General features: G+C 72.5%; 53 protein-coding genes and 1 pseudogene (1 of these 54 cut by a window edge). 25 read left to right on the top strand and 29 right to left on the bottom strand.

The window, feature by feature from the left end; translation table 11 throughout:
* The 6 genes from N5875_RS14495 to N5875_RS14470 all read left to right on the top strand — a co-directional run.
* A protein-coding gene (locus N5875_RS14495; RefSeq protein WP_318208909.1) for a hypothetical protein crosses the window boundary here: on the top strand, positions 1–385 show its 3' portion. The gene continues 176 nt to the left of window position 1, outside the view; only the last 385 of its 561 coding nucleotides appear in the window; the start codon falls outside the window, past its left edge; it ends in the stop codon at positions 383–385.
* On the top strand, positions 382–954 hold the full coding sequence (locus N5875_RS14490) for a CypD family RiPP peptide-cysteine decarboxylase (protein ID WP_318208910.1): 573 nt from the start codon (positions 382–384) through the stop codon (positions 952–954). Before N5875_RS14495 ends, N5875_RS14490 begins: the two co-directional genes overlap by 4 nt.
* On the top strand, positions 947–1,684 hold the full coding sequence (locus N5875_RS14485) for a methyltransferase domain-containing protein (protein ID WP_338494166.1): 738 nt from the start codon (positions 947–949) through the stop codon (positions 1,682–1,684). Before N5875_RS14490 ends, N5875_RS14485 begins: the two co-directional genes overlap by 8 nt.
* On the top strand, positions 1,681–2,313 hold the full coding sequence (locus N5875_RS14480) for an ATP-binding cassette domain-containing protein (protein WP_338494163.1): 633 nt from the start codon (positions 1,681–1,683) through the stop codon (positions 2,311–2,313). Before N5875_RS14485 ends, N5875_RS14480 begins: the two co-directional genes overlap by 4 nt.
* Positions 2,310–3,860 carry a hypothetical protein gene (locus N5875_RS14475; RefSeq protein ID WP_338494160.1) on the top strand — a complete coding sequence of 517 codons (1,551 nt, stop codon included), beginning with the start codon at positions 2,310–2,312 and terminating at the stop codon, positions 3,858–3,860. Before N5875_RS14480 ends, N5875_RS14475 begins: the two co-directional genes overlap by 4 nt.
* Positions 3,861–3,942: 82 nt before the next feature.
* Complete coding sequence (locus N5875_RS14470; RefSeq protein ID WP_338494157.1) at positions 3,943–5,964, top strand: thioredoxin domain-containing protein; 2,022 nt, start codon at positions 3,943–3,945, stop codon at positions 5,962–5,964.
* Positions 5,965–6,040: 76 nt separating this feature from the next.
* Here the strand turns inward: N5875_RS14470 and N5875_RS14465 are convergent, their stop codons facing one another.
* The 3 genes from N5875_RS14465 to N5875_RS14455 form a co-directional block, all read right to left on the bottom strand.
* Positions 6,041–6,448: a rodlin gene (locus tag N5875_RS14465; protein ID WP_338494154.1), complete on the bottom strand. Its 408-nt coding sequence runs from the start codon at positions 6,446–6,448 to the stop codon at positions 6,041–6,043.
* Positions 6,449–6,542: 94 nt separating this feature from the next.
* The gene (locus N5875_RS14460; RefSeq protein WP_338494151.1) at positions 6,543–7,583 is read right to left on the bottom strand and encodes an LCP family protein; all 1,041 of its coding nucleotides are present in this window, start codon (positions 7,581–7,583) and stop codon (positions 6,543–6,545) included.
* Positions 7,584–8,000: 417 nt separating this feature from the next.
* Positions 8,001–8,411 (bottom strand): rodlin, encoded by a 411-nt coding sequence (locus tag N5875_RS14455; protein ID WP_318208917.1) that lies wholly within the window; start codon positions 8,409–8,411, stop codon positions 8,001–8,003.
* A gap of 218 nt (positions 8,412–8,629) precedes the next feature.
* Here N5875_RS14455 and N5875_RS14450 point away from each other — a divergent pair, with 218 nt between their 5' ends.
* Complete coding sequence (locus tag N5875_RS14450) at positions 8,630–9,043, top strand: rodlin (protein ID WP_318208918.1); 414 nt, start codon at positions 8,630–8,632, stop codon at positions 9,041–9,043.
* Positions 9,044–9,213: 170 nt separating this feature from the next.
* Positions 9,214–9,447 carry a chaplin gene (locus N5875_RS14445; protein WP_318208919.1) on the top strand — a complete coding sequence of 78 codons (234 nt, stop codon included), beginning with the start codon at positions 9,214–9,216 and terminating at the stop codon, positions 9,445–9,447.
* A gap of 68 nt (positions 9,448–9,515) precedes the next feature.
* Here N5875_RS14445 and N5875_RS14440 read toward each other — a convergent pair whose 3' ends face one another.
* Together N5875_RS14440 and N5875_RS14435 are read right to left on the bottom strand one after the other, a co-directional pair.
* The gene (locus N5875_RS14440) at positions 9,516–10,772 is read right to left on the bottom strand and encodes an FAD-dependent oxidoreductase (protein ID WP_318209230.1); all 1,257 of its coding nucleotides are present in this window, start codon (positions 10,770–10,772) and stop codon (positions 9,516–9,518) included.
* 26 nt (positions 10,773–10,798) lie between these two features.
* On the bottom strand, positions 10,799–12,142 hold the full coding sequence (locus N5875_RS14435; protein WP_338494146.1) for an ATP-grasp domain-containing protein: 1,344 nt from the start codon (positions 12,140–12,142) through the stop codon (positions 10,799–10,801).
* Positions 12,143–12,300: 158 nt separating this feature from the next.
* On the opposite strand from N5875_RS14435, the pseudogene N5875_RS14430 reads away from it, so the two are divergent.
* Positions 12,301–13,521: pseudogene (locus N5875_RS14430) on the top strand (glycosyl hydrolase); the annotation flags it as partial.
* Between the two features lie 525 nt (positions 13,522–14,046).
* On the opposite strand, the gene N5875_RS14425 reads toward N5875_RS14430, so the two are convergent.
* Genes N5875_RS14425 through N5875_RS14385 form a run of 9 tightly spaced genes read right to left on the bottom strand, consistent with a single transcriptional unit; the run spans position 14,047 to position 24,741 of the window.
* Positions 14,047–15,207, bottom strand: a complete 1,161-nt coding sequence (locus N5875_RS14425; RefSeq protein ID WP_338494144.1) for a GNAT family N-acetyltransferase — start codon at positions 15,205–15,207, stop codon at positions 14,047–14,049.
* Positions 15,204–15,890, bottom strand: a complete 687-nt coding sequence (locus tag N5875_RS14420; protein ID WP_338494142.1) for a lipopolysaccharide biosynthesis protein — start codon at positions 15,888–15,890, stop codon at positions 15,204–15,206. The genes N5875_RS14425 and N5875_RS14420 overlap by 4 nt, the downstream gene beginning before the upstream one ends.
* Before the next feature lie 13 nt (positions 15,891–15,903).
* Positions 15,904–17,037: a glycosyltransferase gene (locus tag N5875_RS14415; protein WP_338494140.1), complete on the bottom strand. Its 1,134-nt coding sequence runs from the start codon at positions 17,035–17,037 to the stop codon at positions 15,904–15,906.
* Positions 17,034–17,837, bottom strand: coding sequence for a polysaccharide deacetylase family protein (locus N5875_RS14410; RefSeq protein ID WP_338494137.1), 804 nt, complete (start codon positions 17,835–17,837; stop codon positions 17,034–17,036). The genes N5875_RS14415 and N5875_RS14410 overlap by 4 nt, the downstream gene beginning before the upstream one ends.
* Positions 17,734–19,764, bottom strand: coding sequence for a lipid II flippase MurJ (locus N5875_RS14405; RefSeq protein WP_338494134.1), 2,031 nt, complete (start codon positions 19,762–19,764; stop codon positions 17,734–17,736). Before N5875_RS14405 ends, N5875_RS14410 begins: the two co-directional genes overlap by 104 nt.
* On the bottom strand, positions 19,757–21,097 hold the full coding sequence (locus N5875_RS14400; protein ID WP_338494131.1) for an O-antigen ligase family protein: 1,341 nt from the start codon (positions 21,095–21,097) through the stop codon (positions 19,757–19,759). The genes N5875_RS14405 and N5875_RS14400 overlap by 8 nt, the downstream gene beginning before the upstream one ends.
* Before the next feature lie 2 nt (positions 21,098–21,099).
* Positions 21,100–22,548 carry a sugar transferase gene (locus N5875_RS14395; RefSeq protein ID WP_338494129.1) on the bottom strand — a complete coding sequence of 483 codons (1,449 nt, stop codon included), beginning with the start codon at positions 22,546–22,548 and terminating at the stop codon, positions 21,100–21,102.
* A complete protein-coding gene (locus N5875_RS14390; RefSeq protein WP_318208927.1) occupies positions 22,545–23,681 on the bottom strand; it encodes a glycosyltransferase in 1,137 nt (378 codons plus the stop codon). Before N5875_RS14390 ends, N5875_RS14395 begins: the two co-directional genes overlap by 4 nt.
* A 1-nt stretch (position 23,682) precedes the next feature.
* Positions 23,683–24,741 (bottom strand): DUF3344 domain-containing protein, encoded by a 1,059-nt coding sequence (locus tag N5875_RS14385; protein ID WP_318208928.1) that lies wholly within the window; start codon positions 24,739–24,741, stop codon positions 23,683–23,685.
* 379 nt (positions 24,742–25,120) lie between these two features.
* Here N5875_RS14385 and N5875_RS14380 point away from each other — a divergent pair, with 379 nt between their 5' ends.
* The 3 genes from N5875_RS14380 to N5875_RS14370 all read left to right on the top strand — a co-directional run bounded on the left by N5875_RS14380 (position 25,121) and on the right by N5875_RS14370 (position 27,014).
* Positions 25,121–25,360, top strand: a complete 240-nt coding sequence (locus N5875_RS14380) for a chaplin (RefSeq protein ID WP_318208929.1) — start codon at positions 25,121–25,123, stop codon at positions 25,358–25,360.
* 278 nt (positions 25,361–25,638) lie between these two features.
* Positions 25,639–26,493 carry a hypothetical protein gene (locus N5875_RS14375; RefSeq protein WP_338494125.1) on the top strand — a complete coding sequence of 285 codons (855 nt, stop codon included), beginning with the start codon at positions 25,639–25,641 and terminating at the stop codon, positions 26,491–26,493.
* A gap of 239 nt (positions 26,494–26,732) precedes the next feature.
* A complete protein-coding gene (locus N5875_RS14370) occupies positions 26,733–27,014 on the top strand; it encodes a hypothetical protein (protein WP_318208931.1) in 282 nt (93 codons plus the stop codon).
* Between the two features lie 500 nt (positions 27,015–27,514).
* On the opposite strand, the gene N5875_RS14365 is transcribed toward N5875_RS14370, so the two are convergent.
* The gene (locus N5875_RS14365; protein WP_338494121.1) at positions 27,515–27,805 is read right to left on the bottom strand and encodes a hypothetical protein; all 291 of its coding nucleotides are present in this window, start codon (positions 27,803–27,805) and stop codon (positions 27,515–27,517) included.
* 457 nt (positions 27,806–28,262) lie between these two features.
* Here N5875_RS14365 and N5875_RS14360 point away from each other — a divergent pair, with 457 nt between their 5' ends.
* Both N5875_RS14360 and N5875_RS14355 read left to right on the top strand, forming a co-directional pair.
* Positions 28,263–28,739 carry a hypothetical protein gene (locus tag N5875_RS14360; RefSeq protein ID WP_318208933.1) on the top strand — a complete coding sequence of 159 codons (477 nt, stop codon included), beginning with the start codon at positions 28,263–28,265 and terminating at the stop codon, positions 28,737–28,739.
* Positions 28,740–29,055: 316 nt separating this feature from the next.
* Positions 29,056–29,343 carry a chaplin gene (locus N5875_RS14355; RefSeq protein WP_318208934.1) on the top strand — a complete coding sequence of 96 codons (288 nt, stop codon included), beginning with the start codon at positions 29,056–29,058 and terminating at the stop codon, positions 29,341–29,343.
* Positions 29,344–29,426: 83 nt separating this feature from the next.
* On the opposite strand, the gene N5875_RS14350 is transcribed toward N5875_RS14355, so the two are convergent.
* Both N5875_RS14350 and N5875_RS14345 read right to left on the bottom strand, forming a co-directional pair.
* The gene (locus N5875_RS14350) at positions 29,427–30,293 is read right to left on the bottom strand and encodes a tyrosinase family protein (RefSeq protein WP_318208935.1); all 867 of its coding nucleotides are present in this window, start codon (positions 30,291–30,293) and stop codon (positions 29,427–29,429) included.
* The gene (locus N5875_RS14345; RefSeq protein WP_338494116.1) at positions 30,277–30,690 is read right to left on the bottom strand and encodes a tyrosinase family oxidase copper chaperone; all 414 of its coding nucleotides are present in this window, start codon (positions 30,688–30,690) and stop codon (positions 30,277–30,279) included. Before N5875_RS14345 ends, N5875_RS14350 begins: the two co-directional genes overlap by 17 nt.
* 147 nt (positions 30,691–30,837) lie before the next feature.
* On the opposite strand from N5875_RS14345, the gene N5875_RS14340 reads away from it, so the two are divergent.
* Genes N5875_RS14340 through N5875_RS14330 form a run of 3 tightly spaced genes read left to right on the top strand, consistent with a single transcriptional unit; the run spans position 30,838 to position 33,040 of the window.
* Positions 30,838–31,341 carry a DUF5949 family protein gene (locus N5875_RS14340; protein ID WP_318208937.1) on the top strand — a complete coding sequence of 168 codons (504 nt, stop codon included), beginning with the start codon at positions 30,838–30,840 and terminating at the stop codon, positions 31,339–31,341.
* 18 nt (positions 31,342–31,359) lie between these two features.
* Positions 31,360–32,013, top strand: coding sequence for a vitamin K epoxide reductase family protein (locus N5875_RS14335; protein ID WP_338494112.1), 654 nt, complete (start codon positions 31,360–31,362; stop codon positions 32,011–32,013).
* 1 nt (position 32,014) lies between these two features.
* A complete protein-coding gene (locus N5875_RS14330) occupies positions 32,015–33,040 on the top strand; it encodes a glycosyl hydrolase (protein ID WP_338494109.1) in 1,026 nt (341 codons plus the stop codon).
* Between the two features lie 38 nt (positions 33,041–33,078).
* Here the strand turns inward: N5875_RS14330 and N5875_RS14325 are convergent, their stop codons facing one another.
* Complete coding sequence (locus N5875_RS14325) at positions 33,079–33,780, bottom strand: hemolysin III family protein (protein ID WP_338494106.1); 702 nt, start codon at positions 33,778–33,780, stop codon at positions 33,079–33,081.
* A gap of 196 nt (positions 33,781–33,976) precedes the next feature.
* Here N5875_RS14325 and N5875_RS14320 point away from each other — a divergent pair, with 196 nt between their 5' ends.
* On the top strand, positions 33,977–35,800 hold the full coding sequence (locus N5875_RS14320; RefSeq protein ID WP_318208941.1) for a phosphoenolpyruvate carboxykinase (GTP): 1,824 nt from the start codon (positions 33,977–33,979) through the stop codon (positions 35,798–35,800).
* A gap of 155 nt (positions 35,801–35,955) precedes the next feature.
* Here N5875_RS14320 and N5875_RS14315 read toward each other — a convergent pair whose 3' ends face one another.
* From N5875_RS14315 to N5875_RS14285, 7 genes are all read right to left on the bottom strand, one after another.
* Positions 35,956–36,870, bottom strand: a complete 915-nt coding sequence (locus tag N5875_RS14315) for a poly-gamma-glutamate hydrolase family protein (RefSeq protein WP_338494103.1) — start codon at positions 36,868–36,870, stop codon at positions 35,956–35,958.
* A 17-nt stretch (positions 36,871–36,887) separates the two neighbouring features.
* Positions 36,888–37,490: a hypothetical protein gene (locus N5875_RS14310; protein ID WP_318208943.1), complete on the bottom strand. Its 603-nt coding sequence runs from the start codon at positions 37,488–37,490 to the stop codon at positions 36,888–36,890.
* On the bottom strand, positions 37,477–39,099 hold the full coding sequence (locus tag N5875_RS14305) for a substrate-binding and VWA domain-containing protein (protein ID WP_318208944.1): 1,623 nt from the start codon (positions 39,097–39,099) through the stop codon (positions 37,477–37,479). Before N5875_RS14305 ends, N5875_RS14310 begins: the two co-directional genes overlap by 14 nt.
* Complete coding sequence (locus tag N5875_RS14300) at positions 39,096–40,313, bottom strand: toxic anion resistance protein (protein ID WP_318208945.1); 1,218 nt, start codon at positions 40,311–40,313, stop codon at positions 39,096–39,098. Before N5875_RS14300 ends, N5875_RS14305 begins: the two co-directional genes overlap by 4 nt.
* The gene (locus N5875_RS14295) at positions 40,310–41,440 is read right to left on the bottom strand and encodes a hypothetical protein (RefSeq protein ID WP_318208946.1); all 1,131 of its coding nucleotides are present in this window, start codon (positions 41,438–41,440) and stop codon (positions 40,310–40,312) included. Before N5875_RS14295 ends, N5875_RS14300 begins: the two co-directional genes overlap by 4 nt.
* 127 nt (positions 41,441–41,567) lie before the next feature.
* On the bottom strand, positions 41,568–41,969 hold the full coding sequence (locus N5875_RS14290; protein WP_318208947.1) for a hypothetical protein: 402 nt from the start codon (positions 41,967–41,969) through the stop codon (positions 41,568–41,570).
* A gap of 77 nt (positions 41,970–42,046) precedes the next feature.
* The gene (locus N5875_RS14285) at positions 42,047–43,258 is read right to left on the bottom strand and encodes a pyridoxal phosphate-dependent aminotransferase (RefSeq protein WP_318208948.1); all 1,212 of its coding nucleotides are present in this window, start codon (positions 43,256–43,258) and stop codon (positions 42,047–42,049) included.
* Between the two features lie 180 nt (positions 43,259–43,438).
* Here N5875_RS14285 and N5875_RS14280 point away from each other — a divergent pair, with 180 nt between their 5' ends.
* From N5875_RS14280 to N5875_RS14270, 3 genes are read left to right on the top strand one after another with little or no spacing between them, the layout of a single operon-like run.
* Positions 43,439–43,957, top strand: a complete 519-nt coding sequence (locus N5875_RS14280; RefSeq protein ID WP_318208949.1) for a hypothetical protein — start codon at positions 43,439–43,441, stop codon at positions 43,955–43,957.
* Positions 43,958–44,017: 60 nt separating this feature from the next.
* Positions 44,018–45,451 (top strand): polyprenol phosphomannose-dependent alpha 1,6 mannosyltransferase MptB, encoded by a 1,434-nt coding sequence (gene mptB / locus N5875_RS14275; protein WP_318208950.1) that lies wholly within the window; start codon positions 44,018–44,020, stop codon positions 45,449–45,451.
* Between the two features lie 11 nt (positions 45,452–45,462).
* A complete protein-coding gene (locus tag N5875_RS14270) occupies positions 45,463–45,894 on the top strand; it encodes a glutaredoxin domain-containing protein (protein ID WP_338494094.1) in 432 nt (143 codons plus the stop codon).
* Here the strand turns inward: N5875_RS14270 and N5875_RS14265 are convergent.
* Positions 45,891–47,471 (bottom strand): D-aminoacylase, encoded by a 1,581-nt coding sequence (locus N5875_RS14265; RefSeq protein ID WP_338494091.1) that lies wholly within the window; start codon positions 47,469–47,471, stop codon positions 45,891–45,893. The two genes, N5875_RS14270 and N5875_RS14265, sit on opposite strands and share 4 nt — an antisense overlap.
* An 11-nt stretch (positions 47,472–47,482) precedes the next feature.
* Positions 47,483–48,748, bottom strand: coding sequence for an alanine racemase (locus N5875_RS14260; RefSeq protein WP_318209232.1), 1,266 nt, complete (start codon positions 48,746–48,748; stop codon positions 47,483–47,485).
* Between the two features lie 173 nt (positions 48,749–48,921).
* Between N5875_RS14260 and N5875_RS14255 the strand changes: the two genes are divergently transcribed.
* From N5875_RS14255 to N5875_RS14245, 3 genes are read left to right on the top strand one after another with little or no spacing between them, the layout of a single operon-like run.
* Positions 48,922–49,998, top strand: a complete 1,077-nt coding sequence (locus tag N5875_RS14255; protein WP_338499170.1) for a sugar kinase — start codon at positions 48,922–48,924, stop codon at positions 49,996–49,998.
* Positions 49,995–50,756, top strand: coding sequence for an IclR family transcriptional regulator (locus N5875_RS14250; RefSeq protein ID WP_318208953.1), 762 nt, complete (start codon positions 49,995–49,997; stop codon positions 50,754–50,756). The genes N5875_RS14255 and N5875_RS14250 overlap by 4 nt, the downstream gene beginning before the upstream one ends.
* The gene (locus N5875_RS14245) at positions 50,753–51,166 is read left to right on the top strand and encodes a RidA family protein (protein WP_318208954.1); all 414 of its coding nucleotides are present in this window, start codon (positions 50,753–50,755) and stop codon (positions 51,164–51,166) included. The genes N5875_RS14250 and N5875_RS14245 overlap by 4 nt, the downstream gene beginning before the upstream one ends.
* Positions 51,167–51,220: 54 nt before the next feature.
* Here N5875_RS14245 and N5875_RS14240 read toward each other — a convergent pair whose 3' ends face one another.
* Complete coding sequence (locus N5875_RS14240) at positions 51,221–52,585, bottom strand: M14 family metallopeptidase (RefSeq protein ID WP_318208955.1); 1,365 nt, start codon at positions 52,583–52,585, stop codon at positions 51,221–51,223.
* Between the two features lie 157 nt (positions 52,586–52,742).
* Between N5875_RS14240 and N5875_RS14235 the strand changes: the two genes are divergently transcribed.
* Positions 52,743–54,137 carry a protein kinase gene (locus tag N5875_RS14235; RefSeq protein ID WP_338494086.1) on the top strand — a complete coding sequence of 465 codons (1,395 nt, stop codon included), beginning with the start codon at positions 52,743–52,745 and terminating at the stop codon, positions 54,135–54,137.
* 89 nt (positions 54,138–54,226) lie between these two features.
* On the opposite strand, the gene N5875_RS14230 is transcribed toward N5875_RS14235, so the two are convergent.
* Positions 54,227–55,942, bottom strand: coding sequence for a glycoside hydrolase family 18 protein (locus N5875_RS14230; RefSeq protein WP_318208957.1), 1,716 nt, complete (start codon positions 55,940–55,942; stop codon positions 54,227–54,229).
* Between the last annotated feature and the right edge of the window lie 379 nt (positions 55,943–56,321).

Here is a 56,321-nt window from a genome sequence, read left to right as displayed (position 1 = left end):
GCAGAACGTGCATCTGCTGGTGCGGGAGACCACCGACGGCGGTCCCACGCCGTGGCGCGACGTGACGCCCGTCGTGCCGCACGGGTGGACGCAGGTGCTGTACAACCCGCGCAGCCGCGGGCCCAAGGCGCTCTTCGACGCCATGCAGCAGCTCTCCATCATGAGCGCGAACCAGGCCGACTTCTCGTGGGTCACCCAGAGCCTGCCGTACGACCTGGTGCTCGCGGCGAGCCGGGCCGCGGTGGCGGACGACGCCAGGGCGCTGCAGTTCCTGCTGATGAACGTGTTCCCCAGCGCGCCCGTGGAGCAGCGGATGAAGCCGATCCTCACCTCGGAGTGGATCCCCCTCACCGCCGCCCCCCGCCCGGCGGGAGCCGCCGCGTGAACGTGGAGAAGTTCGAGGGTGCGGAGCTGCACGTCCATGTCACGGGCTCCATCAGCGCGGCGCTCGTGCCGTGGTGGATCCACTGGCTGCGGGAGTTCCAGCCGGAGCTGGTCGTGAACGTGTCGGTGACGCCGGCGGCCTCGCGGTTCCTGGCGGTCCGGGCGCTGCGTCACCTGGCGAACGGCGCGGTGTGGGTCGACTCGTGGGACGACCCGGACGTGCCGCCCGAGGTCAACTCGGGGAAGAGCGGCGCCTCCGAGTGCTTCCTCGTCTTCCCCGCCACGCTGGACACCGTCATGCGTCTGGCGCAGGGGCGCGCGGACTCGCCCGCCCTCATGATGCTCCAGCTGACCGACGCGCCCCTCGTGATCGCGGACACGTTCCCGGGGTCCAACGAGATCGTCGAGAACAACGTGCAGACCCTCAAGCTCCGCCCGAACGTCGAGTTCGCGCCGCGGGTGAACGGCGTACGCGCGAGCAACCGGCAGACGGCCGAGGTGGGGTTCAACCTGCCGGGTGCCCTCGCCGTGGCCAACAGGATGCGGAAGGAAGGGCGTTCCGGTGAGTGACCCGAGCGTGTACGACGAGACGGCGATCGAGGCCTACGACCTGGTGTCGTCGATGCTCTCCCCGGGGGCCGGGCTCGTCGCCTGGGTGTCGTCGCACCGGCCGCTGTCCGGGCTGGCCGTCCTGGACCTGGGGTGCGGCACGGGCGTGTCCTCGCTCGCGCTCGCCGAGGCCGGTGCGCGGGTCGTGGCGGTCGACGCCTCGCGGCCGTCGCTGGACATGCTGGAGAAGAAGCGTCTGGACCACGAGGTCGAGGCGGTGGAGGGCGACTTCCGCGATCTCCGGCTCGACACCACGTTCGACGTCGTCACCATGTCCCGGAACACCTTCTTCCTCGCCCAGGAGCAGGAGGAGAAGATCGAGCTCCTGCGCGGCATCGCCCGGCACCTGAAGCCGGGTGGCGCGGTCTTCCTGGACTGCACCGACCCCGCCGAGTTCCAGCGCGCGGGCGGCGACGCGCAGTCGGTCACCTACCCGCTGGGCCGGGACCGGATGGTGACGGTGACGCAGACCGCGGACCGGGCCGGCCAGCAGATCCTGAGCATCTTCCTGGTCCAGGGCGCCTCGACACTCACCGCGTTCCACGAGCAGGCCACCTGGGCTACGCTGGCGGAGATCCGGCTGATGGCGCGGATCGCGGGTCTGGAGGTGACGGGCGTCGACGGGTCGTACGCGGGGGAGCCCTACACCGCGCGCTCGCGGGAGATGCTGGTCGTACTGGAGCGGCAGTGAGCGAAGTGCCGGCGATCGCCGCGGAGGACGCCACGGTCGTCCTGGACGGGACCACCCTCCTCGCGCCGACGACGTTCGAGGTGATGCCCGGCGAGTTCTGGTGCCTCACCGGAAGCAACGGCTCCGGCAAGACGACCCTCCTGCGGGCCTTCCTGGGCAGCCGGAGGCTGACGGGCGGCGCCGTCCTCGTACGTGGCGAGACCGTCGACATGGCCCGGCCCCGGCACCGGCGCCTCATGGCCTCGCTCGTCGAACCGATCCCCGTCGCCCGTGACATGACCATCCGCGAGCAGGTGACCCTGGTCGCCGCGTCCTGGTACGGCAACACCACGGAGACCGCCGAACGCGCCGACGAGATCATCGGGCGACTGGGGCTCACCGCACTGGGCGCCCGCTTCCCCTCCCAGCTCTCCTCCGGCCAGCTCCAGCTCTTCAACCTCGCCCTGACCCTGGTCCGCCCCGCCGACGTCATCCTGCTCGACGAACCCGAGCGGCATCTCGACACGGATCGCGTCGACCTCGTCGCCGCCCTCCTCGCCGAGCGCGCCGAACAGGGGACGTCGTTCCTGGTCGCCACCCATGAGGCCGGCATGGTGGAAGCCTGCGACGGCGTCATGGAGCTGGGATGACCACGGACAGCATCACCGCGGTCGAGGCCGATCCCCGGGACCGCGTCCATGCCGTACGGCACCGGTACGCCCACCGCGGCGACCGCGCCACGCCGCAGGACTGGGCGTACACCGTCTATCTCAGCGTCATCCTCGGCGCCGTCTACGTGGCGCCCGTCGTCTATCTGGTGAGAACCACGGAGGCGCTCGTCTCCCTGCCGTCCGCCGAGGCGGCGACCCCCGTGGCGTGCCTGGTCGCGGCGACGGCGGTCTGGGGTGCCCAGCTCACCGGCCGGTTCTGGGGACCGCTGGTGCTCAAGCCGTTCCTGCTGCACGTGTTCATGTCGACGGACCTGTCCCCGACGCACTACCTCGGCACGATCGCCCGCCGCCGGCTGGCGTACGCGGGACTCGGCACGCTCCTCGCGGTGTGCACGGCGACGTTCCTCGCGACCGACCTGTTCGACCACCCGGGAAGCGCGCTGCTGCCGCAGGGCCTGGCCGTCGCGGTGGGCATCGGCGCCGTCGCCCCCGTGGCATGGCTGTGGGGCCAGGTCCGGACGGTGCGCGAGAACGTCCTGCTCGCCGCCGCCGTGGCCGTCGCGGTGGCCGCCGTGGCACCGCTCGGCCGGTCCGCCCTGCTGGGCGGCGGCGGCCTGTGGCTCGTCACCGGTGTGCTCGCGGTCGCGGCCGCCCTGCTCGGCCGGTCCGCCCTCCGGTCCGTCCGTACGGTCGACCTCGCCCGGCTCGCACGCGAATCGGCGCGCGCCGCCGAGGCCCAGACCTTCGCCTGGACCGGCACGCTCCACCACGCGCTCGACCTGTACCGCCCGCAGCCGCGCGGGCTCACCTCCGCGCTGACACGCCCGGACGGGCGGCTGCGCGGCCACCTCGCGCAGGGCGCCGTCCGCGCGCTCCGCACCCGCGGCCGGGCCCTCGCCGCCGCGGCGTTCCTGCCGGCCGGCGGCGTCCTGCTGACGCTCGGCGTCGCCGAGCCGGACGCCCGGCTCGCGACCCTGTCCTGGACGGCCGGCGCGGTCGGCGTGTACCTGGGGTCCGGGTGGGTCGGCGAGAGCTGGCGCGGACTGCGCGACGAGCTGACCCTGGCCCCGCTGCTCGGCGAGTGGTGGGGCGGGATGCTGGCCCGCACCCTGGCCTGGCCGGCCGTCGCCGTGGTGGTCCCGGTGGGGCTCGCGAGCGCCGTCACCGTCCTGGCCCGGTGGCCGCTCCAGGGCGGCGGACCGGCCGACGCGGTGCTGCTCACGGCAGGGACGGTGGTGCTCGTGCTGGGCGCCAGGTTCCTGCGCGAGATGAAGATGAACCTGCCCGTCGAACTGCTGCTGCCCATCATCACGCCGCTGGGCGACCTCTCCGCCCTCCGCGTCTTCGTATGGCAGTTCGACGGACTGGTCGTGGTCCTGGCCGGCGTCCTCGTGATGAACGGCATGCCGTCCGCGTCCGGCGCGGCCCTGACCGCGCTCGGGGCGGCCGCCTGCTGCGTCTGGGCGGGCCTGCGCCGCACCGGGTGGTCCCTCCGGCCCCTCGTCAGCCGCCTCGGCCGGGTGTAGCGACGCCCCGCGGGAGTGGCCCCCGGTCCGCCGGGGGCAGGGCTCCCGCGCGAGTCCGGGGCGGCAGGGCAGGATGGACACCATGGCGAACCGACTGGCCCATGAGACCTCCCCGTACCTCCTTCAACACGCCGACAACCCGGTCGACTGGTGGCCGTGGTCGGCCGAGGCCTTCGAGGAGGCCCGGCGCCGCGACGTCCCCGTGCTGCTCAGCGTCGGCTACAGCTCCTGCCACTGGTGCCACGTCATGGCGCACGAGTCCTTCGAGGACGATGCCACCGCGGCCCTGGTCAACGACAACTTCGTCGCCGTCAAGGTCGACCGCGAGGAGCGCCCCGACGTCGACGCCGTCTACATGGAGGCCGTCCAGGCCGCGACCGGCCAGGGCGGCTGGCCGATGACCGTCTTCCTCACCCCGGACGCCGCCCCCTTCTACTTCGGTACGTACTTCCCGCCCGCGCCCCGCCACGGCATGCCCTCCTTCCCGGAGGTCCTGGAGGGCGTCAAGGGCGCCTGGGCCGACCGGCGCGACGAGGTCGGCGAGGTCGCGGAGCGCATCGTCAAGGACCTCGCGGGCCGCTCCCTCGCGTACGGCGGCGACGGCGTCCCCGGCGAGGAGGAGCTCGCCCAGGCCCTCCTCGGACTCGTCCGCGAGTACGACGCGACCCACGGCGGCTTCGGCGGCGCCCCCAAGTTCCCGCCGTCCATGGCCCTGGAGTTCCTGCTCCGCCACCACGCCCGTACGGGCTCCGAGGGCGCCCTCCAGATGGCCGCCGACACCTGCGAGGCGATGGCCCGCGGCGGCATCTACGACCAGCTCGGCGGCGGCTTCGCCCGCTACGCCGTCGACCGCGCCTGGGTCGTGCCCCACTTCGAGAAGATGCTGTACGACAACGCCCTGCTCTGCCGGGTGTACGCGCACCTGTGGAGGGCCACCGGCAGCGACCTGGCCCGCCGGGTCGCCCTGGAGACCGCCGACTTCATGGTCCGCGAACTCCGCACCCCCGAGGGCGGTTTCGCCTCCGCGCTCGACGCGGACAGCGACGACGGCACCGGCAAGCACGTCGAGGGGGCCTACTACGCGTGGACCCCGGCGCAGCTCACCGCGGTCCTCGGCGCGGAGGACGCCGCCCTCGCCGCCGCCCACTACGGCGTCACCGAGGACGGCACCTTCGAGCACGGCAGCTCCGTCCTCCAGCTCCCGCAGGAGGCCGGTCCGGCCGACGCCGACCGGATGGCCTCGATCGCCGCCCGGCTCCTCGCCGCCCGCTCGGAGCGCGAGCGTCCGGGCCGCGACGACAAGGTCGTCGCCGCCTGGAACGGTCTCGCGATCGCCGCCCTCGCCGAGACCGGCGCCCTCTTCGACCGCCCCGACCTCGTCGAGCGCGCCACCGAGGCCGCCGACCTCCTCGTCCGGGTCCACATGGACGAGTCCGCCCGCCTCACGCGTACGTCCAAGGACGGCCGGGCCGGCGCCAACGCCGGCGTCCTGGAGGACTACGCCGACGTCGCCGAGGGCTTCCTCGCCCTCGCCGCCGTCACCGGCGAGGGCGCCTGGCTCGACTTCGCCGGCTTCCTCCTGGACCTCGTCATCGACCGCTTCACGGCCGAGGGCGGGGCCCTCTACGACACGGCCCACGACGCAGAGGCCCTGATCCGCCGCCCGCAGGACCCCACGGACAACGCCGCCCCGTCGGGCTGGACCGCCGCCGCCGGCGCGCTGCTCTCCTACGCCGCGCACACCGGCTCGGACGCCCACCGCGCCGCCGCCGAGGGCGCCCTCGGCGTCGTCAAGGCCCTCGGCCCGCGCGCGCCCCGCTTCATCGGCTGGGGCCTGGCCGTCTCCGAGGCCCTCCTCGACGGGCCCCGGGAGATCGCCGTGGTGGGCGCCCCCGGTGACGAGGCCTTCCGGGAGCTGCGCCGTACCGCGCTGCTTGCGACCGCCCCCGGAGCGGTGCTCGCCTTCGGCGCCCCCGACAGCGAGGAGTTCCCGCTGCTGAGGGACCGTCCGCTGGTGGCCGGTGGTCCCGCCGCGTACGTGTGCCGTCACTTCACCTGTGACGCGCCGGTCACCGACCCGGACGAACTGCGCCGGAAGCTCTGAGGCCTCCGGAACGGGGACGGCCCCGCGACCCCTCCGAGGAGGGGCCGCGGGGCCGCACCGTGCCGAGCGTCGTCGCTCAGCTGTTGCCGGCGCCGTTGCCGGACAGCACGGGGATGTCGCTGAGGATGTGCGACAGCGGCTCGTCACCCTTGGCCTGGGTGGAGTTCTCGGTGCACTGCTGGTTCTGCGGGGAGGACAGGACGTTGATGTCCTGAACGGCGATCGGGATGAGCCCGACGATGGAACCGGCGTTGACCTTGGCAGGCAGACCGATGCACGGCTTGTTCAGGGAGCCCTGGACGAGCGCGAACTGCGGGCTCATGTTGCCGTGGGTGGACGAGTTGCCGAACTCCTGGTGGGCACCGTTGCCGCTGAGCGAGGTGGTGCCACCGTCGTCGGCGATCGCGAGCGCCTGTCCGGCACCCGCCGCCGTCGCGCCGAGCACCGACGCGGCCACAGCAGCCGTAGCCAACAGCTTCTTCATTGTTCAGGCCTTTCGGATTGTGGCTCGCTGAGTGCCGAGCCGTGCTGATCAACTGGTCAGCGGTCCGGAGGTTCCGCGAAGTCCACCGGACGGACTACGGGCAGATGAGCGAAGCCCCCGGAGCCGGCCGGTAGGTGGCCACGGAAATCTCGCTGGGCGCGACCTCGTCGGCGGCCGGCAGCGGCTGGTCCCTCCGCAGTCGCCCGAAGACCTCCGCCGCCCCCTCCTCGTCCCAGTCGAGCGTGGACCCGACGCCCGCGATGTTCGGGTTGAAGCCGCGTACGGGCACGGTCGCGAACTCCATCCGGTCCGGGGGCAGGTCCCGCAGCCGCGAGGCGAGCGTGAGCAGCTCGGTCGCGGAGATCCCGCGCTCGGTCGCCCCCGTCCCCCGCAGGGTCTCCGCGAGGTCCCGCAGCCGGTCCGGATCGTCGAGCATGCCCTCGCGGAGCCGCTCCAGGGTGTTCACCACGAACTGCTGCTGCTTCTGGATGCGGCCGAAGTCCATCTTCCCGTCGGCCTTCCGCGACCGCACGTACTGGAGCGCCTCGCCGCCGCCGACCGGCGTGGTCCCGGGCTGCAGGTCGATGCCGGTGGCCGAGTCCTTGAGGGCCTTCTCCGTACAGATGGGGACCCCGCCGTCGACACGGTCCACGGTGTCCATGAAGCGCCGGAAGTCGATCTCCAGGTACCGGTGGACGGGCAGTCCGGTCAGCGACTCGACGGTCTCCACCGTGAAGGAGGAACCGCCCTCGGCCCAGGCACCGTTGATCTTCGCCTGGTGGGCGGCGTGCAGCTTCCCGGTCCGCCGGTCGCGGTGCTGGTCGGGGAAGGAGGTGAGCGAATCGCGCGGCAGGCTCACCACGTCGACCCGGTCGTTCTCGGCCGAGACGTGCACGAGCATCATCACGTCCGTGCAGTCGCACTCCTTCCCGCCGAGCCGGAATCGTTTCTTCTCCTCCTCGGTGACACCCCTGCGGCTGTCGATGCCGACCACGAGGAGGTTCAGCCCCCGTTCGGGGGCGGGGAGCTCGGTGGGTGCGGCGGCGAGGGCGCCGGGAGCGAGGGCGGCGAGCGCGACGAGCGCCGCCGGAACGAGCAGCGGACGTCGGGGGCGCCGTGATCGCGGGAATTTCATGCCCGAACGGTAAATCGATCACTCTCGCACACAGATACGCGACGCGACATGAACAGGACGAATCACTCTCCTGCGACGCCTGTGGAATGATGCGGGAATCGCAGCGGAAGGAGCGAAGATGGCGCCGGATCCCGGGAAATGGGAACGGATGGCCTTCATTCCGAAGAGCCGATATGTGAGCGACCCGCCCCCAGCCGATCGCACACCATTCCCCCTCTATTCCTCACTCGTCACCCAATGGGTGCAGGCGGGCCGCACGGTACCGGGGATGCCGGACCGCGAGTGGGAACGGCTGATGGCCACCCCGGTCTGGCCGACCTGGTAGCGACCGGCCGGGTCGACAGGGAGCAGACGCGAAAGGGGCCGCCCCGGAGGGCGGCCCCTGACGTGTGGACGTCGTCGCGCGGAGGCGGAACGTCAGTTGTTGCCGACGCCGTTGCCCGACAGGACCGGGATGTCGTCCAGGATGTGCGACAGCGCCTCGTCACCCTTGGCCTGGGTGGAGTTCTCGGTGCACTGCTGGTTCTGCGGGGAGGACAGGACGTTGATGTCCTGGACCGCGATCGGGATGAGCCCGACGATGGAACCGGCGTTGAGCTTGGCCGGCAGACCCACGCACGGCTTGTTCAGCGAGCCCTGGACCAGCGCGAACTGGGGGCTCATGTGGCCGTACGTGGCGGAGTTGCCGTACTCCTGGTGGGCGCCGTTGCCGCTGAGCGACGTGGTGCCGCCGTCGTTGGCGATGGCGAGCGCGGGAGAGGCAACGGCGGCGGAGGCGCCGACGATGGAGACGGCTGCGGCCGCAGTGGCCATAACCTTCTTGATCACGGGAGTTCCCTTCTAGAACCGGCTCCGTGCAGGGAGCGCCCTGATCAACTGGCGGTGGACGCGTGGGTTCCGCTGTGTCACTCCCTTGGCGGAGCGCACTCGGCAGCGCCAAACGAGGGGCCAGTCGAACGGGTGAAGAGCCGGAACCTAAGCCCCCGCGCGCAGTTGATCCCGTCGCATCAATCAGGTCGATTGGTGGGAACAGGAACGGAATCACCGTGATCAAGAAGATTATGGCGGCTGCGGCTGTTACGGCCTCTGTTGTCGGCGCTTCTGCTGCGGCGGCCTCCCCGGCGCTCGCCATCGCCGACGACGGCGGTACGACCTCGCTCAGCGGCAACGGCGCGCACCAGTCGTTCGGCAACTCGGAGACCAAGGGCAACATGAGCCCGCAGTTCTCGGCCGTCCAGGGCTCGCTGAACAAGCTCTGCCTCGGCGTCCCGGCCAAGGGCAACGTCGGCTCGGTCGTCGGCATCCTCGTCCCGGTCGCGGTCCAGGACATCAACGTCCTGTCCTCCCCGCAGAACCAGCAGTGCACCGAGAACTCCACCCAGGCCAAGGGTGACGAGCCGCTGTCGCACATCCTGGAGGACATCCCGGTCCTCTCCGGGAACGGCGCCTACAACGGCTGATCCGTCTCGCGCGGGACAGGGCCGGAGGGAACGCTCTCGTTCCCTCCGGCCCTGTGTTGTGCGCGCAATGGAGTGAAAGAACGAAAGTCGTCGTTTTCGCGGTTTCCTTTGTGCGACATGTTCGTTGTGTTGCGTGAAAGTGTTCCGCCACCGAAAGGATGCAGACGAAAATGAACTGTAAGAAGGCTGCTGCCGTCGTCGCCGGAATCATCATGGCCATGGGTGCGGCGACCCCCGCCTTCGCCGACGCCGAGGCCGAGGGCCTGGCGTTCGGTTCGCCGGGCGTCCTCTCCGGCAACGTCGTCCAGGTCCCGATCCACGTGCCGATCAACGTCTGCGGCAACAGCGTGAACGTCATCGGCGCGCTCAACCCGGCCGCGTTCAACACCTGCGTCAACGCCTGATCCCTCAGCGGCGCGCAGACACAGGGCCGGCCCCCGGAGAGCGTCCGCTCCCCGGGGCCGGCCCTCCCTCATGCGGAGACCGGCGCCCTCCCGCCCGTACGCGGTCGGCCCACCGCCCCGCCCCGGGTCCCCACCCGCAGCCGCTGCCGCACCCCGCGCACCAGACGCCCCGCCGTGTACTCGGCCCCGAGGACGAACCGCATCGAGGGACCGTACGAAGGCGCGGTGAGCAGCCCGGCGAGGAACAGGCCCGGCCACGAGGACTCGAAGAGACCCCCGACCTCCGGTGCCCCGCCCGCGCCGACCGTCCGTAACGCGCCGCGCAGCTCCGGGGAGAGCACGTCCGCCCGGTCCAGGCTCGGAGTGAAGCCGGTGGCCGCGACGACATGGTCGGTCTCCAGGACCGTCGTTCCCTCCGGCCCGGTCACGTCGAGCCGCAGCCGCTCGTCCCCGGTCACGGTCGCCGAGGTGATCCGTTGCCCGAGGCGCACGTCCCCGACCGCCGCGAACCGCTCGCGCAGCCACCAGGCCCCCGCCGGGCCGAGCGCCGAGTCGAAGATCCGCTCGCGGGTCGCGGCCGGCAGCCGCCGGAAGACCCCCGGGGTGTCCGCGTACAGCTTGTTCCGCCAGCCGCAGCCGAGCCCCGTGTGCGGTGCGCGCACGGTCGGCCACAGGCCACGGTCGAGGGCCGGGGGCAGGGTGTTCCAGTTCAGCCGGTCCGCACGGGCGAGGATCCGTACGGTCGCGGCGCCCCCCTCGACGAGGAGCGCGGCCGTCTCCAGGGCGGCCTGCCCGGCCCCGACGACGGTGACGTCCCGGCCGGTGAAGCGGTCCAGCTCGCCGTGGTGGCTGGAGTGGGTGACGTACCGCCGGGGCAGGCCCCGCAGCGGTCCCGGGATCTCCATGAAGGGCAGGACGCCGACCGCCAGCGCCACCGTCCTGGCCCGCAGCGCCTCGCCGTCCTCGGTGCGCAGCTCGAAGCCGTCCGCGCCGGGCGCGACCGAGCCGATCAGACGCGCGTCGAGCGCGGGCACCGCCTGCCGGGCGAACCAGTCGCCGTACGCGGCGAAGAAATCCACCGGCAGCGGCACCCCGTGCGCGGCGCGGACACCCCGCGTGGCGGCGTAGGCGTCGAGCCCGTACGCCCCCTCCGGGTCGGAGAGATGAGAGGCCCAGGGCTCCGACTTCAGGAACATGCCCGAGGGCATCGCGTGCCAGGACGCCATCGAGCGGCCGAAGGTCCGCAGGCGCAGCCCGTGGGCGGCCGCGTGCGCGGCCACGGACAGACCGTACGGTCCGGCCCCGACGACCACCAGGTCGTACATCGACTTCGACATCGTGCTGTCCACCTTCATCGTGGGGTGAGCTGGTTGGAGGGGCTGCGGGGCTGCGGCGGCGCGGGCGGCAGCGGTGGACGCGTCCGCCGGGAGCCGAGGAACCGCCGCGCCGAGGCCACCGCCCTGCGCAGCAGGTGCCCGAGCCAGGCGAGGCCCATCGCGCACGCCGGTGCCGGGTCGTCCGCCGCGCACCAGGCGTACTCGGTCCGCCGCGACGCGCCCCCGGACCCGGACCCGGACCCGTCCGTGGGACGGCGGCGGGGTGAGGTGAGGAACGACAGCGCCGCGTAGTTCTCGACCACGAACCGGCGGCCGTACGCGGGGGAGTGCGGGGGTACGGGGCGCCCGGTGAGGTCCAGATGGAGCGCCCGGACCACGTCCAGACCGTCCGCGTCGGCGAAGAGCCGGAACTGCGCGCCGGGCCGGGGGTTGAAGTCGAGCAGGTGGTACGCGCCCGTCGACGGGTTCAGCCGGAAGTCCAGGTCGCACACGCCCCGGTAGCCGAGCGCGTCGAACAGCTCGCGGGCCGTGCGCTCCACGGTCGGGTTCGCCGTCCAGCGGCCCACGGCGGTGAGCCCGGCGCCGTCCGGCCAGGACCGCTCCTTGCGGCCCGTCGCGCCTGTCGTACAGCCGCCGTCCGCGTCCACGTACCCGTGGAAGAACCAGTCCAGGTCACGGCCCGTGGGGAGGAGTTCCTGGAGCAGCAGCCTGCTGCCGGCCTCCGGTGTCCGGGCGTACAGCTCCCGCACCTCGGCGAGGGACCGCACGATCGAGGTGCTGCGCAGCCCGCCACCGGCCGGAAGCAGCCAGGGGCGGCTCCACTTGGCGACCACCGGCAGACCGAGCGACCAGGCCATGGCGGTGGCCTCGCGGGAGCCGGTGGGGAGTTCGGTACGGGGATGGGGCAGGCCCAGGGCCGCGCAGGTCTCGGCGAGCGCCGCCTTGTCCGCGACCCGCAGCAGCTGCTCCTCGGTCTGCTCGGGGAGCAGGAAGCGCGGGGAGAGCTCGGCGCGGCGGCGCGCCAGGCCGAGGGCGCTCACGTCGTCCAGGGGGAGGACGAGGAAGGGAACTGACGAGCCGTCGGGTGCCGGGCCCGCCTCGTCCTCGATCTCGTCCGCGTACCGGTGGAGGAGCGCGACCAGCTCGGTGGCGGAGGCCGACCCGGGACTCGCGCGGGCCGATCGGAGATAACGGGAGCGGGCGACCGGACTGGTGCTCGATTCGATGACCGCGTGGACCGGAATTCCCGCCCGGCCGAGCGAGCGCGCGGCTCCGAGCGTGCCGTGATGGAAGGGATTCCGGTCGAGCCGCACTAGAACGGTGGGGACGCTGGTGTCGAAACTCTGACGGCGCGGCACGGCATGCCCTTCCATCTCGGGTGCCCCAACTGGGCGATCAAATCCTCTAATGGACTACTGATCAGAGGAAAGCCGAGTTCACGGTCGGCTCATTAGGAATACTTTCTGAACATCGGATTGACGGATCATCAAAACGCGTACGACGCGAAGGAGCGGCCATGGCGGCTACACATCGGCGAACATCGAGAGTGTGGCTGGGGGTGTTCACCGCCGGTCTCCTCGCCTCGGGCTCAGTCGTGCTGTCGTCCCCCGCGCACGCCTCCGAATCCGTAACGACGAGGGACCCCGGACCGACTCTCTCCAGCGCCATGGGAGCCTTTCTCGACTCGGGCGAGCTCGGGGTCGCCCGCATCGGGCAGCTGGAGCAGTGGCTCGGCGGACGCGAACTCCGCGTCGGCCACACCTACCTCCCCGGCGACCTCTGGAAGAACATCGAGGGCCCGCCCGGCTTCCTCGACGCCTGGGCGGACTGGCGCAACGAGAAGGCCGACCGCCTGTTCGTCCTCAACGTGCCCATGCTGGAGCGCAACGAGGCGGGCGTCTCCGACGCCGAGGTCCGCCGCCAGCTGCAACTCGGCGCCGCCGGGTACTACGACCACCACTTCACCGCCCTCGCCGAGCGGCTCGTGCGCCTCCGGGCGACCGACACGGTCGTCGTCCTCGGCTGGGAGATGAACGGGACGACGTACACCCACCGCTGTGCGCCCGACCCGACCGCGTGGAAGAAGTACTGGAACCGGATCGTCACCGCGATGCGTTCCGTGCCCGGCCAGGAGTTCCGCTTCGACTTCAACCCGAGCCGCGGCCGCGACGCCGTTCCGTGGACCGAGTGCTACCCGGGCGACGACGTCGTCGACATCATCGGGATGGATTCGTACGACCAGCCCCCGGGCTCCCGTTTCGACGAGCACGTCAGCGAACCGTACGGGCTGCAGAAGCAGGTCGATTTCGCCGCCGAGCACGGAAAGGAGATCTCCTATCCCGAATGGGGGCTCTTCCGTAACGGCGACAACCCCGAATACATGCGGCGCATGCTGGACTGGATGAAGCAGCACAAGCCGCTGTATCACACGATCACCGATTACTGCCCGCACGGCGTCTGGCAGTGCGACGACAATCCGCGGTCCTCGCAGACGTTCCGGCAGATGCTGTACGGCACGGAGCCGGAGCTCCCGACGCAGCCGACGGATCCCACGGACCCGGTGGACCCGACCGACCCGGTGGACCCGACGGACCCGGTGGACCCGACGGACCCGACCTGGCCGACTGACCCGGTGGACCCGACGTGGCCGACCGATCCGACCGACCCGACGTGGCCGACCGATCCCACGGATCCGGTGGACCCGACGGTTCCTGAGCCGAAGCCGAAGCCTGAGCCGAAGCCCGAGCCGAAGCCTGAGCCGAAGCCGGAACCCAAGCCTGAGCCGAAGCCCGAGCCGAAGCCGGAACCGAAGCCTGAGCCCAAGCCGGAACCGAAGCCCGAGCCGAAGCCGGAACCCAAGCCTGAGCCGAAGCCTGAGCCCAAGCCCGAGCCGAAGCCTGAGCCCAAGCCTGAGCCGAAGCCTGAGCCGAAGCCCGAGCCGAAGCCGGAGCCGAAGCCTGAGCCCAAGCCGGAACCCAAGCCTGAGCCGAAGCCCGAGCCCAAGCCGGAACCCAAGCCTGAGCCGAAGCCCGAACCCAAGCCTGAGCCGAAGCCCGAGCCGAAGCCGGAACCCAAGCCTGAGCCCAAGCCCGAGCCCAAGCCCGACTGTTGGACCGTGAACCTCGGTTCATGGGTCGAGAGTTGGATCGGTGGGCCGGTCTGTGTCCCGAAGGACTCCTGGAAGGACGAGGTCGACCTCGACTGGAAGGACGCGCTGAAGGGCGTCTGGCCCTTCTGACCCCCGGGACGGCGGCGGCGGAGATCATCCGCCGCCGCCGTTCGGCGTGCGCCCGGTGAGCCGGCCGAGCGCACGGCCCACCCAGGCGCGTTCCCGCGCCTGCCGGACCGCCCAGCGGCGCGCGTCGGCGGCGCCCGCGCGGAGCCAGAGCAGCGGGGCCGTACCCCGTCCGGTGAGCATGAGCCGCTGGTTGCCGACGGTCTCGGGCCGCCAGTGGTGCTTGTACGCCTCGGTGCCCCGCAGCATGCTCAGCGTGGCCCGGCCGCCGGCGCTGGACTCCCCGGCGCCGTGCCGGAGCAGCATCGTCGCGACGTCGACCTTGCGGGCCCGCAGGGCCGGGTCGGCGCCGTACAGATAGCCGCCGGCGAGCCGCGGGGACATCAGGGTCAGGTCGGCGGCCACCACGTCCCCGGCCAGCCGGAACTCGGTCACCATCGCGTCCCCGCGCTCCACCATCGGCCGCACCGCCCGCGTGAGGTGCTGGGCGAACCGCTCGCTGGTGTGCTCGGCGGTGACGCCCCGCCCCTGCCACTGGAGCCGGTGGAGCCTCAGCAGCCGGTCGAGGGCGGCCGGCACCTCGGAACCGGTGACCACGTGCGTGTCGATGCCGAGGGCGTCGAGCTTGCGCAGCTTGGCGCGGACCCGCTGGGCCTTCCCGGACGGGATACGGGCGAGGAGCCCCTCCATGGGTACGGCGGGCAGCTCCAGGCAGAGCGAGTCGGGCATCCGTCGGCGTGGCCCCCGCCAGTGGACGAGGACCCGTTCGCCGGCCGCCCCCGGTCGTACCTCCCGCAGGTCGATCACCGCGCCCCGGGCGGCCCGGGCGAGCGCCCCGGCCAGCGCGGGGGCCGACTCGGGGCAGCCGTCGTCGAGGAGCACGTCCGTGAAGTCGGTGATCGAGCCGCCGAGATGGGTGAGGACGGGCAGCGGACCCCGGGCGCGCATCAGGGGCGCGGCGGCGACGAGTACGCCGTCCTCGCGTCGTACGAGCACCAGCCGCAGCGCACCGGGCCTGCCGTACGAGAGCCACCAGGAGTGCAGCCAGGCGTGGGACTGGAAGGGGGTGGCGGTGGAACAGCGCCCGTACAGCGCCGTCCACTCGGCCGCCAGCCGCCCGAAGGCCTCCTCGTCACGGCAGATCTCGGTCCGCAGGCCCGACGGGACGCCCGTCGCTCTCGGGCTCACACCGCCTCCGGCTGGTGCGCCGCGGCAGCGGGAGCGGGCACGGCGGCGGAGGGCGTGGTTCCGGAGGGGGTCGCCGCCTGCCGGGAGTGCCGGGCCTCGCTGCGCGCGGTGGCGCGCTTCGGCCGGACCAGGAGGGCGAGGCCGCCCAGGAGCCCGCCCGCACAGCCGCCGACGAGCGCGGAGAGCGGCGCGGAGGGCGACACGGGAGCGACCGGCTTCGTGGCACGGGAGAACTGGACGACCTTCACGCCCGTGCTGCCGGCGACGTGGGTGCTGTTGAGGACCAGCGCGCGGGCCACCCCGTCGGCCATGGACACGGCCTTCGCGGGCTTCACGGACTTGGCGGTGATCGAGATCATCGGGGCGTCCGGGGAGGTCGCGGCCTGCACGCTCTTGCGCAGGGTGTCGGCGGTGACCCCCGCCCACACCTGGGCGTCGCCGGTCACCGCGATGTCGGTGGCGACCCGCCCGTAGGCCTGGGCGAAGCCGAGCGCGGCCGCCGGGTCGGACTTCTCGGCCGGTACGACGATGACGTAGCTGGTCGCCGCGTACTGCGGGGTCTTGAGGGCCCCGTAACCGCCGCCGAGGACGGCTCCGGCGAGGACGGCGGCGGGCAGGACCGCCCAGCGGCCCGGTGCGCGCAGGCCGGCGGGGAGGAAGGTACGGCGTGGGGTGGTGTTCATCGGACGGGCTCTCTCACTTCGCGGGGGAGGGGGTGCCGTGGACGGCCTGGTCGTAGAGGGACATCAACTGCCGGGCGCTGTGCGCGATGTCGTAGCGGCGGGCGGCGGCCGGCAGCGGGAGCCGGGCCAGCCGGGCGTCATGGATGCCGCGCAGCGCGGAGACCAGCTCGGGTACGGACTCGCCGATCCGGCGGGCACCCGGTGCCGCCTCCGGTGTCAGGTCGTCGATGGCCGGGCAGGCCACGTACAGCACGGGCAGTCCGGCGGCGAGGGCCTCGACGACGGCGAGTCCGAAGGTCTCGTCGGGGGAGGTGGACACGAAGACGTCCATGGCGGCGAGGAGTTCGGGCAGTGAGGGCCCGGGCCGGTCGGTGTTCGGCGGGTCCTCGCAGGCCCCGGCGAGCAGGACCCGGTCGGCGGCCCCGCACTCGCGGGCCACCCGGAGGAGTTCCGCGCGCTGCTCGCCCTCGCCGACGAGGAGCAGCCGGACGTCCGGGATCGAGGCCACCGCCCGGACGAGCCGCTCGAACCGCTTTCCGGGCGTGAGCCGCCCCACCCCGCCGACGACGTAGGCGTCGTCGGGGAGCCCGAGGACGCCCCGGGCGAGGCGGCGGGCGCGGGTGTCGAAGGCGAAGCGGTCGGTCTCGATGCCGTTGGGGACGACCCGGATGCGGTCCGGCGGCACCCCCCAGTCGGCGAGCCGGCGGGCGACGCTCGGGGAGACGGCGACCGTGGAGGTGCCCAGCCGCTCGGACGCGAGGTAGAGCGCGCGGGTGCCCGCCGAGAGCGGCCGTCCCTCGATCTGGGTCTCGCCGAGGGAGTGTTCGGTGGCGATGACCCGCCGCACGCCGGCGAGCCGGGCCGCCGTCCTGCCGTACACGCAGGCCCGGTAGAGATGGGTGTGGACGAGGTCGTACCGGCCCTGCCGGACGATCCGGGCCAGGCGCGGGAGCGCGCCGATGTCACGGTTGCCCGCCATGCCCAGATGGGTGACGGGGGTGCCGTCGGACTCGATGCCGGCGGCGACGGCGCCGGGGTTGGTGAGCGTGACCACGCCGCTCTGGACCGGCAGATGGCGGAGCAGGAGCCGCAGCTGCTGCTCGGCGCCGCCGATGCCCAGCCCGGTGATGACGTGCAGGACCTTCATGACGCACCGACCACGGCGGGGCCGTACCGCGCGGGGATCAGGTCGGCGGGGTGGCGGCGGCGCAGCGGGTGCAGGAGGCGCTTGGCGGTGAGCCGCCACGAGGTGTCGTCCTCGCCGATGTGGACCCGGGGCAGGGCGTACGTGCCGGTGTGCGGGCCCGGGTCGATCGCACAGCCGTAGCGGTAACCGGCCTTGCGTACGGCGTGGATCGCGCGCGGGTCGACCTGTCCGTACGGGTAGCAGAAGCCCTCGACGGTGGTGCCGGTCATCTCCTCCAGGAGCTCGCGGCTCCGCCGGGTCTCCGCGGCCAGCTCCGTGTCGTCGGCCGCGGTGAGCGAGACGTGCGTGAGCCCGTGCGAGCCGATCTCGAAGCCGGCCTCGGCGATCCGCACGATGCCGTCCTCGGTCAGCAGCGGCTTGCGCGGACCCTCCGCGTCCCAGGTGTTCTCGCCGCCGAGCCGCCCCGGCAGGACGTACACCGTCGCCGTGAAGCCGTGCCGGCGGAGCAGCGGCAGCGCCGAGTCGAGGAAGTCCGCGTAACCGTCGTCGAAGGTCAGGCCCACGAGCCCCTTGGCGCGCCCCTCCGCGGTGGCGGCGAGCAGCTCCCGGACCGACACCCCGCGCAGCCCTCGGTCGCCCAGCCAGTGCAGCTGCCGGGCGAAGCGCACGGGGGAGACGGTCACCCGGTACGGATCGTCAGCGGTGTCCGCGATCGAGTGGTACATCGCCACCCACGGGGGCGGCTTCATCCACAGGGGCGGCTTCGGCAGCAGACGGCTCAGCGCGGTGGCGGCGGGCATGGGGGGTCCTCCGGGAGGCGGAGCTGGGCAGGGGCGGAATCTCGGGCGCCTTGGCGGCGCAGGCGATGAAGATCAGGAAGACGCCGGCGACGACCAGGCCCGCCACGGCGACGGCGAGGGCGGCGGGGCCGATCGCGAGCGAGCACAGCCAGCCGGCGCCGGTGGCCCACGCACCCGCGGTGGCGAGCCGGAGCAGTCCCTCGCCGAGCCGGTCGACACGGACCGGGACGGCCTGCCGGTGCGCGCCGCGCAGCAGCAGGACCGCGGTCAGGGTGATGCCGAGGGCGTTGGCGGCGGCGATGCCGACGGCGCCCCAGTAGTGGGCGCCGGGGACTCCGGCGGCGGCGGTGGTGACGAGCCCGGCGGCCATCGCGGCGGCCGGGTACCAGAGCGGGCGCGCGGCGGAGAAGTAGCAGCGGACCAGCGCGCCCACCATCGTCTGGCCGAGCAGCCCGAGGGCGTAGACCCTCATGACGGCGGCGGTGGCGACGGTGTCGGTACGGGTGAACTCGCCGCGCTCGAAGAGCAGCTCGACGATCCGGGGCGCGACGGCGATCACCGTCGAGGCGCCGACGAGGACGACGACGGCGGCGAGCAGCAGGTCCCGCTCGACGCGGCGGCGGGCCGCCTCCGTGTCGCCCGCCGCGAGGGCGCGGGCGACCACCGGGAAGCTGACCGTGCACAGCATGAGGGAGAGGATCATCGGCATCTGCGCGACCTTCTGCGCGTAGTTCAGATGCGAGATGGCGCCGGCGGGCAGCGGCGAGGCGAGGAAGCGTTCGATCAGCGTCTGCGACTGGCGGGACAGCGAGAACGCGACGACGGGCGCGATCAGTCCGAGGACCAGGATGCGGCCCTCACCGGTGGAGGAGGGCGCGAGCGCCTCGGGCTCCCGCATCGGTACGGGGCGGGCGCGCAGCTCCCGGATGAGCGAGGGGGCCTGGACGAGGACCATCAGGACCCCGCCGACGGCGACGCCGGCGGCGGCCGAGCGCACGCCCCAGGGCTCGCGGAGCAGCAGGATGGTGCCGATGATGCCGGCGTTGTACGCCACGTAGATGGTGGCCGGTGGCAGGAACGAGCCGTGCGCGCGGAGCGCCGCCGAGCAGTAGCCGACCAGGGCGAACGTCAGGACGCAGGTCCCGGTCAGCCGGGTGCAGTCGATCGCGAGGCCGGGGTCGGGCAGACCGGGGGCGAGCGCCCCGACGATCAGTGGGGCGGCGACGACGAGGATCGCGGCGACGACGCCGACGGTGAGGGTGAGCCGGGGCAGGGTGCCCCGTACGAGGGCGCGGACCGGGTCGCCGTACAGGCTGCCGGAACGGCGGGCCAGGGCACGGGAGAAGGCCGGCACCAGGATCAGTGCCATGGCGTCCTCGATGAGCAGCGTCGAGGCGAACTCCGGCACCGTCCACGCCACCAGGAACGCGTCCGTCTCGGCGCCGGCCCCGAAGTACCCGGCCAGGATCTGGTCCCGTACGAGCCCGAGCAGCGCCCCGACCGCGGTGAGTCCGGCGGTCACGGCGGCGGCCTTCGCGAGGAAGCCCCGGCCCTCGGGCGCGCCGGTCCGGGCCGCCCGGCCCCGGGCGTGGGCGCGACGGCCGGAGGGACCGGGGGAGGCGGCGCGGGAGCCCGCACCCGCGCCCGTGCCCGTGCCCGCGCCCGTGCCCGTGCCCGCGCCCGCGCCTGTGCCCGTACGTGTGCCCGTGCGCGTGCCCGTGCCCGTACCTGTGCCCGTACGCGTGCCTGTGTCCGTCCCCGGCAGCACGACGGCCTCCGAGGGCCACGGGGAGTCCGTGGGGCCCGGAGGCGCGGTCGGCCAGGGGTCGGTCAGCGGGGTGCCGCAGGGCGGTCCGCCCGTGGGGCGTGGTTCACCGGCCCGCGGGGTGTCCGTGGGCTCCGGTTCCCCGGCCCACGGGTCACGCACGCCGGACCTCCGCGAGGGCCCACCAGGCCGCGAGGCCCAGCACGACCGACATCAGGACCGTCGAGGGGCCGCCGATGTCCGCGTAGAAGAAGTCGATGAGCTGCCAGCCGAGCAGGCCCGTCGCGACGAGCGCGCAGTCCGCGCCGAGGCGCCGGCGCCGCAGCGCGCCGACGAGCAGCGCCACCCAGCTGCCCGCGAGGGCGAGCAGCCCGAACAGGCCCTGCTCGCTGAGGACCAGGAGGTACATGTTGTGCGGGGACAGCAGCGGCTGCCGTGCGAAGGCGGCGCCCGCGCCGGCCGTGTCGCTGCCGGAGGACAGGGCGAGGGAGGCGTTCGAGTCGCGGTACTGCGGGAAGCCCTTGAGGCCGACGCCGGTGACCGGCTCCGAGGCCCACATCCGCCCGGCCGCCGCCCACATCGTGTACCGGTCCGTCACCGACTGGTCCGGCGCGGCCGCCACCTGAGTGATGCTGGCGACCCGCTCCTTCACCATCGCCGAGCCGATGCCGAGCCCGCCGACCAGGACCACCCCGAGCGCGCCGGCGGCGAGCGCCACGCGCGCGGCCCGCCGGGGACCCGAGAGCAGCAGCTGGATCCCGCAGGCGAGCACGGTCGCGATCCAGGCGCCCCGGCTGAACGACAGCACGAGCGGCAGGAAGAGCAGTCCGGCGCAGACGAGCGCGGCCGTCCGGGTCCGCCCGGGACCGCTGCCGAGCGCGATCCCGGTGACGACGACGAGCCCGTACGACACGACGGTCGCCATGCCCATCACATCGGTCGGCCCGAAGGTGCCGACGGCCCGGATGTCCTCACCCATGTACGAGGCACCGGTGCCGGTCAGGTACTGGGCGACACCCACCGCGCCCTGGAGCAGCGCGAGCCCGACCAGACCCCAGGCGACCACGGCGAAGTCCCGCCGGTCACGGATCATCAGGAGCACGGCGGCCGGGACGAGCACGAAGATCTGTACGTACCGGGCGACGCCCGGCAGGCTCGCCGCCGGGTCGTTCGAGGTGATCGCCGCGAGACAGATGCCGAGGACCGGCAGACCGAGGACGACGGCCGCCGTCCGGGTCAGCGGCCGGGCGCCGCCGCGCAGCACCCGGACGAGGCAGATCAGGACGAGCAGCCCGGAGGCCGCGTCGGCGACCGTCCCGGTGCCGCCGGTGCCGCCCTGCGCGCCGCCGCCGCCCGGGACGAGCAGCAGCGCGATCACGGCGAGGACCGGGGAGAGCGCCCCGGCCCTGCGCGCCCAGTCCCGTACGCCGGTCTCCCGGGCGCCGGGCTCCCGTACGTCCGGGGCGAGCGCCGGCACCGTCACGGCCGTGGCCATCCTCAGCTCCCTGTGGGTCGGACGAGTCCGGCCGCCGTGCGCAGCAGGATGCAGACGTCCTGCCAGAGCGACCAGTGGTCGATGTAGTGGTTGTCGAAGCGGCAGCGGTCCTCGATCGAGGTGTCGCCGCGCAGCCCGTGCACCTGCGCCAGACCGGTCAGCCCCACCGGCATCCGGTGCCGGGCCGCGTAACCGGCGTGGATCTTGCTGAACTGGGCGACGAAGTAGGGGCGTTCGGGCCGCGGCCCGACCAGGCTCATATCGCCGCGCAGCACGTTCCACAGCTGCGGCAGCTCGTCGAGCGAGGTCTTCCGCAGGAAGTTCCCGGCCGCGCTCATCCGCCGGTCGCCCGCCACGTTCCAGCGGGTCGCCGACTCGGTGTCGTCGGAGGGCCGGAGCGTACGGAACTTGAGCAGCGTGAAGTGCCGCCCGTGCTGACCGACCCGCTCCTGCCGGAACAGCACCCCGGGACCGTCCGCGAACCGCACGGCGAGCGCGCAGAGCAGCAGCACCGGCAGCGCGAACGCCAGCGCGGGCGCGGCGAGCGCGATGTCGAGGGCACGCTTGGCGGGCAGACCGCGGCGCTCGACCGGCGGGACGACGCGCTGCCAGGCGTACCCCCACATGTGCGCGCCCATCGGCCCGTCCTGGTGCCGTCCGCCGACCCGCCAGGTGGTGCAGCCGTAGTGCTGGAAGAGGGTCACGAGCCCCGGGTCGTCGTCGAGGAACACCGCGTCGCGCACGGTGTTCTGGATGACGGCCCGGTGGATCTCCTCCGTCGTGGTGAGCACCGGAAGCCCGGACTCGCCGGCCGGCCGGGGAGCGCCGCCCTGCTCGGGCACGCCGACGATGCCGACCGGTCGTACCCCGTACTCGGGATGCTGGGCGGCGGCGGAGGCGAACCGGCGCGCGGCCCCCGCCCCGCCGACGATCAGCGCCGACCGCGGATGGTCGCGGGCGATCCGGCGCCGCCGGGCGAGCAGCAACGCCCTGATCAAGGTCACGACGCCGACGTGCGTGGCGTACGCGGCGCAGAGCCGCAGCGGCCCGATCGCCAGGTCCGGGGAGGCGGCGGCCACCGCGGCCGCCGCCAGACACCAGGCGACGCCGGCTCGGGAGGCGAGCGCGGGCAGCTCGTCGAGGGCCCGGGTGTGCGGGGCCGGACGGTGGAGCCCCGCGTGCCCGTCGAGGACGAGGACGAGCGCCACGATCGGCAGCAGCAGCCGGACGTCGTGGTGCGCCGTGCTCAGCAGCGTGGCGGCGGAGAGGACGGCCAGGCAGTCGACCGCGACGAGCGGCAGCACGCCGGACCGCGGCCGCACCGGGCGGTACAGCAGGGCGAGCCGGTCGGTCGTGCCGCGGCGCGGTGCGAGGGAGGCGAGGCCGAAGGTCTGGCCTGCCGTGGGCCAGGGGCCCGGTGAGGGAGGGACGCTGGTGCTTTCGGTGGTCACTGCGCAATCGGCTCTCTGTGCTCGGTGCCCCGCACTCGGGCCAGTTCGCGGTAGACGTCCGCGACGGCAGCGCCGGTGCGCCGGACATCGAATCTGCTGAGTACGTGCTCGTGGGCCTCACGGCCCAGGCGGTGCCGGAGCTCCTGCCTGCCGAGGAGGCGGCCGAGAGCGGTGGCGAGCGCGGCCGGGTCCTCGGGCGGGACCAGGCACAGGGGTTCATGGGCGGGCGGCAGGCTCTCGCGGGCCCCGTCGACATCGCTGACGACGACCGGCCGGCCGGCCGCCATCGCCTCCAGGGGCGCGAGCGCCATGCCCTCCCAGCGGGACGGCAGGACGACGACATCGGCGGCCCGGTACCAGGGGACGGTGTCGTCGACGGCGCCGGTGAACCGCACCGAGGGGCCGGCGGCGGCGCGCAGCCGCTCGCCGTCGGGGCCGTCGCCGACCAGGACGAGACGGGCCGTCGGCACCTCCGCGAGGACGGCGGGCCAGGCGGCGAGCAGCACGTCCTGCCCCTTCTGGCGGCAGAGCCGGCCCACGCAGACGACGGTGGGCGCGGGGTTGCCGGGCGGGCCTTCGGTCGCGAACCGGGCCACGTCCACACCGTTGTGGACGACGGACCAGTCCGCCGTGACCCCGGCGGCCTCGCCGGTACGCCGTTCGGCCTCGCTGACGCAGACGATCCGGTCGGCCCAGCGGGCGCCGAACCGCTCCCAGCGCCGGGCCAGCGCGGCGGTCGTTCCCTCGACCGCCTCGAAGGACCAGGCATGCGGCTGATACACCGTCGGAACCCGTCCGCGCAGGGCGAGTCGGGCGCAGAGCCCGGCCTTCGCGCTGTGCGCGTGGACGAGTCCGGGGCGGACGGTACGGATCACCCGGGCCAGGTCCCGGGTCTCGCGGACGAGCCGGGGTCCGGGGTTCCGGCCGGCCCGCCAGACATGGGTGTCGGCCCCTTCGGCGCGGACGGCGGCGGCCAGGACGGTGTCCGGGGGACAGGCGACCGCGACCCGCAGACCGGCGGCGAGTTGGGCGCGGACGAGGTCGATGACGACACGGGCGACCCCGCCGTCACCGGGCTGGACCGCGTGCAGGACGGTGACGGACCCGGGGTCCGTGTCTCGTGGAGGCAGCACGTCAGCGCCGGACGTCCGCCTGGAAGAAGAGCGCACCGAGCCACACGGTGTCCTTCCGGCTCCCCGACCGGACGTGGACACGGTCGGCCCCGTCGCGCAGTGCCCCCCGCAGGTCGAAGACGTCGGAGTCGTACCCCAGAGTGTTCGTACCATCGGGTGAGCGGACCGTACGGCCGGTGCCGAATTCGGTGATGCTGGAGTTCATCACGTCGTCCGCGGAATTGGCGGAATCGGAGAGCCGGACGCCCTTCGAGCGGCTCGTTTCCACTGCCAGGTAATCACCGGAAGTACCCCGGTCGCCGTCATAGGCGATCACCCCGAGACTGCCGTTCGTGTCCTTGCCGTAACGGTTTGCGTCGAGCGGTACGCGAAGCTCGCCGGAGTGCGGTCCGACCGTTTCGAATCCGTCCCAGACACCGATCCTGCGGAGCGGTTCCGACGCCTTCTCGTACGCGGCGACGAGCGTCCAGCCACCCCAGCCGCCGACCGCCGACCGGCCCATGGCGACGTTGACCTGAGCGACCGTCCACTGCCCCGACCGGGCGGAACGGACCAGCTCGGTGACATCGGCGGAGGCCTGGAAGGCGTCGGCTCCGTCGGCCGTGCGGTGGCCGATCAGGGTGTCCGCGAGCAGCGCCTTGTACTGGCCGCCGGGCTCGGCGATCAGTACCCGGCCGTTGTCCTCGGGCGGCTTCTGCTCGCCCACCCGCAGGTTCCCGCCCCAGTAGAGACGGGCCCAGCTGACCCGGGCATCCGCGGGAACGGCGAGTTCGGCCCGGCTGGAGTTGTACGTGTTGGGGTCGCTGTCCACGTCGACGTAGGCGATCGCGGCGTCGTCGTTGACCGACTCGGTGCCCTTCGCGCCCTTCGCCGAGGAGTTGGCCGCACGCACGACCCCACCGTGCTGCACGGACTGGTAGCGGGCGGCGAACGGGACGCGGCTCGCCTCCCGGGGCTCGGGTGCTGAGGCGGAGGCGACCGGCAGCGCGGCGGACAGCGCCGCACACGACAGGGCGCACAACACGCTGCGACGCACAGCAAGAACCGCTGAATTCCGCATACAGGTTCTCCGCTTTGATGAGAGAAGGAAGGGAAGACCCGTGAAGGCCGGGAGAGGGGAAGGTGTCGTCCGCACGAAATGGGTGAACGCGCGGCGGGCCCGGAAGCAACGTTCGGGAACGTTATAACCCCGACGCGGGGCGATAGTAAGCATTAGATGCCTGGAAACGCTAACTCCCGTATCCGTGCGGCAGGTTCCTCGTTGAGCGTGTTGCGCCATTCCACGCCCACTCCCTCCAATGGCCCTCCTATGGCCCAAAGATCGGTTGAACGTCACCCGTTCGGGAGAGCAACCGATGAAAGGCCGAGGCGTTGTTGAGAGAGCCGGGCCGAACAGTCCGCGCAGTCCACGTTGAATTTCGATCGAGGAGCACTTCCCCATGTCCCGTATCGCCAAGGCCGTTGTCCTGACCGTGGGTGCCGCCGCCGCGGTCGCCGGTGCCGCCGGTGCCGCCGCCGCCGACGCCGGCGCCGAGGCCGCGGCCGTGAAGTCCCCCGGTGTCGCCTCCGGCAACGTCGTCCAGGTCCCGGTGCACATCCCGGTCAACCTCTGCGGCAACACCGTCAGCGTCATCGGCGCGCTGAACCCGGCCCTCGGCAACGCCTGCGTCAACGCCTGATCCGGCACGCCTGATCGGTCCTTCCGAAGCCGGTGCGCCCACCCCCGACGGGGTGGGCGCACCGGCTTTTTCCCTTGCGGTCATGGGGTCGGTACTCGTTCGGCGGCACCGTCGTGCGCCGGTCGGTGCAACGGCGTACGCCCCTTCGGGGGGCGTGTTCGAGGGGTGGATTCACTCGAACGGAGGCGTGGCGCTCAGTAGTTCTGTGGTTGCGGAGGGCTACACCCGCAGGCACGGTGAGAGGGAATTTGTCCGACGCATAAGGAAAAGGAACACATATGCGTCCCCTGGCTACGCGCCGCATCACCGCCCTGGCGATATCCGCCGTCATCACCCTCGGCACGGCGGGACCCGCCATCGCCGGCGAACACCACCCGTCCACCGCGGCCGAACGGGCCGCCTACGCACCCCTCCCCGACGCCGCCGCCCTGCTGACCCAGGCCGAGGCGCTCGGAGACCTCGGTTCGGTGACCACGCCCGTGACCGAACTCGTCACGGCCGCGCTCAAGGCCGACTCGGGTCAGCTCCCGGCGGCCGACGCCGAGGCCCTCAAGGCCAAGATCGCGGCAGCCGTCGACGAGGCCAAGGCCGCCGCGCCGGCCCCGCTGCCGGACACACCCGCCACGCCCCCGTCGACCGACCTGCCGGTCACGCCCCCGTCGACCGACCTGCCGGTCACGCCACCGGCGGCCGAGCTCCCCGTCACGCCACCGGCCGCGGAGACCCCCGTCGATCTCCCGGCGAAACCCCCCGTGGAAGCCCCGGCCCTGCCCGTGAAGCAGCCCGTGACCCTGCCCGTCGCGGCCGATGCGAAGGCCGCGTGGGCCGGGAAGGCGGCCGCCCCGGCGGACGTCGTCGACGACGCGCTCGCCTCGATCGAGAAGGCGGTCGCCGGCCTGCTCGCCGCGGTCACCTCCGGCGACGCCGGCGGAGTCGTACCGCAGGTCACGGCGACCCTGACCTCGCTGGTCAACTTGGCCGTCGCCACGCTCCTCGGCAGCGGCCTGCCCGCCCCCGACCTGGCCGGACTGCCCGCGCTGCCCACGCTCCCGGTCACCGCGCCCGAGCTGCCGGTGAAGCCGCCGGTCGACGCGCCCGAGCTGCCGGTCAAGCCCCCGCTGCCGGTCCGGTAGTCACGCGCAGGCCTCTGTGCCGGCCCGGCATCCCGCCGGGCCGGCGCAGGCGTGTGCGGCGGTGTGCGATCGGCAAATAGCACCGGTCCGCATCGATCGGGTGCAGTGTCGAGAAATCCTTCCTCCCGGAGTTTCCGTGCGGCACGCCGTTCGTTACAGAAGCAGAACAAAGTGCGCAGGATTCGGCCAAGAAGCCTGTGTAGTACGTGACTTGAAAGCACAAGGGAAGGATTCACCCCATGAAGCCCACCAAGGTCGCCGCGGTTGTCGCCGGTTCGCTGATGGCCCTTGGCGCTGCCGCGCCCGCCATGGCCACGGAGGCGCTGACCCCCACCAGCCTGAACGGTGGCCTCGAAGCGATCGCCGCCAATGGGCTGAAGTCGGATGTGCTGAGCAGCACCACGGACGGCTCCCCGGTCAAGACCGTCACGGACACCGCGACCCAGCTGAACGACACCACCAAGGGCGCCCCGCTGCTGGGTGGCCTGCCGGTCCCCGGTGGCCTGCCGGTCGGTGGCTGACTGTCGGTCAGTCCCTGGCTGACGTCACATCAGTGACCCTGCCTTCGCGGGCATTTGCGGCGGTCCGCGCGCCGTCGCTCCCCACGGTCGGCTGATCGAATGATTTTCTGATCGGCTGCCGTGTGGCCCCCGTTGCGGGGGGTTCGCCGACCCATACCCTCTGGCCAGTCCCACGCGAACGTCGGCGTGGATCAGGCCGGTCGGAGCGAGGGGGGATCCTCGCCGGTCTCTCCCTTTCTCCAGAGGAAGAGCGGTATGCGGTCCATCATCAGCAGGAAAGTACTCACCGCGGCGGCAGCGACCGGCATCTTGTCGCTGAGCGGCGGATTCGCCCTGGCCGCGAACTCCCACGCCGGTACGGGCGACGGGCCGGGCCCCGGCCATGCCGGTCATGTCCAGGCCCCGCTGCCTGCGGACGTCTGCGGAAAGAGCATGGATCTCGGCGGTTTCGTCGCCGCGGCCGTCGGTGACCTCTGCGCCCAGGCGGAGGGTCCCGGCGGCTACGGCGACGAGCCGGGTGAACCCACGCACCCCGGCGAGCCGACCCATCCGGGTGAACCCACGAAGCCCCCCACGTACCCGCCGACCACGCCTCCCACACACCCGCCGACGACTCCTCCCACGAAGCCGCCGACGACGCCGCCGACGTACCCTCCGACGACTCCGCCGACGACTCCTCCCACGAAGCCGCCGACGACTCCTCCCACGAAGCCGCCGACGACTCCGCCGACGACTCCTCCCACGAAGCCGCCGACGACGCCTCCGACGTACCCGCCGACCACTCCTCCCACGACTCCTCCCACGACGACGCCTCCGACGTACCCCCCGACCACTCCCCCCACGACTCCTCCCACGACTCCGCCGACTCACCCGACCGAGCCGGGTGACTGTGAGGAGCCCAAGCCGGGTGAGGAGCCGGAGCCCGGTTGCGAGGAGCCGACGCACCCGCCGACCACGCCTCCCACCACCCCGCCCGAGCTCCCCGACACGGGTAGCGAGCACGCGCTCATGGGCGCGGCCGCGATCAGTGCCGCACTGATCATCGGCGGCACCGTCGTGTACCTCCGCGGTGGCCGGGTCGCCCGCCGCCACTGACGCCGGACACCGGCCGAGCGTCAACCGGGGCCCTCACCTTCACCGGTGAGGGCCCCGCCCGTTGCTGCACATGGGGGAGTTCCGGCGACGTTCCCCCGAAGGTCTCGTTGTCAGAACATGACTCTGCGCTCTCACGCCGGCATGGGACTCCTCATGACCGCATTCGCCTCCGCCGCCCTGGCCGCCCCGGCGGCGGCCGTCGAGGCGCCGGTGATCGTCCCCCTCCAGGGGCTCGAGCCGGTGCTCCCGATGGACGCCCCCACGGTGGCCACCGGTGTACCCGTCCCGATGCCCGGCGCGCCCACCGGCTTCCAGAAGGGCCTCGGCGCGCTGCCGGACGCCACGCTGCCCAGCGTGCCGCTGGCGGGCACCCTGCCGGAGACCGTCGTCGACGCCCCGCTGCCGGAGCTCCTCAAGGGCAGTGAGCCCGGCCGCGCGCTTCTCAGCAGCCCGCACTCGGAGGTGAAGGCGGCCACCCCCGGCGCCGTCCTCGGCAACCCGGTGGAGGCCCCGCGCGGCAACGGGCTCGCCGGACTTCCAGAGCTGGCCGAGCCTCAGGTCGGCCTCCTCACCCCGATGCTCAGCGGAGCCCTCGATCCCCAGCTGGGTCTGGCGCCGAGCGGGGGCTGATCTCCCTCCGATATCCCTCGGAGATCCCTCCGTTCTTTTGTGCGAATGACGGCCCTGCGGGTGAAGACACGATTCTTCCCCGCCACCGGAAGGGCTCTCGTTCGTTGCAAGAGGAGGCTCGTCGCATGGCCGCGGCCCGCGGACCGAGACCGTCCCGCTGTATCCGGCGGCGGACGGTTTTCGGCCCGCGGGCCATTTTTTCGGTTTTCCTTCTTCTCTTTCGGCCCAACGGCCGTGACCCGGCCCGTGGTACGACGTTGAACGGGAATGACGGCCGTGATTCCTGCGGTCGCTTTCCACGTCCAAGGAGTTCTTGATGTCTCGCATCGCGAAGGCTGCCGCTGTTCTCGCCGGCACGGGTGCCGTTGCCCTCAGCGGAGCCGGCCTGGCCGTCGCCGACTCGGGCGCCGAGGCCGTCGCCGCCCACTCGCCCGGTGTCGCCTCCGGCAACGTCGTCCAGGTCCCGGTCCACGTCCCGGTCAACCTCTGCGGCAACACCGTCAGCGTCATCGGTCTGCTGAACCCGGCGTTCGGCAACGCCTGCGTCAACGCCGACGGCAACGGCAACGGCAACGGCCACGGTGACGGCGGCTACGGCGGCTGAGCCCCCGTAACGACCGTGTCCCCCCGATCCGGCCGGATCGGGGGGACACGTGTGTACGGGGTAAGGGGCCGCCGCCGGGCCCCTCAGGCGTACCGGTAGATCCGGCTGTGGTCGAACATCGACGCCGGTGTCACTCCCCAGGGCGCCATCGGCTCGTGCCGGGCGACGACCTTGCGGTACTGCGCGTCCCCGAGCGGCGGCGGCTCCGCGGGGAGGTACGCGGCCCCCGGGTTGCGCTGCTGCCAGCGCGACCAGACCAGGTCGACGAAGGAGTGGTGCAGCCAGAACACCGGGTCGTTCACGGAGCCGCCGCCGAGCATCAGACCGCCGACCCAGCGGTGCACCCGGTTGTGGATGCGGAACCGCTCGTTGCCCCTGCCCGGCGCCCAGCCCTCCAGGCGGTTGCGGAAGCCGGATGCGCTCGTCGAGTTCCACGGCGTCACGTCGTACACCCGTTCCCGCATCACCTCGTCCAGCTGGGCCTGCGTCGGCAGCGTGATCGGGTCGCGGGGCCGGCCGAAGTCCCTGGTCAGAAATCGTTCCTCGGTCATCGACTGGGTGATCGCCCAGCGTCCGGCGGAGTGCGCGAAGGGGCCGGTCATCACCTGGAGGTCGGACCGGCGGCCGTTGCCGCCGAGGAAGTCCTCGCCCCAGAGCGAGGACGCCGGACTGTTGTCGCGGGTCCAGTCCCAGTACGGGACGGAGACCGTCGGGTCGATCCGCCGCAGGGCCGTCTCGAACTCCAGCAGGAACTTGCGGTGCCAGGGCAGGAAGCTGGGCGTCATGTGGGCGACCCGGAGCCGGCCCTCCCCATCGGCCGTGTAGTGGTCGATGTGGGTGCGGACGAAGCGGTCGTACTCTCCCGTACGCTTGAGCTCCAGGACGGCCGCGACGAACTTCCGGCGCTCGGCGCCGGTCAGATCGCGCTGGTTCTTACGCGTGTACACCACGCGGGCTCCCTCCCGTCGGGTCGGTGTGGACGCCGTGGGCGGCGGCGAGCGGGGAGAGCCGGGCGGTGCCCAGCTCGTCCACGGCCGCGCGGACGGCCGCCAGCGGCGTCGGGCAGGACTCGTAGTGGTCGATCGGGGTGACGTAACCGCCGTCGGCGCAGCGCATCAGATGCAGCGGCCGGCCGTCGACGAGGGCCACCGGCTCGCCCTCGGGGCCGGAGAAGCCCCGGATGCGTCGGCCCCCGTACATCTCGTCGAAGGCGTGCGGGTCGCCCGCGTTCTCCGCGGGCGCTCCGGCGGGTGGGCGGGTCGTGATGCGGCCGAGGGCGCCCCCCGTGAAAGCGGTGACGGCCAGCGCGAAGAGGGACCGCAGTGCGACGCGGCGCGGGACGATCATGAGTGATCTCCTCGGGTCGGGGGAGCCCTCAGGGCACAACGATGAAAACCCGGGTTCGTTGCGCCGGAAATGCCAGCGGCGTGAATGTCGGCCGTTCGAGTGAAAACGGCGCGGGGAAAGGGTGGTTGGAGCACTAGCATCCGATTCATGACCACTTCCAACGTCGTTTCCTCGGCGCGCAGCGCCTCTCCGCTGGGAACTCTCACGGTGATCCCGTGGTCCAGCGAGCCCTCCGCCGATTCGGCCGGTACGCCGTTTCTCATGGCGTATTCGCTCGGCGACGGCCGGGACGGCCCGGAGGCCGGTCAGCAGGCCATGCGGACCGCCCTGGAGACCATGGGCCTCTCCGTCGGCGACCGGCTCTTCGACCTGGACAAGGACGCCGGGATCACCGCCTCGCTGCTCGTCGAGGGCGGCTCCGCCGTCCTCAACCTGCCGTTCCTGAAGGTGCAGTGCCCGGTGCCCGAGGAGTGGCAGGAGGCGGCCCGCGAGCGCGGCCAGGTCTACCTGATCTGCTCCGTACGGCCCTGGCCCGAGGCGGTCCCCGGGCAGCCGGTCGACGAGGCGCGGCTGCGGGCCTTCGTGTCCGACGAGGAGATGCTCAAGGACAGCGCCCACGTCCTGATGCCCGTCCGGCGTTTGCAGGGCTGAGCGGGAAGGGGTCGCGTCATGGCGACGGTGAACGTACGGGGCGGGGTGCCGGAGCAGCGGCAGGAGCGGGAGGAGTCCGCGCGGGGGACCGCGGGGGCCATCGGTGGGAGCCGGGCCCTCGCCTGGATGCTGATGATCACCGGGGCGGCGGGCGTGCTGTCCGGCTGGGTGATCACGATCGACAAGTTCAAGCTCCTTGAGGACCCCGGCTTCCAGCCCGGGTGCAGCCTCAACCCGGTCGTGTCCTGCGGCAACATCATGAAGAGCGAGCAGGCGGGGGTCTTCGGCTTCCCCAACCCGATGCTCGGGCTCGTCACGTACGCCGTCGTCGTCGCCCTCGGTGCCGGTCTCCTCGCCGGGGCCCGCTACCGGGGCTGGCTCTGGCTCGGCCTCAACGCCGGCATGCTCTTCGGCGTCGGCTTCTGCACCTGGCTGATGTACCAGTCGCTGTACGAGATCAACTCGCTCTGTCTGTGGTGCTGCCTGGCCTGGGTCGCCACCATCGTCATGTTCTGGTACGTCACCGCGCACAACGTCCGGCACGGGGTGATCCCCGCCCCGGCGGGCGTGCGGACCTTCCTCGGCGAGTTCACCTTCGCCCTGCCCGTCCTGCACATCGGGATCATCGGGATGCTGATCCTGACCCGATGGTGGGAATTCTGGACGAGCTGACGTGAGCCGTCTCCTTCCCGGGCCGCGGGCCGCACTCGTCGTGCTGCTCGCGGCCGTTCTCGTACTCCTGCTGTCCTACGACCGGATCGCGCCCGGCGACCGGCACACCGCGAGCAGGGCGGCGCCCGAGCCGGATCCGGCGCCGCTGCCCGGGGTGCCGTCCGGGTTCTTCACCGGCTCCGACGAGGCCGGGGTACGCAGGATCGCCCAGGCGCAGGCCTGGCTCGGCGGCGGGTCGCTGACCGTCGGGCACACCTATCTGCCGGGCGACCGCTGGTCCAACATCGAGGGCCATCCGGCGCTCTTCGAGCCCTGGGCGCGCTGGAAGGAGGCGCGGCCGGGGCGTCTTTTCGTGCTCAACGTGCCGATGATGGACCGCAGTGAGGCGGGGCTGCCGGACGCCGAGGTGCGGACGGGGCTGCGGAGCGGTGCGGCCGGAGCCTTCGACGGGCACTTCCGGACGCTGGGGGAGCGGCTGGTGGAGCACGGGCTCGGGGACGCGGTCCTGGTGCTCGGCTGGGAGATGAACGGCACCACGTACAGCCATCGCTGCGGGCCGGACCCGGCGGCCTGGAAGGCGTACTGGCGCCGGGTCGTCGAGGTGCTGCGGGGGGTGGCGGGGCAGCGGTTCCGCCTCGACTTCACCCCGAGCCGGGGGCGGGACGCCGTGGAATGGCCGCGCTGCTACCCGGGGGACGACGTCGTCGACATCATCGGGATGGACGCGTACGACCAGCCCGCGGGGCTCTCCTTCGAGGACCAGGTGGCCGAGGAGTACGGGCTCGAACATCACGTGCGGTTCGCGGCGGCGCACGGCAAGCCGGTCTCGTACCCGGAGTGGGGGCTCTTCCGGAACGGCGACAACCCGGCGTACGTCCGGGGGATGCTGGACTGGTTCGCGGCCCACCGGCCCGTCTACCAGACGGTCACCGACTACTGCCCGCACGGGGTGTGGGGGTGCGCCGACAATCCCGAGTCGGCGCGGGTGGTCAGGAAGGCACTGGGAGGGCCGCCGGCCGGCCCGTGAGGGAGCCGGCCGTTCCCGTGTGCCTTCCCGGTGTCCGGTCAGGCGTGCTGGTAGGCCACCAGGGAGATGCCGACGTAGTGGACGATGAAGGCGGCCAGCGTCAGCGAGTGGAAGACCTCGTGGAAGCCGAACCAGCGGGGCGAGGGGTTCGGGCGCTTGATGCCGTAGATGACGCCGCCCGCGCTGTAGAGCAGTCCGCCGACGATGACGAGGACGAGGACGGCGATGCCGCCCGCGCGCATGAAGTCGGGCAGGAAGAAGACGGCGGCCCAGCCCATCGCGATGTAGCAGGGCGTGTACAGCCAGCGCGGGGCGCCGACCCAGAAGACCCGGAAGGCGATGCCGGCGATGGCCGCCGCCCAGACCGCCCACATGAGCGGGCGGCCGGTGGAGTCGGGGAGCAGCAGCAGGGTGAGCGGGGTGTAGGTGCCCGCGATGATCAGGAAGATGTTGGCGTGGTCGAGGCGCCGGAGTACGGCCTCGCCGCGCGGTCCCCAGTTGCCGCGGTGGTACAGCGCGCTGATGCCGAAGAGCAGGCAGGCGGTGAGGACGTAGATCCCGCAGGCGATGCGGGCGCGGGGCGAGTCGGAGAGGGCGACGAGGACCAGGCCGGCGACGATCACGGCGGGGAACATGCCCGCGTGCAGCCATCCTCTGAGCCGGGGCTTCAGCGGGAGCGACGGGGCCTGCCCGAGCGGATCCGGCTCGATCGGGGTCGCTTCCGGCGTTGCTGCAGTCATGGAACGGAATCGTACCTACGGGCCCGTAGGTCGTGGATATGAGTGGCGATGCTCACGTGTGCGTGCCCCTGGACATATGGGCGGATCCGTCGGATGATCAAATGAGTGCGGTCGGCACCGGATGAGCAGCTACGAAGCATCCGGGTCGCGGCCCCCACGGGGCACACACCAAAAAACCCCTCTACAAGGAGCAATCGTGGCGCGCGACAACGCGGCTCCCCAGACCCTTCCGACCCAGCACCAGGAGCTCGTCTCCTGGGTGAACGAGATCGCGGAGATCACCCAGCCGGACAGCATCGTCTGGTGCGACGGTTCCGAGGCCGAGTACGAGCGCCTGTGCGAGGAGCTCGTCGCCAAGGGAACCTTCACCAAGCTCGACCCGGTGAAGCGTCCGAACTCGTACTACGCCGCCTCCGACCCGACCGACGTCGCGCGCGTCGAGGACCGGACCTTCATCTGCTCCGAGAAGGAGGAGGACGCGGGCCCGACCAACCACTGGAAGGCCCCGGCCGAGATGAAGGAGCTCTTCGCGGGCTCCGACGGCATCTTCCGCGGGTCGATGCGTGGCCGCACCATGTACGTCGTGCCCTTCTGCATGGGCCCGGTCGGCTCCCCGCTCTCCGCCATCGGCGTCGAGATCACCGACTCGGCGTACGTCGCCGTCTCCATGCGCACCATGACCCGCATGGGGCAGGCCGTCCTCGACGAGCTCGGCACCGACGGATTCTTCGTCAAGGCCGTCCACACCCTCGGCGCCCCCCTGGAGGAGGGCCAGGAGGACGTGCCGTGGCCCTGCAACTCCACCAAGTACATCTCGCACTTCCCCGAGAGCCGCGAGATCTGGTCGTACGGCTCGGGCTACGGCGGCAACGCCCTGCTCGGCAAGAAGTGCTACGCGCTCCGCATCGCCTCCGTCATGGCCCGTGACGAGGGCTGGCTCGCCGAGCACATGCTGATCCTCAAGCTGACCCCGCCGGACGGCGACTCGAAGTACGTCGCCGCCGCGTTCCCGTCGGCCTGCGGCAAGACGAACCTGGCCATGCTGGAGCCCACGATCTCCGGCTGGACCGTCGAGACCATCGGCGACGACATCGCCTGGATGCGCTTCGGCGAGGACGGTCGTCTCTACGCGATCAACCCCGAGGCCGGCTTCTTCGGCGTCGCGCCCGGCACCGGCGAGCACACCAACGCCAACGCCATGAAGACCCTCTGGGGCAACTCCGTCTTCACCAACGTCGCCCTCACCGACGACAACGACGTGTGGTGGGAGGGGATGACCGAGACGGCCCCCGCGCACCTCACGGACTGGAAGGGCAACGACTGGACGCCGGAGTCCGAGACGCCGGCCGCCCACCCGAACGCCCGCTTCACCGTCCCGGCCGGGCAGTGCCCGACGATCGCCCCCGAGTGGGAGGACACCAAGGGCGTCCCGATCTCGGCGATCCTCTTCGGTGGCCGCCGCGCCTCCGCCGTGCCGCTGGTCACCGAGTCCTTCGACTGGAACCACGGCGTCTTCCTCGGCGCGAACGTCGCCTCCGAGAAGACCGCCGCCGCCGAGGGCAAGGTCGGCGAGCTGCGCCGCGACCCCTTCGCCATGCTGCCGTTCTGCGGCTACAACATGGGCGACTACATGGCCCACTGGGTCAAGGTGGGTGCCGATGCCGACCCGGCGAAGCTGCCGAAGATCTACTACGTGAACTGGTTCCGCAAGAACGACGCCGGCAAGTTCGTCTGGCCCGGCTTCGGCGAGAACAGCCGCGTCCTCAAGTGGATCGTCGAGCGCCTGGAGGGCAAGGCCGAGGGCGTCGAGACCCCGATCGGCATCCTGCCGACCGCGGAGTCCCTGGACACCGAGGGCCTCGACCTGCCGGCCGAGGACCTGGAGTTCCTCCTCAAGGTCGACCGTGACGTGTGGCGCGAGGAAGCCGCCCTCGTCCCCGACCACCTCAACACCTTCGGCGACCACACGCCGAAGGAGCTGTGGGACGAGTACCACGCGCTGGTCCAGCGCCTGGGCTGATCCCGCACCGCAGACTCGTGGTGGGTTGCCCCGAGATACCGCCCTGACCAGTGGGGTCACGACGGCCCACCACGACGCAACCGGCCCCCGGAGCCCCCTCAGGCTCCGGGGGCCGGCGCATGTCCGGGGCCGGTCGCTACAGAAGGGGCCGGCCGCTACAGGATGGGCTGGTCGGTCTCGACGGTCGCGATCGCCCTGCGGCAGGCGTCGCGGAAGCTCTCGAAACGGCCCTCCGACTGGTTCCAGGTGGCCGCGCGGGCGGAACGGGAGGACGAGTCGCCGAAGAGGCTCTCGCGCAGCTCCGTGGTCAGCTCCAGCTGGGCGCCCTTGGCGAGCATCGTGCGGTTGCACGGGTTGGTGACGTGGCTGCCGTTGAACTCGCCGAGCGTGGCGGAGTACCGGGAGTCGTAGGCGTCGACCGCCTGGAAGCCGGCGTTGTTGATCTCCGTCACCAGGGCCGTGCGGAAGGCGGGGTTGAGACCACCGACGACGGCGACGCTCCGGTTTCCGGTGGGCGGGTAGGTGGACGTGGGCAGCTTCAGCTGGTCGAACTGGCAGCCGTGCAGGGACAACACGTTGAGGTGGCTCGCCGCGGTCGACAGGGCGACGTGGTCGTCGCAGTTCTTCGAGGTGACGTGCAGGGCGCGGTTGCCGGAGGAGAGCAGGCCCTCGAACATGAAGTAGTCGTGCACGGTCGGCAGGATCGGGGCGCCCGCCGAGTCGCTCGGGCTGTAACCGGCGATGCCCAGACACAGCTCGCTCGTGCCGATCTCGATGCCACCGCCGTGCAGCGCGAGGATCGCGGTGCGCGGGAAGTCGAACTTCTCGCTCATCTTGAGGTCGAACTGCTGATGGCGGCGGTAACGACGGCTGTACGAGGTGCCCTCGACCAGGTTCGTGTCCTTGTAGAGGGCGGTGTTCGAGGGGTATTCGATCGGGTCCTCGGCCGTGGCGGCGAAGGCCGGGGCCGCGGTGGCGAGCTGGGACAGGAGCGGGCCTCCCGCCGTGGCCGCGGCGGCCAGGGCGGTCAGGACGGTACGGCGGGACGCGGTGCGATCAGAAAACGTCATGCGCGGAACTTAACCGATCAGTCGCCGCGCCCTTCCACGTACTCGGTGTGGATCCGCTGGCGGATCTCCTCCGCCTCGTGGAGGTCGGAGGCGATCCGCTTCGCCTCCTCGTGGAGCGCGGCCAGTTGGCGTTCGAGGTGGTGCTCCGGCTGTTCCGCCCCTGCGGCGAACCGCGCCCACCACCGCGTCCGTACGAAGGTGTCGACAGCCTCCGGGACGTCCTGGCGGACCGTGCGCGCGATCACGTGCAGATGCTCCGGGTCGGTCACCCAGCCCGGCGTGAGCAGGGCCTCGACGAGGGTGTCGAGGGCCGTGAGCCGCTCGCGCGCGGCGGGCGGCAGCTCCGCCTTCGCCAGGTACGCGCGCAGCCGCGCGAAGTCGGCCCGCAGCCCGTCCAGTCGGTCCCCCTCCTCGGCGAACTCCGGGGTCGCCGGCCGGTCGGGCGGGGCGATCAGCGCCCCCGCCGCGTACAGTCCGCCGACCACCAGGGGCCAGAGGGCGCCCGCCGCCCCGGTGAGGGCGATGCCGACACCGGCCAGACCGCAGACGGAGCCGATGAGGTTCTTCCGGGACTCGGCGTACCGGAGCACGGCGTTCCCGGGTCTGTCACTGGTAGCCACGGATCTCCTCGAAGGCGCCGTCCAGAGAGCCCTTCCGGGCGTCGAAGAGCTTGCCGCCGGTGACGTTCGCGATGTGGTCGAGTTCGCCTCGGTCGGAGTCCCCGAAGAGGATCGGGAAGACCGGGGTGCGCTTCTGGGCGGCGGGCAGGGAGTCGTAGAAGCTGTCGAACGCGGTGGCCGGGTCGCCGTCGGTGTTCTCCCCGTCCGTCATGAGGACGACCGAGGTGAAGGTGTCGCCGGGTGACTGCCCGAGGAAGCGGTACGCCTCCTGGACGCTGCTGTAGATCGCGGTGCCACCGGAGGCCGAGAGCTTCCGCGCGTCGGCCCTGATCGCGTCGAGCGTCTTCTGCGGCGCGGCCGGGTCGACCGTGTGCGTACGGACCTCGCCCTGCTTCACCTGGGAACCGAAGGGCATCAGGGTGACCTCCTCCCGGTCCCGGAAGTCGCCGGTCAGCTCGGTCAGGGCCGCCTTGAGCCGTTCGAGCCGCTCACCGCTCATCGAGCCCGAGGTGTCGAGCACGTACACCGTGCGGGAGGGCCTGCGCAGGGTGTTGTCGTACGCGTCGAGCAGCCCGTCCGCCACCTTCCGGCTGCCGGGGAACGGCAGCTCGCGCCGGGGGTCCTGGTCGAGGCCCGCGGCCGGGGCGACTCCGGGGACGACGGGGCGGCGCATGGTCGCCCGGGTGATCCGGTCCTGCGTGGCCGGATCGCGGAGGTAGTCGGAGAGGCGCCGCGCCGCGTCCTTCGCCTCGGGGTGGGCGGAGGTGAGCAGGGTGAGCGGGTAGTCGGCGGTGACGACGCCGTCGGTCGGCCGGATCACCGTCAGCTCACCGGACTGGAACGAGGACAGCAGCACCGACTCGTAGTTGACGAGCGCGTCGACGTCGGTGCGGCGGGCGTAGGCGCTGGCGAGCCAGCCGGAGGAGCCCGAGGTCAGCTTCTGGCCGGCGAAGAACTCCTTGAGCTTCGGGGTGGCCTTCGTGACGTCCTTCTCGGTGAGCGCCGACTGGGCGCCGGAGAGCCCGGAAGCGACCGAGACCAGCGCGGAGAAACCGGAGTTGGAGCGCTTCGGGTCCGTCATGCCGTACGTCAGCTTGCCGTCGGCGACGGCTCGGTGCACCTGCGGCCAGGTGACCTTCGCCGGGTCCCAGCCGAGCCGGGAGAGGGCGGCGGGCCGGACGCCGATGGCGACCGGGGAGGCCATGATCAGGGTCTCGCCCGTGATCCGGCGAGCCGTGTCCGGGCGGAGCCGGAGGTAGTCGTTGGAGGAGAGCCAGATCGCGTCGTACTCCTTGTCGGCCTTCCCGGAGGCGATCTGCTCGACGGCGTCGAGGGTCCCGACGTACGTGGGCTTGACGGTCACGCCGGTGGCGCGGCGGGCCGTGTCGAGGACGGGCTCCATGTCGGCGAGCTCGGAGGAGGCGAGGACGCGGAGCACGCCCGGCGCGAATGTCATGCCCTTCCGGTCGGGGTCGCCGCCCGTGCCGTCGGTGGTGCGGTCGGTGGAGCAGGCGCCGCCGGTGGCGGTGAGCAGCAGGGTGAGGGCGAGACCGGCCAGGAGCCGGGTGCGGGAGCGAGTGCGGGGGGTGCGGAGCGTGCGGGTCGTCATGCGAGGCCGCCACCCTCCAGTGCGCCGGTGCGACGGCTGCGGGCCAAGTGGGCACTCGCCTCCTGGAGTTCGGCGGTCAGCGACTCGACCGTCGCCGCCATCGACTCCGTCGCCTGCACCTTGTACGTGTCGATGGCGTCGAGCGTCCGGTAGATCTGCTGGAACGCCGTGCGGAGCGTCTCCGCGCCCACCGCCGGGTCCGCCGCGATCCGCTGGATCTCGCCGGCCTGGGTGGCGAGCATCTCGGCGTTGCCGCGGATCAGGTCCTCGGTCGTCGAGCGCAGCACGTTCACCTGCTCGGTGACCTTCCGCTGGTTCTCGAGGGCCGAGGCCAGCATCACCGCGATCCGCAGCGCCGACACGGTCGTCGTCGCCGCCCGGTCCACGCCCTTGATCAGTTCGTCGTTGTTCCGGCGGACCACGTCCATCGCCAGGTATCCCTGGGCGCAGACAGCGAGTTGGGTCAGCAGGTCCTGGTGCTTCTGGCGGACCGGGAAGAGGACGTCCGCGCGCAGCGCGTCCGCCTGGGCAGGGTCGGCTGTGGTGGCGATGCGCTGCTCCACGGCCGCGTCGAGCGCGTCGGTGAGCACCGCGTACTCCTGGAGCTTGCCCATCGTCTCCCAGAGCCGGGCCCGCTCCGTCTGCAACGCGGCGTTGTCGCGGCGCAGTTCGTCCTGGCCGCCGCGCAGGGAGCCGACGATCCGGTTCAGCGTGGCCTGCGAGGAGGCGTACTTGGCGACATGGTCACGGAGCTTGTTGCCGCCGGGGAGCTTCGAGAGCAGCCCCTTGATGCCCTTGCCGGGGGTGTCCCGGGGGTCCAGGTCCGTGATCGTGCGCCGGAGTTCGACGAGGGACGAGCCGACCCGGGACTGGGCGTCGCCGCCGGCTCCGGAGTCGAGCGAGCGAATCGTTCGGTCGAGCATGCGGTTCGACTGCTGAGCGGCGGAGCGCATCTCGCCCGCGCCGAGTCCCGCGATCTCGCCGATGCGGCCGGCGAACTCGGGGGAGCGCGGGTCGAGTCCCTCGATCGAGCCGACGTACTCGGCGGCCCGCCGGGACAGCTCCGTACGGGTCGCCTCGTCGATCGGCACCAGGCCGGAGGCCTGCTCGGCGCGGACCGGCGGTACGGGCTCGGGCGGGGTGAGGACCAGCGGGGTGTCGTGCTCGGGAGGTGTCAGGGCCATCGTTCGTCTCGGATCCTCGGGCGTGGTCATGCGGTGTCCCCCTGGTCGCGGGCCCGCAGGGCCATCTCGTGCAGCACCTTGCTGGTGGGCACGGGCGCCTGGCGGACTCCGGTCAGCGTCTGGTTGAGGTAGGCGGTGTGGCCCTGGGTCGCGGTGGTGAACTCGCTCGCCGCGCCCTGCGGCCGGAAGCCGTGGCGGACCGCGAGCTTGCGCAACTCGGGGTCGGTGGAGAGGACTTCGCCGAGCGCCCGGCCGTTCTCGGTGAGCGGGACGAGGGTGTGGTCGCTGCTGACCGTGGTGTCCGGGTAGAGGACGACGAGGTCGCCCATCGGGCGGCCGGCAAGGAGCTGGGCGGCGATCTGGGACTCGTACACCAGGACGAGCGGGTTGCCGACGCCGCTGATGAAGTCCCGGAAGGGGGCGTCCGAACCGGACTGCTGGGCGCCCTGCACCTGGACGAGTTTGCGCAGGAGCGGGGCGGTGCGGTCGACGGCCGCCTTGTCGCCCGCGACCCGGCCGCCGTCGGCGACGTAGCTCGCGGCGGCGAGGTAGAGGGCGCCCGAGTTGGAGGCGACCGGATCGGTGGAGGTGATGAAGAGGGTGCCGCTCAGCTCGGTGTGCCCGGCGGAGCCCTTGAGCTGCTGCCAGGTCCGGTCGGCGCGGGCCGCCGCGAGATAGGCGTCCATCTTCAGGGTGCCGCTGGTGCCGCGCGGTCCGAGGGTCGCCAGGCCGTTCCCGGCGAGGACCCGGGCGGCGGCGCTGTGCGCGACGACGACGAGCGGCGAGTAGAAGGGCCGCAGCGGGGCGGTCGTCGCCCTGGTCTTGTCCGCGGCCTTCGCGCGCAGCCCGTCGGCCGGTGCCTTGGAGGACGGAAAGGCGAAGTCGTAACCGTCGAGGGGCAGTTCCTCCATGTCCCAGGACCCGGAGGTCTCGGTACCCACGGTGAAGCCCTTCGCGGCGAGGGCCTTCACCACCTGAGGGTCGGTGAAGAACTCCGCCTTCTCCGACCCGATGACTCCTCGCACGGTCTTCGTTGCCGTGCCCGTGCCCTTGTCGCCGCCCATCAGGAGGACGGCGGCCACGCCGCCGAGGAGAAGGACGGCCAGGATGATTCCCAGGATGCGTCTCACGTGGGCAGCGTGCTCACGGAAACCCACATTCCAGGGGGAGTTGGGTGTACGAGCGGTGAAGGAGCGATCCCGGTACCGAACCGGAGCCGGGGGTGCCGTATCCCCGGTGGGTGGCGCCCGGTCCGCGCGGTTCGTGGCGCGCGGACCGGGGCCGTCAGGGGGTGCCGGCCGCGGCCAGGGTGGGTTCCCCGGCCAGCGCCGCGGTGTGCGCGTCCATGCGCTCCGCGGCGAGGATCGCGGCGGCCGTGTCGGCCCGGGAGGCGGCGACGACCAGGGCGCGGCCCGCGAGGGCGTGGGCCCTGCGGTGCAGGTCCGGCGCGGACGAGCCGCTCAGACCCGCGTGCCGCGCGGGCGGTGCGCCGCGCAGCCGGGCCACCTGCCGGGCGATCACGTCGCCGGCCTCGGTGTCGCCGAGCTCGTCGGTGACGGCGAGCAGGGCGGAGAGGTGTCCGGCGAGCTGGATGTCCAGCTCCTCCTCGCGGGAGCGGTGCGGATAGGCGGCGTGGGCGTCGTCGGCCATCCGGTGGACCGACTTGGTGCGGATCGGTTCGTACATGGGACGGCCTCCTAGTGCTCTGGGGCCATCCTAGCTTAGATTCAGTCTAAAGTTGAGCGGGGTCTCGCAGCGGGGCGCTAGGGCTGGCTGTAGCCGTCCAGGAAGCGGCCGATCCGGGTCACCGCGTCCGCCAGGTCCGCCGCCGCCGGCAGCGTGACGATCCGGAAGTGATCGGGCTCGTGCCAGTTGAAGCCCGTCCCGTGCACCACCATGATCTTCTCGGCCCGCAGCAGGTCCAGGACCATCTGCCGGTCGTCCTTGATCTTGTAGACGTTCGGGTCGAGCCGCGGGAACAGGTACAGCGCCCCCTTCGGCTTCACGCACGTCACACCCGGGATCTGCGTCAGCAGCTCGTACGCCGTGTCCCGCTGCTCCAGCAGCCGCCCGCCCGGCAGGACGAGGTCCTCGATCGACTGCCGGCCCTGGAGCGCGGCGGCCACCGCGTGCTGCGCCGGCATGTTCGCGCAGAGGCGCATGTTGGCGAGGATCGTGAGGCCCTCGATGTACGAGGTCGCGTGGTGCTTCGGTCCGCAGACCGCCAGCCAGCCCGAGCGGAAGCCGGCCACCCGGTAGTTCTTGCTCATCCCGTTGAAGGTCAGGACGAGCAGGTCGGGGGCGATGGCGGCGGTGGGGGTGTGCGTGGCGCCGTCGTAGAGGATCTTGTCGTAGATCTCGTCCGAGCAGATGACCAGGTTGTGGCGGCGGGCGATCTCCGTGAGGGAGCGGAGCATCTCGTCGTCGTAGACGGCACCCGTCGGATTGTTCGGGTTGATGATCACGATCGCCTTCGTGCGATCGGTGATCTTCCGCTCGATGTCCGCCAGGTCCGGCATCCAGTCCGCCTGCTCGTCACAGCGGTAGTGCACGGCCGTACCCCCCGCGAGCGAGACCGACGCCGTCCACAGCGGGTAGTCCGGGGCCGGGACGAGGACCTCGTCACCGTCGTCGAGCAGCGCCTGCATCGACATCTGGATCAGCTCCGAGACGCCGTTGCCCAGGTAGATGTCCTCGACGGAGAGCGGGATGCCCTTGGTCTCGTAGTGGCTCATCACCGCGCGGCGGGCCGAGAGCAGCCCCTTCGCGTCGCCGTAGCCGTGCGCCTCGGAGAGGTTGCGCAGCACGTCCTCGAGGATGGCGGGCGGGCACTCGAAGCCGAAGGCGGCCGGGTTTCCCGTGTTGAGCTTGAGGATGCGATGACCCGCAGCCTCAAGCCGCATCGCCTCTTCGAGCACCGGACCCCGGATTTCGTAACAGACGTTGGCGAGCTTCGTGGACTGGATCACCTGCATGACGAGAGCTTACGGCCGGGGCGGCCGGGACGCTTCGTGTTTTGGGACACGTCGGACACACGTCGGACACCGGGGCGCTCGCCCCGGGGGTCTCTCCTCGTGGCTGCCGGGCGCCCGGCCCGCGCGGGCCGGTGTGACCCGCGTCGCACGAAAGTGTCGTGCTCCCTACAATCCGGGCTCATGAGCCACCCGCTTTCCGGAGCCGCCGCACCCCGACCCGATCGTCGCCGTCATGCCCCCGCGAGCCGAGGCCGCGGAGCGGTCCGGCTGCTCGCCGCGGGCGGCGTCGCGATCCTCGGGGTCGGCGCCGTGCTGTTCGCCGCGGGCGCCGGTGACGACGGCGGAACCGGGGGCCCCCGCGGCGGCGGGAACGACGGGCCGCCCGCGCTGATCCAGGCAGACCCGACCGACGGGCCCGGCGGTACCTACGGCGCCCAGGACCCGGCCGGCTCTCCGGACTCCACCGGCGCGGCCGGGCGGAAGGCGGGCGGAGACGGGACCGGCGGCACGGAACCCGCCGTTTCCCCGACGGCCGCGGACCCGGGCCCGACGACTGCTCCGTCCGGGGACGGCTCGGGGACGGCCGCCCCCTCGTCCACCGTGTCCGCCGACGCCTCCGCCGACGCCTCCGCCTCCGCCGAAGGCGGACAGCAGGGCAAGCCGGGGCGGGGCCGGGGCCAGACCAAGCGCCCGAGGTAGCGGGGGCGGGGCGGGGGGACACGCAGGGGCCCTCGGCCCGCCGGGATAGGTTGGCCCGTCATGTGGGTGATGAGTGCCTCCGGATGCCGGTGGCTGGGTGCGGGCGGGTCCCTCGGCGTCGCCGTGGGCGGATGGGCCGCCGGGACGCTGCCGGTACGCGGCGGCTGGGGGCTGTGGGAGCCGCGCGGCTCCGCGCTCACCCTGGCCGGCGCCGTCCTCGCCTACCTCGCCCTGACCCTGCTGGTCGCCGCCTGGTGGCGGTACGGCGTCCTCCTCGCCCGAGGACTGCGGGACGGCGTGCTCACCACCCTCGCCTGCTGGACCGCGCCGCTGCTCCTCGCCCCGCCCCTGCACAGCGCGGACGTCTACAGCTACATCGCGCAGGGCGCGATGGTCCTCGAAGGCCACGACGTGTACGGCGGCGGGCCCTCCCTCCTCCGCCCCGACGAACTCGGGGCGGACGCGGCGGCGAGCGTCGGCGGGAACTGGACGGACACCCCCGCGCCGTACGGGCCCGTCTTCCTGCTCCTCGCCGCGGCGGTGGTGAAGCTGACCGGTGGCGCCGTCGTGCCCGCCGTCCTCGGCATGCGGCTGATCGCCCTGGCCGCGCTCGCCCTGATCGTCTGGGCCGTGCGCGGGCTCGGCGGCGGACCCGGGGGCCGCGCGGGCGCGCTCTGGCTGGCCGCCCTCAACCCGCTGCTCCTCGTCCACGTCGTCGGCGGCATGCACAACGACGGCCTGATGGTCGGCCTCGTGCTCGGCGGCATGCTGCTCGCCACGCGCGGGCGGTGGGTGCTCGGCTGTGTCCTGGTCGGCTTCGCGATGATGATCAAGTCGCCGGCGGCGGTCGCGCTGCTGTTCATCGGCGTGATGGTCGCGCGCCGGGACGGGGGCGTACGGGGGCTGGTCAAGGGCCTCGTACTGCCGGGAGCCGTCGCGGGCGCGGTGGCCGCGACGGCGACGGTGCTCGCCGGGACCGGGTTCGGGTGGCTGCGCACCCAGAGCGTCGCCGGTTCGATCCACACCGCGCTGTCGGTGACCAGCGATCTCGGCCTCGGCCTCGGGCTGCTCCTCGGCGACGACCCCGACCCCGTGCGGGGCGTCGTGCAGAAGCTGGGGCTGCTCGTCGCCCTCGCCGTCATCGTGGCGTTGGCGTGGCGGTCGTGGAAGGGGGCCCTCGACCCGGTCCTCGGCCTCGGTCTCTCGCTGGTGGCGCTCGTCGCCCTGTCGCCGATGGTCCAGCCCTGGTACCTGCTGTGGGGGACGGTCGTCGTCGCGGCGGTCGCCTGGCGCGGACGGGCGGGCCAGGTCCTCGCCGTGCTTTCGGCGGCGCTGGTGTACGAGACGGCCCCCTCGGGGCACACGCCCTGGTACGGCTTCGTCCTCGCGGGCTTCGTCCTCGCGTTCGGCCTCGTGTGGCTCCGGCGGGACCCGTGGCCTGCCGCCGTGCCGGCCGGGGAACACCCGTGGCCGCAGAGCGCCCCTTCCCGATAGCCTCCGGCACCATGACGCGTGCCTGGATCCTGCCGGTGCTGTTGCTGCTCTGCGGTGCGCTCGTCGCGTCGGGACGGGCCGCCGGAGGGAGCCCCGGCGCGGCCGTGGCCCTCCTGCTGCTGTTCGTGCTGCTCGCGGCCGCCGCCTCACCCCTGGTCTTCCCGAGGTCGACCGGCGCGGCGGAAGCCGGGCGCCGCGCCGCGGCCGACGGCCGACCGGTCGTCTACTGGCGGCCGGGCTGCGTGTTCTGCCTGCGGCTCCGCGTGCGGCTCGCCGGCCGCGCCCACCGGGCGCACTGGGTCGACATCTGGCGCGACCCGGAGGCGGCGGCGGTGGTGCGTGCGGCCACCGGCGGCGACGAGACCGTGCCCACCGTCGTCGTGGCGGGCCGGGCGCACGTGAACCCCGACCCGGCCTGGGTGCGCGAACAGCTGACCCGCTAAACGGGCGTCCGGCGGATCGCGCGGCCCGCCAGGGCGTCTGTCCGCCGGCCGTCCTCCATGACGAACTCGCCGTTGATCAGGACGTGCGGGATTCCCGTCGGGAGGGTTCTCGGGGACTCGTACGTCGCTCCCGCTCCCACCGTTTCCGGGTCGAAGAGGACCAGGTCCGCCCGGTGGCCCTCGCGGACGCGACCCCGGTCCGTCAGGCCCAGGCGGGCCGCCGGGCGGGAGGTCAGGTGGGCCACGCAGTCCTCCAGGGTGAGGACGCCGAGGTCCCGTACGTACCGGCCCAGGTACTGCGGAAACGTGCCGTACGCGCGCGGGTGCGGCTTCAGGCCCTGGAGGATGCCGTCCGAGCCGCCCGTGTGCACCCGGTGCCGCATGATCGTCCGGACGTTCTCCTCGTGGCCCACGTGCTGGAGGATCGTCGTCCCGAGCCGGTCCTCAAGGAGGAGCCGGCGGGCCGCCGTCCAGCCGTCCAGCCGGCGGCCCACCCAGTCCGCGAGCGTCCCTTCCGACACTCCCGAGATCTCGATCGTGTCCCAGTCCACCGGTACCCCGTGGCAGCCGTCCGAGCCGAGGACCTCCAGGTGGTGGCGGATGCGCTCCGCCGTCGCGTCGTCCCGCAGGCGGGCGAGCACCGCCTCGGGGCCGCCCTCGCTCGCCCAGCTCGGCAGCACGGCCACCAGGGTCGTACAGCCGGGTGTGTACGGGTACGTGTCGAGGCTGATGTCCGCGCCCGCGTCCAGTGCCTCGTCCAGGAGGGCGAGGAGGTCCGGGGCCCGGCCCTCGTTGACACCGAAGTTCATGGTGGCGTGGGCGAGGTGGAGGGCGCAGCCCGCCTCGGCGGTGAGCCGCACCATCTCCGCGTACGCCTCCAGGGCCCCGGCCCCGTACGAGCGGTGGTGCGGGCAGTAGTAGCCGCCGTACCCCGCCACGACCCGGCAGAGTTCCGTGAGCTCGGCGTCCTTCGCGTACATCCCCGGCGTGTAGGTCAGGCCGGAGGACATCCCGACCGCACCCTGCTCCATGCCCTCCGCGACCAGCCGCCGCATGTGGTCCAGCTCGGACTCCGTCGCCGGGCGGTCGTCCCAGCCGACCGCGTACATCCGCACCGTGCCCTGCGGGATCAGATACGCGGCGTTGACGGCGATGCCCCGGTCGAGCCGGTCCAGGTACTCGCCGACCGTGCGCCAGTCGAAGTCGATGTCGTCCCCCGAGCCGTTCCAGCCGGTGATCGCCTTCCGCACCTCGGTGAGCGTGCGGTCGTCGACCGGGGCGTACGACAGGCCGTCCTGGCCCAGGACCTCCAGCGTCACGCCCTGCGCGGCCTTCGCGCTGTGGTCGGGGTCGCGGAGCAGCGCGAGGTCGCTGTGGGCGTGCATGTCGATGAAGCCGGGGGAGAGGGCGAGGCCCTCGGCGTCCACGACGCGGCGGGCGGTGGGGCGCTGACAGCCGGCCGCCGCGCCCTCCTGCACGATCGCGGCGATACGGCCGCCCTCGATCGCCACGTCGGCACGGTACGACGCGCCGCCGCTGCCGTCGACGACCTCCGCGTCGCGGAAGACGAGGTCCATACCGACTCCTCCTAGAAGAACGTGCGGATGTAGTCGACGACCGTGCCGTCCGCCTCGACCAGCGGGATCAGCTGCCACTTGTCGAAGATCGTGCACGGGTGGGACAGGCCCATGCCGAGCCAGTCGCCGACCTCCAGGTCGGCGCCCTCCTCCGTCGCCACCCAGGCGTGCTGGTCGGAGAGGCCGGTGACGGTCAGGCCGTCGGCGGGACGGATCTCGCCGGTGCGGGCGTCGCGGACCACCTGCGCCTCGGGGAGGTGCAGGTCGTGGGCGGCGTCGCGCTTGCCGGCGTTCGTGAAGGCCTGCTCGGGCGTGGGGCGGGAGACGACCTGCGACCAGAGGCGGAAGGCGGGCTCCAGGGCGCCCTCCTCCGGGACCCGGTTGAAGGGGGTCCGCTCGCGGTACTGCCCGTCGTCGTGCGAGACGTACGCGCCGGAGCGCAGCAGCTTCAGGACGGGGAGGGAGAGTCCGGGGATCTCCGCGAACACGTCCGCGACCGCGTCGAACCACTCGCTGCCGCCCGCGCTCACCACGATCTCGCCGATGGCGGGGTCGAAACGGCCGGCCTTGTCGAAGGCGGCCGCGAGCCCGACCAGCCGGCGCAGCCACTCCCTGACCCGGTCGCCGTCGGCCCCCGGCATCGTGCCCTCGTACCCGGCGACGCCGACGAGCCGCAGGGCGGGGGCGGCGGCGACCGCGTCGGCGACGGCCGCGCACTCCGCCTCGGTCCGTACGCCCGTACGCCCCGTCGCGCCGGCGGCCAGCTCGACGACGACGTCCACGGGGCGGGTGGCGCCCGCGGCACGCAGGGCCCCGTCCATCAGCTCGACGCCGCGCACGGAGTCGACGTAGCAGAGGAAGCGGAAGGTCGGGTCGGCGTCGAGCTCGTCGGCGATCCAGCGGAGGGCCACCGGGTCGACGACCTCGTTCGCGAGGAAGATCCGGGCGATGCCGTGGGCCCGGTAGACGCGGGCCTGGTGGGGCACGGCGGCGGTGATGCCCCAGGCGCCGTGCTCCAGCTGGCGGTCGAAGAGCTGGGGGGCCATGGAGGTCTTGCCGTGCGGGGCGAAGACGAGGCCGTGGCGCTCGGCGTACGTCTCCAGGAGGCGGAGGTTGTGCTCGACGGACTCGGCGGAGAGGGCGAGGACGGGGGTGGTGAAGCCGCCGGTGAAGAGGTTGCGCCGCTGGGCGGCGAGCTCACCGACGGTCAGGCCCTCGGCGTCCGGGGGCAGGGCCTTGAAGCGGTGGTCGACGCGCTCGTTCGCCAGGTCGGGCAGGTCGGGCACGGGGCCTCCTCGTCGCTGTTGCGCTGTATGCAACGGTCATTGCGTATTGTGCTCATGGCTGTCTAACATCCGGGCCAAGGCCGGGTCAATGGACCCGTGGAGTCACAGGGAGCCCGAGAGTGAGCGGACACGCGCCCCCCGAACTCGTGTGCCTCGGTGAGTCCATGGTCACCTTCCTCCCCTCCCGGCCGGGCCGCCTCGCCGACGTCCCCTCCTTCGCCCGCGCGATCGGGGGCGCCGAGTCCAACGTCGCCTGCGCGCTCGCCGCCGCGGGGCACCGGGTCCGGTGGGTCGGCCGCGTCGGCCGCGACGGCTTCGGCGACCACCTCGTCGAGACGATCGGCGGGTACGGAGTCGACGTCGGCGCCGTCGGGCGCGACCCGCACCGGCCGACCGGGGTCTACTTCCGCACCGCCGCCGACCGGGCCACCGACGCCCACGAGGTCGCCTACTACCGGGCCGGGTCGGCCGCCTCCGCGATGTCGCCGGCGACCGTGCCGTACGACTCCGTCGCCGACGGCCGGATCCTGCACCTCTCCGGCATCACGGCCGCGCTGTCCGCCGACTGTCTCGCCCTGATGCGGGAGCTCACCGCGCCGCGGCCCGGGCGGCCGCTGGTCTCCTTCGACGTCAACCACCGGCCGAGGCTGTGGCGCGACGGCGCCGCCGGGGACGTACTGCTGGAACTCGCCCGTCGTGCCGACCTCGTCTTCGTCGGGGCCGATGAGGCGGAGGCGTTGTGGGGGGTCGGTGAGGCGGATGCGATCAGGGGTGTGCTGCCGGAGCCGGCGGTGTTGGTGGTGAAGCGGGGTGGGGAGGGGGCGGTGGTGTTCGAGCGCTGCGCGGCTTCCTTCCCCACCCCGCCCCTTCCCGAACCGGGGGCTCTGCCCCCGGACCCCCGCGCCTCAAACGCCGGCGGGGCTGAATTTCAGACCGTCACCCACGTCCCCGCCCCCCGCGTCGACATCGTCGCCCCCGTCGGCGCCGGGGACGCCTTCGCCGCCGGGTTCCTCTCCGCCACCCTCCGCGGGCTCGGCGCGACCGCCCGGCTCCGGCACGGGCACCTCATGGCCGCCGCCGCCCTCACCGTCCCCGGTGATCTGGCCGCGCCTCCCCGGCGCGGCCACGCCGACCGGCTGGCCGCGCTCGACGACGCGGCCTGGGGCACACTTCACCTCGGCCCCGGCTGGACGGGGGACCCCTGTCAGCCGGGGGACGACCAGGAGGTACGTACGCCATGAGCCAGACCGTCGACCGGGCGCTCAGCATCCTGCCGCTGCTCGCCCGTGGCCCCGCCGACCTCGGGCAGGTCGCCGACGAGCTCGGCGTCCACAAGTCCACGGCGCTGCGGCTGCTGCGCACCCTCCACGAGCACGGGCTCGTCCACCGGCAGCAGGACCAGCGCTACCGGCTCGGCGCCCGCCTCTTCGCGCTCGCGCAGGAAGCCGTCGAGAACCTCGACATCCGCGAGATCGCCCACCCGTACCTCGCGGCACTGAACGAGCGGATCGGGCACACGATCCACCTCGCCGTCTACGAGGAGGGCGAGGTCCTCTACATCGACAAGGTCGAGAGCCGCTACCCGGTCCGGATGTACTCGCGCATCGGCAGACCGGTCGCGATCACCGTCGCCGCCGTCGCCAAACTGCTCCTCGCCGACCTGCCCGAGCCCGAACGGCGTGCCGTCGCCGCGAAGCTCGACTACCCCCCGTACACGCCCCGTTCGACGCCGAACGCCGCCGCGTTCCTCAAGGAGCTCGCGACCGTACGCGAACAGGGCTGGGCCACCGACCTCGGCGGCCACGAGGAGTCCATCAACTGCGTCGGCGCACCCATCCGCGGAGCCGACGGGCGGGTCGTCGCCGCCATGTCGGTCTCGGCGCCCAACGTGGTCGTCACGGCCGAGGAACTCCTCTCCCTCCTCCCGCAGGTGCGCCGCACCGCGGATGCCATCAGCCGGGAGTACTCCGGCACCGCCCCGACCAAGGACTCCGTATGACGACCGAGAAGATCGCCCTCACCCCCGCCACCCACACCGCCCCGCCCGCGAAGTTCTCGCACGGCGTGAAGAAGGGCAACATCCTCCAGGTCGCGGGCCAGGTCGGCTTCCTGCCCGCCGTCGAGGGCCAGGCCCCGACGGTCGCCGGCCCGACCCTGCGCGAGCAGACCCTCCAGACCTTCGCCAACGTCAAGGCGATCCTGGAGGAGGGCGGCGCGAGCTGGGACGACGTGATGATGATGCGCGTCTACCTGACGGACGTGGAGCACTTCGCCGAGATGAACGCGATCTACAACCAGTACTTCGAGGAGCAGGGCCTCAAGGCCCCCGCCTCCGCCCGTACGACCGTCTACGTCGGCCTCCCGGCCGGCCTCCTCATCGAGATCGACGCGCTGGCCGTCCTCGGCTGACACGGGCGTGCCCCGGTCCATGAGCGGCCGGGGCACTCCGTCACGTACGGACCGTCAGGCCGCGCAGTACTGCGCTTCCTTGCCGATCGAGCGGTACATGCAGTCGGCGTTCTCCAGGAGCTGGAGGACGGCGTCGCGGTTGCGGCTCGTCTCGCGCTCGATGACCTCGTCGGGCGGGTAGAAGCCGCCGCCGCCGGACGAGGACGGGTACATCTCGAAGGTGTACCCGAAGATCCGGTGCGTGCCCCACAGGTAGTCGTCGATCGAGCCGTCCGTGATGTAGAGGTCGCTGGACTGCTCGGGCGTGTAGCCGTTGCTGGCCGCCATCTTGCCGCCGACCGCCGCGAAGGCGTTCCGGTCGTCGAGCGTCATGCCCGGCGCGGTGTTGGCCGTGGTCCAGCCGAAGGGCCAGAGCACGAGCTCGCTGTACGTGTGGAAGTCGATGGCCGCCGTGATCTGCTGCTTGCCGCCGACCACCCGGGAGCGGACGAAGTCGGCGACGACCTTGACCTCGGGGGCGGACTCGGGGGCCGTGCCGCGGTAGGTCTCGGAGCCCTTGGAGCCCGAAGAGCCGCCGCAGCAGCCCCACTTGTAGTCCCAGTTCCGGTTCATGTCCGTACCGATGTACGAGGAGCCGGAGTTGGGCTGACGGTTCTTGCGCCAGCTGCGGTAGGAGCCGCTGGCGATGTCGTACTCGCCGCCGTCCGGGTTGAGGTCCGGGACGATCCAGATCTCGCGGCCGTTCACGGCGTTGGTGATCCGGGAGTCGCTGCCGTACCCCGCGCCGAGCTCGCGCAGGAGGTACAGCGCCATCTCGACGGTGAGGTGCTCGCGGGCGTGCTGGTGGTGGGTGAAGAGCACCTCGGGCTCGGCCTCATCGGTGGCGACGTTGTCGCTGATCTTGATGGCGACGATGTCCCGGCCCTGGTACGACTTCCCGATCACCTGCTTGCGCATGATCGAGGGGTAGGCGGCGAGCCGCTGGTCGATCTCCGCGTTCATCTCCGCGTAGTTGTGGTACCTCGCGTCGGCGGAGGGGAAGTCGAGCGGACCGGCGGCGTGGCTGTGCCCGTCCTCGGCGGTGTTCCGGTTCGGCGGGCCGGGCAGGGCGACCGGCTTGTAGCCGAGCGCCTTGAGGTTCGCGAGCTGTTCGGTGTTGGCGCTGACCACGACCGACCGGGCGTCGACCTCGTCGATCGAGACGCCGGTGGCGGTCAGCGCGCTCCGGGCGGCGGGGGTGGAGGGCCCGGCGACCTCGTACTGCCGGATCACCTCGTCGGCGCCGACGGCGAGTCGGGCGGCGGCCGAGGACGGGTCGGCCCCGGCGGGTGTGGTGAGGGCGGAGAGGGGCGCCGCGAGGGCGAGCGCCACGAGGGCCGCGAGGGTGGCGGACCTTCTGCCGCGGGTGGGACGTCGCATGCTGTCTCCTGGGTGGGGAGGGTGGGGGGTGCGACAAGCTCGTGCGGGTGGTTCGGTGTGCTGGGTTCCGTCTTCCGTGTTCGAGTTCCGCGTTCGGCCACATGGTGAGGCTGTGTCATGGACCGGTCAAGATGGGGAGTTCGGCCATACTGTCCCGGTGGGGACCCTCATCGGCAGATACGTCATCGAGCACAAGCTAGGCGAAGGCGGCATGGGCACCGTCTATTTGGCCCGATCGCGCGGCGGGCGCGCCGTGGCCGTCAAGGTGGCCCGGCCGGAACTCGCCTCCGACCCCTCCTTCCGCGCCCGCTTCCGCGCCGAGGTCGCCGCCGCCCGACAGGTCGGCGGCTTCCACACCGCCCAGGTCGTCGACGCCGACCCCGACGCCGAGGCGCCCTGGCTCGCCACCGCCTACATCCCCGGCCCCACCCTCGCGGCGCTCGTCACCGCCGAGGGCCCGATGGACGAGGGACGGCTGCGCTCGCTCGGTGCCGCGCTCGCCGAGGCCCTGGAGGCCATCCACGCCTGCGGGCTCGTCCACCGCGACCTCAAGCCCGGCAACATCGTCATGGCCCCCGACGGGCCGCGCGTCCTCGACTTCGGCATCGCCCGCGCGCTGGAGTCGACCCGGCTCACCGCCACCGGCTCCGCCTTCGGCACCCCCGGCTACCTCGCCCCCGAACAGGCCCTCGGCGAGGAGGTCACGGGCGCGGCGGACGTCTTCGCGCTGGGCGCCGTACTGGTCGCCGCGGCGGGCGGCCGCCCCTTCGGGGACGGGACGCCGATGGGCCTCATGTACCGCGCGGTCCACGAGGACCCGGACCTCGCCTCCGTACCGGAGCCCCTGCGCGGGCTCGTGGGCCGATGCCTCGCGAAGGACCCGGCCGAACGGCCCACGCCGGAGGAGATCCTGGACGTGCTGGGGGAGGGGCCGCGGGGCCCGGCGGGGACGGTGCCGCCGCCGACGGTCGTCGACGCGCCCGCGACGCCGCGGCATCCGGCCGCGCAGGGGTTCGGGCCGCCGCATGACTCGATCCCGCCGTCGTACGGACCGGCGCCGGGAGTCGTCCCGTCGACGCCCGTGCCGCCGCATGACTCGATCCCGCCGTCGTACGGACCGGCGCCCGGCGTCCTCCCCTCGACGCCCGTGCCGCCGCAGGCCGTGGTCCCGTCGCCGTACGCGTCCCCGTCTCCGCACGACTCGGTCCCGCCGGGGTTCGGGCCGCCCACCCCCACCCTCTTCGTCCCGCCGCCGCCCGTCGCGCCCCCGCAGCCCGTGCCGGATTTCGTGGCCGCGGACAGTGTGTACGGGGTCGTCGTGGACGGCGCCGGAATCTGTCTCCAGCTCCTCGACGACGAGGCGGAGTTCACCTGGCCCGAGATCGGAGCCGTACGGTACGAGCGGACCCGGCGCGGCCGGTGGCTGCGGATCTCCGTCGACCTCTACGACGGCACCAGCTACCTCTGCGAGATCGACGGCCGCCGGGCGGCCAGGGTCGAGGAGTGGGTCACCGGGCTCGACCGGGTTCTGGCCCGGTTCCTGCCCAGGTGAGGCCCGACGCCTGAGGCCCAGGTGAAACGACGCGGCGCCGCCGGGAGACCGGCGGCGCCGCGGGTGGTGCGGGGAGCGGGATCGTTCCGTTACGGCAGGTTGTGGACGTGCGGACCCACCGCGTTCGACCAGGCGTTGCCGGCCGTCGCGTCCCAGTTGGTCGACCAGGTCATGGCGCCGCGGAGCGTCGGCCAGGCCTGGGCCGGCTTGAAGGTGCCGCAGCTCGTGAGCTTGGTCAGGCAGTCCAGCGCGTTCTTCACGATCTGCGGGTCGACGTAGCCGCTGCCCGCACCCCGCGTGGAGGCGGGAACGCCCAGACCGACCTGCGACGGGGAGAGACCGCCCTGGATCTGGATGCAGGCGAGCGCGGTGAGGAAGTCCACCGAGCCCTGGCTGTAGACCTTGCCGTCGCAGCCGAGCATCGAACCGCTGTTGTAGTACTGCATGTTGACGACCGTGAGGATGTCCTTCACGGCGAGCGCGGTCTTGAAGTACTCCGTGCCCGTGTTCTGCATGTCGATCGTCTGCGGGGCCATCGTCAGGACCAGCGACGAACCGGCCTTGGCGGACAGCTGACGCAGCGCCTTGGTCAGGTACGTCGAGTTGATGCCGTGCTCGAGGTCGATGTCGACACCGTTGAAGCCGTACTCCTGCATGAGGGCGTACGCGCTGTTCGCGAAGGCGGTCGCCGAGGCGTCACTGTTGATCGTGACGTTCCCCTTCTCGCCGCCGACCGAGATGATGACCGACTTGCCGGCGGCCTTCTTCGCGGCGATGTCCGCCTTGAAGTCGGCGACCGAGGCGTAGCCGACGGCCGGGTCGAGGTTGAAGACGATCTGGCCCGCCGTGGTCGTCGAGTCGGCGAACGAGACGGCGATGATGTCGTACTGCGACTGCACGTCCCGCAGCTTCTGGACCGTGGCGCCGTTGTTGAAGTTCTGCCAGTAGCCGGTGAGGGCGTGCTTGGGCACGGCCGGGCCGGGGCCCGGGTCGGTGACCTTGGCCGTACGGGCCGAGACGGCGCCGGACTTCGCGGACTCGCCCGCGGAGTTCGTCGCGGCGACCTGGAACTGGTACGCCGTGTCGGCCGTGAGTCCGGTGATCGTGGTCGACGTGCCGCTCACCGTCTGCGGGTTGCCGCCGTCCCGGTACACCTTGTAGCCCGTGGCGCCGGAGACCGCGCCCCAGCTCAGGGCGACGGAGGAGGAGGTGACGGTGCCCGCGGCGAGACCGGCCGGGGTGGACGGCACGACCGGGTCGGGGTCCTGGCCGCCGCCCCCGTCGGGCCCGAAGACGCTGACGTCGTCGACGGAGTACGGGGAGGTCCCGTACCAGCCGTGGGTGTAGATCTGGACGGAAGTGGTGCTCGCGCCGGTGGTGAAGGTGGTCGTGAGCTGCTTCCAGGAGGGGCTGTCGGGCGTCCACGTGGAGACGTCGGTGGTCCCGGTGCCGGTCGCGCCGAGGTAGGCGTAGCCGCCCTGGACCCAGGCGCTCAGCGTGTACGTCGAGTTGGGCTTCACGGCCACGGTCTGCACGCACTTGGCGTTGTCGAGCCCGGCCGGGGTCGCCCGGAGCGCGCCGGCCCCGGTGCGGACCGGGGAGGAGACGGCGGCGCCGCTCCCGGCGGAACAGGACCAGTTGGTCAGGCCGTTCTCGAAACCGGCGTTCTTGGCGACGTTGACGTCGGCCGCCTGCGCGGTGCCGGCTCCGCCGACGAGGACGAGCCCGGAGCCGACGGCGAGCGCGAGCGCCCCGCCGAGCCAGCGGCGTCCGTGCGGGCGGGTGGTGGTGCGGTCCACGTGCATCCTCCGGAGGGGAGTTGGGGATGTGGGGGATGTGGAGGTGCCGTACGTCGTCGTACGGAGGGGCTCGTACGGGGGTACGAGGCGGTACGGGGGGTATGGGGGTGCAGAGGCTGCCTGAGGTGCGGGAGGTGCGGGAGGTGCGGGAGGTGCGGGCGGTACGGGGCGTACGGGGCGTGCGGGCGGTGGCCACCGCTGTGGGGACAAGTTGGTCCAGACCAATCGTGTTGTCAAGACCTCTGGCAGCAAGCCCTGTTCGGAGCGGGTGACAGCAGCGCGCACAGGCTCGGCGGGTCCGGCCTCCGGATCCCCGAGAAAGCGGGACAGCTTGGCGGATTGTGTGTTCACCACCCCGGGGGACGCGGATAAGGTGCAGAGGCGG

The sequence above is a fragment of the Streptomyces sp. SJL17-4 genome, assembly GCF_036826855.1.
Taxonomy (GTDB): domain Bacteria; phylum Actinomycetota; class Actinomycetes; order Streptomycetales; family Streptomycetaceae; genus Streptomyces.
This window is presented reverse-complemented; position numbering and strand designations above follow the sequence as displayed.

Coding starts and splice junctions, on each gene's coding strand:
- N5875_RS14475 (WP_338494160.1), top strand. CDS start 2,310: ATGACCACGGACAGCATCACCGCGGTCGAGGCCGATCCCCGGGACCGC.
- N5875_RS14470 (WP_338494157.1), top strand. CDS start 3,943: ATGGCGAACCGACTGGCCCATGAGACCTCCCCGTACCTCCTTCAACAC.
- N5875_RS14465 (WP_338494154.1), bottom strand. CDS start 6,448: ATGAAGAAGCTGTTGGCTACGGCTGCTGTGGCCGCGTCGGTGCTCGGC.
- N5875_RS14460 (WP_338494151.1), bottom strand. CDS start 7,583: ATGAAATTCCCGCGATCACGGCGCCCCCGACGTCCGCTGCTCGTTCCG.
- N5875_RS14445 (WP_318208919.1), top strand. CDS start 9,214: ATGAACTGTAAGAAGGCTGCTGCCGTCGTCGCCGGAATCATCATGGCC.
- N5875_RS14440 (WP_318209230.1), bottom strand. CDS start 10,772: ATGTACGACCTGGTGGTCGTCGGGGCCGGACCGTACGGTCTGTCCGTG.
- N5875_RS14420 (WP_338494142.1), bottom strand. CDS start 15,890: ATGAACACCACCCCACGCCGTACCTTCCTCCCCGCCGGCCTGCGCGCA.
- N5875_RS14415 (WP_338494140.1), bottom strand. CDS start 17,037: ATGAAGGTCCTGCACGTCATCACCGGGCTGGGCATCGGCGGCGCCGAG.
- N5875_RS14410 (WP_338494137.1), bottom strand. CDS start 17,837: ATGCCCGCCGCCACCGCGCTGAGCCGTCTGCTGCCGAAGCCGCCCCTG.
- N5875_RS14400 (WP_338494131.1), bottom strand. CDS start 21,097: ATGGCCACGGCCGTGACGGTGCCGGCGCTCGCCCCGGACGTACGGGAG.
- N5875_RS14385 (WP_318208928.1), bottom strand. CDS start 24,741: ATGCGGAATTCAGCGGTTCTTGCTGTGCGTCGCAGCGTGTTGTGCGCC.
- N5875_RS14380 (WP_318208929.1), top strand. CDS start 25,121: ATGTCCCGTATCGCCAAGGCCGTTGTCCTGACCGTGGGTGCCGCCGCC.
- N5875_RS14375 (WP_338494125.1), top strand. CDS start 25,639: ATGCGTCCCCTGGCTACGCGCCGCATCACCGCCCTGGCGATATCCGCC.
- N5875_RS14370 (WP_318208931.1), top strand. CDS start 26,733: ATGAAGCCCACCAAGGTCGCCGCGGTTGTCGCCGGTTCGCTGATGGCC.
- N5875_RS14360 (WP_318208933.1), top strand. CDS start 28,263: ATGACCGCATTCGCCTCCGCCGCCCTGGCCGCCCCGGCGGCGGCCGTC.
- N5875_RS14355 (WP_318208934.1), top strand. CDS start 29,056: ATGTCTCGCATCGCGAAGGCTGCCGCTGTTCTCGCCGGCACGGGTGCC.
- N5875_RS14345 (WP_338494116.1), bottom strand. CDS start 30,690: ATGATCGTCCCGCGCCGCGTCGCACTGCGGTCCCTCTTCGCGCTGGCC.
- N5875_RS14340 (WP_318208937.1), top strand. CDS start 30,838: ATGACCACTTCCAACGTCGTTTCCTCGGCGCGCAGCGCCTCTCCGCTG.
- N5875_RS14335 (WP_338494112.1), top strand. CDS start 31,360: ATGGCGACGGTGAACGTACGGGGCGGGGTGCCGGAGCAGCGGCAGGAG.
- N5875_RS14325 (WP_338494106.1), bottom strand. CDS start 33,780: ATGACTGCAGCAACGCCGGAAGCGACCCCGATCGAGCCGGATCCGCTC.
- N5875_RS14315 (WP_338494103.1), bottom strand. CDS start 36,870: ATGACGTTTTCTGATCGCACCGCGTCCCGCCGTACCGTCCTGACCGCC.
- N5875_RS14305 (WP_318208944.1), bottom strand. CDS start 39,099: ATGACGACCCGCACGCTCCGCACCCCCCGCACTCGCTCCCGCACCCGG.
- N5875_RS14300 (WP_318208945.1), bottom strand. CDS start 40,313: ATGACCACGCCCGAGGATCCGAGACGAACGATGGCCCTGACACCTCCC.
- N5875_RS14290 (WP_318208947.1), bottom strand. CDS start 41,969: ATGTACGAACCGATCCGCACCAAGTCGGTCCACCGGATGGCCGACGAC.
- N5875_RS14285 (WP_318208948.1), bottom strand. CDS start 43,258: ATGCAGGTGATCCAGTCCACGAAGCTCGCCAACGTCTGTTACGAAATC.
- N5875_RS14280 (WP_318208949.1), top strand. CDS start 43,439: ATGAGCCACCCGCTTTCCGGAGCCGCCGCACCCCGACCCGATCGTCGC.
- mptB (WP_318208950.1), top strand. CDS start 44,018: ATGTGGGTGATGAGTGCCTCCGGATGCCGGTGGCTGGGTGCGGGCGGG.
- N5875_RS14270 (WP_338494094.1), top strand. CDS start 45,463: ATGACGCGTGCCTGGATCCTGCCGGTGCTGTTGCTGCTCTGCGGTGCG.
- N5875_RS14265 (WP_338494091.1), bottom strand. CDS start 47,471: ATGGACCTCGTCTTCCGCGACGCGGAGGTCGTCGACGGCAGCGGCGGC.
- N5875_RS14255 (WP_338499170.1), top strand. CDS start 48,922: ATGGTCACCTTCCTCCCCTCCCGGCCGGGCCGCCTCGCCGACGTCCCC.
- N5875_RS14250 (WP_318208953.1), top strand. CDS start 49,995: ATGAGCCAGACCGTCGACCGGGCGCTCAGCATCCTGCCGCTGCTCGCC.
- N5875_RS14245 (WP_318208954.1), top strand. CDS start 50,753: ATGACGACCGAGAAGATCGCCCTCACCCCCGCCACCCACACCGCCCCG.
- N5875_RS14240 (WP_318208955.1), bottom strand. CDS start 52,585: ATGCGACGTCCCACCCGCGGCAGAAGGTCCGCCACCCTCGCGGCCCTC.
- N5875_RS14230 (WP_318208957.1), bottom strand. CDS start 55,942: ATGCACGTGGACCGCACCACCACCCGCCCGCACGGACGCCGCTGGCTC.